This is a genomic window from Pseudomonas sp. UBA5706, assembly GCF_002419965.1.
Taxonomy (GTDB): domain Bacteria; phylum Pseudomonadota; class Gammaproteobacteria; order Pseudomonadales; family Pseudomonadaceae; genus Aquipseudomonas.
Window position 1 is genome coordinate 56,865 of the sequence record NZ_DIHC01000060.1, and the last position, 57,671, is coordinate 114,535.

Sequence of the window (57,671 nt, forward strand, 5' to 3'; positions counted from 1 at the left end):
CAGCGACCTTACGCCGAACCTGTCGCACACACTGGCATTGGAGTATCAGGACGAGCACGAAGACAGCCCGTACTGGGGCACCCCTGTGCTCAACCCCAAAGTCGGTGATCTGAAAATCGACAAACACGATCGTTTTCGCAACTACAACGTCGACGACGGCCTGTACGAACAGCGCACACGATGGGTACGTTCGATCATCGACTACCGTATCGACGACACCACCACACTGCGCAACACGCTTTACCATCTGGACAGCCAACGCGATTACCGCAATCTGGAAACCTACCAATACAACGCTACAAACACTGCCATCAACCGCTCGACGGCCTATCTGGTGCGCCACCAAGGCACCCAAAGCGGCGATCAGTTCGAGCTGCGCCACCAGAGCAATCTGCTGGGCATGCCCACCACCTGGGCGACGGGCCTCGAATACAAAGTTAACAGCACCACCAACAATCCCTGGAATGTCCCGGCCAACAACAGCGTGGACCCGGATCATTTCGATCCCGGACACTTTTATGACTTGCCGGGCACGCGGCGCGGTTTGGTCAAGGACAAGACCCATCAGGTGACGACCCGGGCGTTATTCGCTGAAAACCATCTAACGCTCAACGATCAGTGGTCGCTGGTAACGGGACTGCGCTACGACGATATCGCTCTGGACGTGATCAATCACCGCGAAGTGACCAACAGCAACCCACGTCATCTGCGCCGCGACTGGCAGCCGGTGACGGGTCGCGCCGGCCTGACCTGGCAATTTCTGCCGACCGCCAACCTCTATCTGCAATACAGCACCGCTGCCGAACAACCCGGTGGCACGCAGAATTTCGACGTCTCCACCGGTAAGCAATGGGAAATCGGCAGCAAGTTCGACTACCTGCAAGGCCGTGGCTCGGCGGCCCTGGCCGCCTACACGATCAAGCGCAAGGATTTCGCCATGACCGACCCGCAGGACCCCACCAACAGCCTCCCGGTGGGCCAACAATCATCGCGCGGCGTCGAACTGGCAAGCTCGCTACGAATTACGCCGGCGCTGCTACTGGAGGGCAACATTGCCTGGGTCGATGCGCAGTACGACGAGTTCAGCGAAAAGAACGCCGCCGGGGTCGTGGTCTCGCGCAAGGGCAATACCCCGACCAACGTCCCGGACAGAGTGGGTAACCTGTGGCTGACTTACGATTTCACGCCAAATTGGCAAGCAGGCCTGGACGCACGCTACGTGGCGTCGGTTTATGCCGACAATGCCAATACCCAGACGGTACCGTCCTACACACTTTATGGAAGCTTCCTGACCTTCAAGGTGACCCGGCAGACGTCCATCACGGGGCGGGTGGGCAACCTCACCGATGAGGTGTACGCGCGCTTCGCCCATGTGTCACCGGCGTACTACCTGGGAGAACCGCGAACGTTCGAGCTGGCGGTGCAGACGCGCTTTTGAATCAATTAGCACTCGAGGCTGGCGATTTATTCGCTGGCCTTGAACACCAGTTCGCCCTTGCGCCATTTGGCGGCCTTGGCGGTCGCGGCCTTGAGGATTTTGCTCAGGCCCAGCTGGATCTGTTCGTGGGCGGCGAACACCATGACCACGCTGTGCGATTCCTTGAATACGATACCGTGACCCTCGGGCACGTCGACGAACGCGTATTCGCCCAAGCCATAAACCGTCATCTTGATCTCGCGAAAACGAATCTCGAACTTGCCGCCTTCGCGACTGGGTAGCACGGCAGCGCGAAAGTGGTCGCCGACTTTCAGTTCCAGGCGCGGCTTGTCATCGACCACCAGGGCGGATTCGGTGTCGATTTCGGACATGTAAATCCCTTCGGGGGACTGCTCGATGACATAAACGAAACGTGCCTGGAACTGCTTTACCAACTTCGCGCGCAAATCGCCAAGCACGAATAACGCATGGGTATCCAGATTACTTACTGCCAATGTACAAACTCCCAACCTGATATGAACTCGCCCGGCCAGAGGCCAGGCAAGGAAAAGACAAAAGAAAGACAGTGCGTCCACGGTGCCGGACACTGGCACGACGGTGGATTCTACCGGGTCAGAGTCTATACGGGATATATGCCTTTCGTCCGTAATGTAGCTGTATCCGTGCATGAAACCTTGGGCGAGACTGTCTTCAAACGGCGCGCCCCCAACGCCGAGGCTGTGTCGTGCAGGCAAATGCTTAGAACTCTTGCCCTGCTTGCGCACTCTCATGCACGACTGAACACACCACATGCGGCTACGGCCCACCAGGGAGAACAACATGGAACTCGATACGCCGACGCTTGCAACATTGTTTGAACAACTGGGACTGGAGTCCGATGAGGCAAGCATCGATTCCTTCATCGGCCAACACCCGCTCTCTAATGACGTAAAGCTGATTGATGCCGAGTTCTGGACGCAGCAGCAAGCCATTTTTCTAAAAGAAAAGTTGCGGCAAGATGACGACTGGGCACCGGTTGTCGATGAATTGAATCAACGGCTGCACCCTAAAGAGTAAAGAAAGCCATTGAAGTGCAGGCGGCCGTATCAGGCCGCCCGCACGGAAATGACTGGCCTCACGTAGGGCATCCGGGCCGATGGACATTCGGAAAATGCCGACGTCCGTCAACGGCAGGCGCATTCACGAAAAAACTGTCTACCAGGCCGCCGCTTCTTCCCAGCGTGCCGTTCCAGTGCGCGGAACAATGGATATAGCGCCGATAGAGTAGCTGCAACTCCTGCGCTGACAACGGTCCACCCTGCCCTCGGGCGTAAGCCATGAGCTTTACCGCGATGCCACGCAATTCCGGTGGAAGGCTGAAATCTGCGTTATCGGGAATCGGCCTGAACGGCACTCCCTCATCGCAAGCCAAGCCATGCATGACCCTCAAATACACCCGCGACAGATGGCCGAACACGCGGCGCTGCAGCTTCACGCTGGCCACCACGGTCTTCATGCCTCGCCCTCGCTGCCCCATACGCTCGAAACACTCGATACTGATCGAGGCGTCAGCATCCTGCGGATCGAGCCAGCGCTGGGCATCCAGCTCGGCCATTTCGGCATGGGTCTGCAGCCACGCATCCGTGCGGTCGAACGAGGTGCCGGCGCTGACCAGGCTGCGACGGGGGCGAGTCAACGCTACCGTTTCCACGCTCTGCGGCTGGTAGCCACCGCCGATATCCGAGTGGCTGCCAGGCAGTGCGATCTCCCGCGGCCAGTCCGGTATCACGCTGTTAAGCGCAAAGTTGCGACGGTACTCGTCGGCTGCCACCAGATGCAGCACCTGCTGCGCACAACCTGGAGGCAGGAACAAATTGACCCGCGCATTAACGGCATCACGCACATTGCCAAGGTCCGAGATGCCGCCCACCGCCGCCACTGTGTCGAACAGCCCGATGACCTTCAGGCGTACGCTGGCGGCGCCCCAGGAAAAGTCGGCAGACAGCGGCAGCTTGCGCGGATCGAGCACAGGGCCTAGCAGGCCCTGCGACTGCTTGAGTATTTCGTTGGCCAGATGACGGGCCGCGGCTGCGCCGCGACTGAAACCGAACAAGTCAAACTGCAGACCTGCGATGACACAACCCGGATTGTGCAACTCGAAAGCACCGAGAAACAGGTTTATCTTTTTAACGCTATTGGCAACTTTGGCGAGCACGCCGGTATTACCGCGGCCAAATCCCTGACCTGACAAACGCGAGTCTCGCCCTCGCGAGGTAGTGCCAATACCACTCACATAAATCGACTCATAGGCCACAAGACCGATGCCTTCATTTAACGCCCGGGGTTGATGCTTATAAAGGTCGGCCAATCTTGCGATGTTGGTCAGATCATTACTGTAACTGCTGGATGGATCGCTGTGACGACCGGCGCACTCTTTGATATGCGCTCCCTTATAGATTTCGGCCATCGCCTGGCAGTCCGCACCGATCTGGCTGTTGACGCGGTTGTTGCCCGTGCCATCGAAAAACACCCCGATCCGCACCATGACCCGCAGTTTGCCGGTTGCGCTACGGGACACTGTAGCTGAGTGTAGTGCTGTCATATGTAAATTACCTGTGAATACACGTTAAAAGCCGAACAATCACTTACATATTCGGACATATAACTCACAGAATGCGCTTACATAGTGAATCGTCAACGCACAAAAGCTAACTTCAGAAACATCCCACTCAAAGATCAGACCAATACAATTCAGAACTTAAGACATCCCACAGCGCTAATAGCAAAAACTTACAAACGATATAAATACGTGAACACAAGTCGAAACCTAAAATAATACTTATATATTACTTCACTATTTTTCCAGCTATCTTCAACTAAGCGAGGCGCGGTGCTGCCCCGGCCTCGCTGGCTGAAAAAACACGGATCAGCGATGGGTTGCGCCGCCCTCGGGTTTATAGCCCAGGCGCAAGCCACCCCAGTGCCTGCCCTTAACCATGATAGGCACCGACAGATCGTGCATCAGCTCACCGGTATCACGGGTGTAAGTCTGCAGCAAAACCGGCTGCTGGTGGCTGCCACAGCGAATGCCGGTGCGGTCATCGAACTTGCGCTTGGTGCGGTTCTGCACGGTATCGACAGCGACATCCCCGGTCAGTGGCTTGCTGAATGCCTGATTGTGGGTCGGTACATAGCCCTGCTGAGTACAGGCGATGGCGAATACCAGACCCTCGTGACGCGTGAGCAGTGGTTCCTGGATGGCAGGCAGCACCTGATCGGTATAGCGATCAAAGCGGGTCTGGTATTTGGCGGGCGAGGTATTGGCGATGGGTTGGTAACTGCGGTCGAACAGGTCATCGAGACTGACGCGGTGCTGATCAATGTCCTGTTCGAACTTGCGTGCAACCTGGCTGGCGCCTTCCCGCGCTAAATCGTAGATACGCTGGTGATAGTCATCCAGGCCCACCTCGGCCAGTCGCTCGCTAATGGTTTCGGCCTGCCCCTCCATTTGCACGGCAGACTGGGCCAATTGACGGGTCTGGTCGTCGCTGATGGCCAGGTCGCTGCGCATTTGCTCGACCGCAACGAACAGGCTGCTCAGTTGCGCCTGATTGGTCTCGGCGCCCAAGGCGATCTCGTTGACCTGCCCTTCCACCCCCGCCGCCAGTAGCGCGATGTTTGCCAGCTGTCGTCCGGTGGTTTCTACCTGCTCGACGCCGCCGCCCAGGTCACCGGACAGTTGACGAATCTGTTCGACCACCTGAGCGGTGCGCTGCTGAATGTCAGCCACCATCTGCCCCACTTCGCCTGTAGCCGTCGCGGTTCGACCGGCCAGCCCACGCACTTCGTCAGCCACCACAGCGAACCCCCGGCCATGCTCCCCCGCACGCGCTGCTTCAATTGCCGCGTTGAGCGCCAGCAGGTTGGTCTGGCTGGCGATCGATTGGATAACCGAGGTGACGCGTTGAATCTCTTCACTGCGCTGGCTGAGGGCTTCAATCGATTGACGGCTACTATCAGCGCGCTCGCTGAGCTGATGCATTAGCGCAATGGACTGGTTGAGCACGCTCAGCCCGGCGTCACTGCTCTGACGCACTTCGCTGGCCGCGCTCAGGGCCTGCTGACTGAGCGATGACGTGGCCCGTTCAGTGGTAATCATCACGTCGGCACTGCTGACGATTTGCTCGGCGGCATTGACTTGGGATTGCAGCCTGCTCGCCAGTTGCCGCACCGAAAACGCCACGGCCGCGGCAGACAACGCGTTGTGGCTGGTGCTGCGCGACAAATCGCGGGTCAGGCTCTCGACAATGTCGTCCTGTTTGTCTGCTGCTTCGGGCAACCTGGGTCGCCGCAGAATGCGCGGCACCCAGAGGGTCAATAGCGCGAGCGGCAGGCAGGCATACACCGATACCTCACCCCGGTTCATAGCCACCAACAGCACGCACAACACCAGGCTTTGCAGTGTCGGCGTCAGCCAGTGTGAGGGTAAGACAGGGCGCGCTGTGGGCGCCGGTTCAACTTGCCGGGAAAGCGTCCCTGTGTCGCTTGCGTTAGCAGCCATATCCTTGACCTACCCTGCTTATCATTATTTGAAAAGCATTAAACGTCAGATACAGGCCATGCGCCATGCGCCGTTGGTGGTAATCGGTCGGATTTATGGACAGCGTCCGCGCGCGGCTCGGCTCATGCGTCCGCGCGTAAGAAAACCCGGACGATAAAAGGCCCGACTGCCCATAAAGGGCAGTCGGGCCATCGCTCTTTCGCGCCGGATCAGGCTTGGCGCTGGTGGCGGTCGATCTGTTCGTGGCGTTCCTGGGCTTCGATGCAGTATTTGGTGGTCGGGCTGATCAGCAGACGCTTCAGGCCGATGGGCTCACCACTGTCATCGCACCAGCCAAAAGTGTCTTCGGCAATACGGCTCAGGGCCATTTCCAGCTGCGGGAGCATGCGCTGGTCGCGGTCGATCACGTTAACCAGCCAGTGGCGCTCTTCTTCGACGGAAGCGGCATCGGCGGGATCAGCCGGGGTGTCCAGGCTTTCGATAGCGATACGGCTCTGCTCGATGCGCTCGTGGATTTCCACTTTCATGGCTTGCAGCAGCTCGACGAAGAAAGCGTGTTGCTCCGCGTTCATGTAGTCATCGGCCGGCATCGCCAGCAACTTTTCCTTGGTCATTGATTTCTCTATAAAAAAACGTGCATTAAGGCGAACCGAGGGAGCGCCTTGGCCCGATAGTGAAAGCGCCGTAGTCTCCAAGCGCCACCAGGCACTCAATTTACGAGGGGCGGCAGTCTAAGGCCGCTGTTCTTACTCGGCAACATAATTGATCGGCAATCGCTCAACAAGCCCCCGGATCCCCGGGGGTGTTGGGTGAAACCGAGGTTTTGATCGATGCCAAGGCATCGGGACATTACCTGGAGCGACCCGGCTTGCCGGCGATTGCGTCATTGAAATCGCCATCGTCGGCAAGCCGGATCGCACCCCAGACGGCGGTCGGCCCGCGAGGCCGTGACGGTCTCTGACCCACTGCCGCCGATTGCGTTCACCGCCGCACAAAAACAAAAAGGGCCTGAAACCAGGCCCTTCTCCATAACGGCTGAAACCTTCAGCGCTTGAGCTTGCGCTTGTTGCGGTATTGGTCGATGACCACCGCAACCACGATAATCAGCCCTTTGATGATGTCTTGTACATAGGCATCGACACCGATGAAGGTAAATCCGCTGGCCATCACCCCGAGAATCAGTGCGCCGATCACGGTTCCGGTGATCCGCCCTACACCCCCGGAAAGGCTGGTCCCACCGATCACAGCCGCCGCAATCGCATCCAGCTCGTAGGAAACCCCCATCCCCGCCTGCCCCGTCGCAGCCCGCGCCGACGCTACCACACCGGCCAGGCCCGCCAGGAGACCGGCAATGCTGTAGACGATCACCAGATGCCGCTTGACGTTGATCCCGGACGTGCGCGCCGCCTGCATGTTGCCGCCGATGGCGTAGGTGTATTTGCCGTACTTGGTGTAGCGCAGGGCGATATGAAAGATTACCGCCACTACCAGAAAGATGACCACCGGCATCGCGCCCTGTCCAATGGCGGTGTAGGAATCATTAAGCATGCTCACCGGCTGGCCACCGGTGTAAAAGCGCGCCAGACCGCGAGCCGACACCATCATGCCGAGGGTGGCAATGAACGGAGGAATCCCGGTAATGGCGATGATGCTGCCGTTGATCGCCCCGGCCAGCAACCCGACCCCAAGCCCGGCAGCGATCGGTATCCACACCGCAAGGTCGGTCAGCGAAGGGAACACGGCCCGGGTGTAGTCGGACGATTGTGCGAGGCTGGCCGCGATCATCGCCGTGAGCGCCAGCACCGAGCCCGATGACAGGTCGATCCCGGTCGTGATGATCACCTGGGTGACGCCAATGGCGATCATGCCGATGATCGACACCTGCAGAATCATCAGCACCAGGCGCTGGGAGTTCATCAAAAAACTCTGATCGCGCACGACCCAGCCGAACACCTCGAAAATCAGGCCTATGCCGATCAGGACCAAAAAGATGCTCAGTTCGGTGGGCATCCGCCGTTTGTGCTTGGTCGGCGCCAGGGCCGGTTTGTTGTCCAGTATCGCGTTCATCTTGATATGCGCCTTTTGTTCTTGTTCCGGTCACGACAGGCCCTGGGCATGTGACAAGCCCCTGGCCTGCCGCAGGCCCCTGGCATCAATGCATCGCGTTTCCCGACGCCAGGTGCATCACGCGCTCCTGAGTCGCCTGCGCACGGTCCAGCGTGCCCATCATTTGGCCTTCGTGCATGACCATCACCCGATCACTCATGCCCAGCACTTCCGGCAGTTCCGATGAAATCATGATGACCGCCATGCCCTCGCTGGCGAGCAGGGAAATCAGCCGATAGATCTCGGCCTTGGCACCGACGTCGATCCCGCGGGTAGGCTCGTCGAGAATCAGCACCCGAGGGTTGGTCATCAACCATCGCGCCAGCAGGGCTTTCTGCTGGTTGCCGCCAGACAGCGTATCGATGCACTGCTCCAGTGACGGGGTCTTGACCCGCAGCTTCTTGCACATGTCCTCGCACAGCGTGCGCAGCGCTTTCTGATGCACGAAGCCGCTGCCGGCGTAATGCGGCAGCACGGCCATCTCCATGTTTTCCAGCACCGAAAGGCACGGGAACAAGCCGCTGAGCTTGCGATCTTCGGTCAACAGGGCGAAGCCTTTGTCGATAGCGAAGTGCGGATCGCTGACCCTGATCGGCGCACCGTCCAGGTGGATTTCACCGCCGGTGCAGGGGGTGATACCGAAGATCGTTTCAGCGACGTTGGTGCGCCCCGAACCCATCAGACCGGCAATGCCCAGCACTTCACCGGCATGCAGATCGAAAGACACGCCTTCGAATACACCCTCGAGCGACAAATCGCGCACCGACAACAACAGCTTGCCGACAGGGGTGTCGCGTTCGGGAAACAACTGGTTCAGCTCGCGGCCGACCATCATCGAGATCAGGCTGTCGCCATCCATGCTGTCGGCGCGTTGCAGACCGATGTAGGCGCCGTCGCGGAACACTGCGACTTCGTCGGCGATGGCAAACACTTCGTTCATTTTGTGGGTGATGTAGATGATGCCTTTACCCTGTGCGCGCAGGTCGGCAATGATCGAAAACAGATGGGCGACCTCCTTCTCGGTAATCGCCGATGTCGGCTCGTCCATGATCAGCACATCGGAGTCGTAGGACACCGCCTTGGCGATCTCGACCATCTGCCGCTCGGCGATGCTCAGGCTGCCGACCTGCTCTTCAGGGTCAAGGTCGATGCGCAGCCGCTCCAGCAGTTCGGCGGTGCAACGGTGCATGCTGCGGTGATCGACCATGTGTAGGCCGTTGAGCTGCTCGCGGCCGATCCAGATGTTCTCGGCGATGCTCATGTGCGGCATCAGGTTGAGTTCCTGGTGAATCATCGCGATGCCCGACTGCAGCGCGGACAGCGGCGTGTCGAACACCACCGGTTTGCCGCGCAGACGAATCTCACCGGTATCGGGCTGGTAGATGCCGGCGATGATTTTCATCAGCGTGGACTTGCCCGCGCCGTTCTCGCCCATCAGCGCCAGCACGCTGCCGGGCCGCACGCGCAATTCCACATTGTCCAGCGCTACCACGCCCGGGAAGCCTTTACTGATGTTGCTGATTTCCAGCAGATAAGGATGCGCGACAGAGGCAGCAGTGGCATCAGGCGTTGCGCAGGGGATGGGAGCGGTCGAAGCAGTAGCGGAAGCGAACATGGTCACAGGCTCCTCAAGTGACAGCGGTGGCAGAGGGTCGGCAGCACCGCCCTCCGCGTCCGGTCAATTGTCGTGATGTGAACGTTATTTGAAGGTGCTGACGTTTTCCGGGGTGATCAACTTGAAGGGGATCACGATGGCCTGCTGCGGCAATGCTTCCTTCTTTGCCAGCTTCACCGCGGCGTCGATGGAGCCCTCGCCTTGGCCTTTGGCGTCCTGGAACAGCGACACCGTCAGGTCGCCCTTTTTAACCGCGGCCAGGCCATCGGGCGTGCCATCGATACCGGCGACCAGCACATCGCCCTGCTTTTTGCCAGCCTGCTTCAAGGCCATGGCCGCGCCGATGGCCATCTCGTCGTTGTTGGAAAGCACGGCGCTGAAGTCTCGGCCCTGGGTCAGCCAATTGTTGGTGATGTCCATGCCTTTCTGCCGGCCCCAGGCGCCTTCCTGCTCTTCGGCGATTTTCATATCGGGGTATTTTTTCAGCACCTCTTTCACGCCTTCGGTGCGGTCGCGGGTTGAGTTGTTCGACAGTTCCCCAAGCAGTATCACGATGGTGCCCTTACCACCGAGCTTGTCCGCCACGTACTGCATCTGCATGCGCCCTGCCTCTTTGTCGTCGGAAGTGACCGAGGCCACGCCCGCGGGCAGGTTCGGATCATCAGGGCGGCGGTTGACGTAGACCAGTGGAATACCGGCCGAGGTGGCCGCTTTGGTGATGCGTCCGGTAGCAGCGGTATCGACAGGGTTGACGATCAATGCGTCGACCTTCTTGCCGATCAACTCCTGAACCTGATCGAGCTGTTTGTTCACATCGTTGCGACCGTCGACGAATTGCAGATCGACACCGCCCATGTCCTTGGCTTTCTTGCCCATGTCTTCGCGCATGTAGGTCAGGTAAGTGTCATCGAACTGGGACATGGCAACCCCGATCTTCAGGTCGGCTGCCAAGGCTGCACTGCTGCCGAGCATCAGGGCCAGTGCCATAGAGGTTAAACGGGCTTTGGTATTCATGAACGGTCTTTCTCCAATTCTTGTTGTTGTAGTGAAATTGGCTAACGACTGAAGGGGCTCACGACAGCGTTTGCGAATTGCAAACGGAGTGTGGGGTGCACAAGTGAGGATTGGAAAAGTGCGCGACCGACGATGCCGATGCGCCACAGACCATCACGCCATGGCTCTGCACACAGAGCACGCGGGCAACGGTTTCGAGGAATCGGTCCAGCGTATTGACGAGAGCGGGCTTGATGCGTGAGACAGTGTGGGCGGGGGTCAGCAGCGAGCGTGATGCTGACCGGCAAGCCTTGACGGCATGTTTGAAAATGTTCATCGACGGTACCTGTCTTTTGGCTTTCTTGTTTTTGTTTCGGTCGTCCGTCCTGGCGTCGCGGGGCCTGAATATCAGCTTGGGACATCAGGTGTGGACGTCGATAGTCGGCAACCTGGAAATGACTCTATTGGAAAATAATTTCTACTTCAACAAATTTTAGAACTTATTTCTATTTTGGTTTTTTATTGCGATTCATCTGTATCAGAAGCCCGAATTGCCGGCAGTCGCGTCCTCTAAATGGCCGCGCCGCAAGCCATACAGTTACGCAACAGCGCGCATTCAGAGGACTGTCCGATGACACAAAATCTGCTGCTGTGCGGCCTGCCGGCGGTGCGCTCTTGAAGTCACTACCGCCAGCAAGCCGCACGGCGACGGGTGACTCATCTACAGCGCCACCACGCGCCCTTCCAACGCGCTGGTGCGTGCGGCATCCAGCACGGTTGTCGACGTCACGGCCTCCCGCGCGTCCACCGGATTGCGCCCCTGATTCATCAGCGCGTCCTGCAGCTGGCGGTAGAACTCGTCCCAGCAGCCACGTTCGGAGGCCACGCGCTCGCGATGCTCGCCCTGTTCGAACCAGCCCCAGCGCCGATGTTCTTCCACACCCCAGCGTTCGCCTTCGGATTTGGGCGATAGCCCGGCCAGTGCCGCGGCTTCCTGACCATCAAGACCATCGACGGTATAGCAGCCCTGCGAGCCGTTGACCCGAAACCTTGGCCCTTGGGCATTTTGCAGACAGCTGCCCCACAGGTGCGAGGTCACGCCGCTGGCATGAGTCAGCGAAACGAAAAAACCGTGGTCAACCTGTTTCTCGGGCGTAGCAAACTCAAGCTCGGCATAGACCCGCTGCGCCGGGCCGAACAACAGCAATGCCTGGTCTACCAGGTGGCTGCCCAGATCCCGCAAAATGCCGCCGCCGCTCTCCTTGCCCACCGATGACGGCGAATAGCGCTCGACCCGGGACTCGAAACGCGTGATCCGACCCAGCACGCCCTGATCGATCAGTTTGCGTACGGTAAGAAAATCCGAATCCCAACGACGGTTCTGATACACGCTCAGCAGCACACCGCGGCGTTCAGCAACATCCACCAGCGCTTGGGCATCTTCGGCGTTTGGGGCGAATGGCTTATCGCTGACCACGGGCACGCCGAGTTCGATGGCTTCCAGGATCAATGCCTGTCGCGAGGCCAGCGGTGTAGAGATCACCACGGCGTCGATTCCGGCCGCGACCAGGTCGGCCAGGCTGTCGAACGCCGCCACTTTGGGGTAGTCCTTTTGCAACGCCTGGCGTCGTTCGGCGGAGCGTGTCACGACCCCGGCAAAGGTGGCGCCGGGAAGGCTGGCCAGCAACGGCGCATGAAAAAAGCGCCCGCCTTTGCCGTAGCCGATGAGTCCGATTTTCATTGTGTTCTCCTGTTCAGCTAAACGCCGATTCGCTCTGTAGCGGTTAGGCTTGCCAGCTGCTACAGGGTTCATTACGTGCAGCCTGGCCTCAATACTTGCGGACCTTGGCCAGCATTGATTTCTGCCGTTCGTAAGCCTCGGCGGTTGTGCCGCTGGTCGAGACTTCAGCCACCCCCACCCGCCACCATGACAGGTAGCCGTGGATCATCGTCTTGGGCAGAACCTTGATGTCAATCAAGGTCGATACCGTCTGCCTGCGCGCATCACTCAAGGCCGCTAGCAGCGCTTCGGCGGTTTTCACCGTGTAAGTCTTGCAGCCATAGGCCGCCGCGCTCATGGCAAAATCAACCGGCACGAAGGCGCCATCGAGCAGCCCGGTCTCGGGATTGCGGAAACGGAATTCGGTGCCGAAGCTGCCCATGCCGTTGCCCATCTGCAGGTTGTTGATGCAACCGAAGGCCATGTTGTCCAGCAACACCACGTTGATCTTGCGCCGCTCCTGAATCGAGGTTGCCAGTTCCGAATGCAGCATCATGTAGGAGCCATCACCCACTAGCGCATACACCTCACGCTCCGGCGCGGCCATCTTTACGCCCAACGCGGCGTTGACCTCATAACCCATGCACGAGTAGCCGTATTCGACGTGATAGCTGTCAACACTGGTACTGCGCCACGCCCGTTGCAGATCGCCCGGCAGGCTTCCCGCCGCAGCGACGATCACCGCGTCCTGGGGCAATTGCTGATTGAGCAGGCCCAGCACGTGGCTTTGAGTCAGGCACGAGCCGGTCATCTCGATGAAATCGCGCAGCACTTGCGGGTCCAGATGCCCGGGCACTTCAGGTTCAAAATCCTCGGTCTGGTACTGCACTGCGTACAGACGATCCACTTCGGTATCCAGCGCGGAGCGTGCCTGAGCAGGCGCGTCGCCCCATTGTGTGCGGTAATCGTCCAGGCCCTCTGTCAACGCCTGCAATGCCAGTTGCGCATCGGCCAGCACCTGCACGCCATCGAGCTTTTGTACATCGAAAGCGCCGACGTTGAGGTTAAGGAATTGCACCTGCGGGTTCTGGAACAGCGACTTGGAACCGGTGGTGAAATCGCTGTAACGGGTGCCGACGCCAATGATCAGATCCGCCTCGCGAGCCAGGGTGTTGGCGGCCAGCGAACCGGTCTCGCCAATGCCGCCCATGTTCAGCGGGTGCGCCGAGACGATGGCACTCTTGCCAGCCTGGGTCTCGCTGAATGGAACGCCGAAGCGCTCGGCAAAGGCCAGCAGTTGCGTCGCCGCGCCGGAATAACGCACGCCGCCACCGCAGATCAGCAGCGGCTTGCGCTTGCTTTTGAGCAGCGTCAGGGCGTCATTAAGCATCGCCTGGGTTGGCGGACGGCGGTCAATGCGATGCACACGCTTTTGCAGAAACGAATCGGGATAATCGTACGCCTCGCCCTGCACGTCCTGTGGCAGAGCCAAGGTCACAGCGCCGGTTTCAGCGGGGTCAGTGAGCACGCGCATGGCACAAAGCGCAGCGCTCATCAGTTGCTCGGGCCGATTGATCCGGTCCCAGTACTTGCTCACGGCCTTGAATGCGTCGTTGGTGCTGATACTCAGGTCGTGGAACTGTTCGATCTGTTGCAGCACCGGGTCGGGCTGGCGACTGGCGTACACATCGCCGGGCAGCAGCAACAACGGAATACGGTTGGCCGATGCAGTAGCGGCAGCGGTGATCATGTTCGCCGCGCCAGGCCCCACCGAAGACGTGCAGGCGTAGATTTTGCGCCGCAGGTGTTGCTTGGCGAAGCCCATCGCGGCATGGCACATGCCCTGTTCGTTACGGCCCTGATGCACGATCAGTTCGCCGCTGTCCTGCTCCAGCGCCTGCCCCAGGCCTAGCACGTTGCCGTGGCCGAAAATGGTAAAGACCCCGGCGACGAATTTGCTCTGTACGCCGTCGACTTCGACGTACTGGTTATCGAGAAATTTCACCAGGGCCTGGGCCATGGTCAATCGAGTCGTGGTCATGCTTGCCCCTTGTTGTTATTGGATGAAGCGGCGTGCTCACTGACGCCCGCGGCAGCGTCATGACTGGCCAGCGGCGGCACTTTTACTGTCGCTGCCGCCGGCAAGACGGATGGCTACAGGGCTTGCAGCGCTGAAGCTTATTTCGCCGTCGGCATACTGAACTCAGCGCCCTTGGCGATGCTGTCCGGCCAGCGCTGCATGACGCTTTTGTAACGGCTGTAGAAGCGCAGGCCTTCTTCGCCATAGGCATGGTGATCACCGAACAGCGAGCGCTTCCAGCCACCAAACGAATGCCAGGCCATCGGCACCGGAATCGGCACATTGATGCCCACCATGCCGACCTTGATGGTGCGCGCGAACGCCCGGGCAATGCCGCCATCGCTGGTGAAGCACGACACGCCGTTGCCAAACTCGTGAGCGTTGATCAGCGCCACCGCAGCGGCGAAATCCGGCACATGGACGATGCCCAGCACCGGCCCGAAAATCTCCTCCTTATAGATAGCCATGTCCGGGGTGACCTCATCGAACAGCGTGGCCCCGACGAAGAACCCGTTTTCCGCCCCAGGCACCTTGAAGTTACGCCCGTCGACGATCAGCTTCGCCCCTTCTTTGACCCCCTGATCGATATAGCCCTCGACCTTGGTCTTGTGCACCGCAGTGACCAGCGGCCCCATGTCCGAATCGGCATTCATGCCATTGCCGACCTTGAGCGAGTCGATGCGCGGCAACAGCTTGTCGATCAGTTTCCGGCCGACATCGCCTACCACCACGGCAATGGAAATGGCCATGCAGCGCTCCCCTGCCGAACCGTAGGCCGCGCCGATCAAGGCATCGGCAGCCTGATCCAGATCGGCGTCGGGCATCACGATCATGTGGTTTTTCGCCCCGCCCAGCGCCTGCACCCGCTTGCCATGGGCGGTGCCCTGCTGATGAATGTATTCGGCAATCGGTGTCGAGCCGACGAAGGAAATCGCCTCGATGCCTTTGTGTTTCAGCAAAGCGTCCACCGCCACCTTGTCGCCCTGCACCACGTTGAACACGCCGTCCGGCAGGCCGGCTTGCTTCAGCAGACGCGCCATTAGCAGGCTGGCGGAAGGGTCGCGCTCGGAGGGCTTGAGGATGAAACAGTTACCGGTCACCAGCGCCATGGGAATCATCCACAGCGGCACCATCACCGGGAAGTTGAACGGCGTGACCCCGGCGCATACGCCCAGTGGCTGACGCAGGTTCCAGTTGTCGATGCCACCGCCAATGTTGTCGCTGAAATCGCTCTTCAACAGGCTCGGCGCGCCACAGGCGAACTCGACGATCTCGATGCCGCGCACCACTTCGCCCTTGGCATCGGAGAACACCTTGCCGTGTTCGCGGCAGATGATCTCGGCCAGTTCATCGTGGTGCTCGTCCAGCAACGCCTTGAACTTGAACATCACCCGCGCGCGGCGCAGCGACGATTGGTCGGCCCATGCCGGAAACGCAGCCTGCGCTGCCGCGACGGCTTGATCGACAGTCTTCAACCCAGCGAGTGCAACGCGCGCCTGCACGGCGCCAGTGGCCGGGTTGAAGACATCGCTGAAACGCTCGCTGGCGTCCTGCTCGTGGCCGTTGATGTAGTGGCCGATGATCGGGGCGTTGCTCATGGCGGGCTCCTTTGAAGCGGGGTAATTTACAGATCCAGCAGCCATTGATGCTGCGGATCGTTGTGGAATTGCCAGGCGCGTTTCGGCCCGGCCATCACGTTCAGGTAGTAGGATTCGTAGCCATAGGGCACGCTGACCGGGTGATAGCCTTTGGGCACGGTCACCAGGTCATTATTTTCCACGGCCATCGCCTGATCGATGCTGCGATCGTCGGTGTAGACGCGCTGAAACACGAAACCCTGGGGTGGGTTGATCTGGTGGTAATAGGTCTCTTCAAGAAAGCTCTCGTGGGGCAGATCGTCCTTGTCGTGCTTGTGCGGCGGGTAGCTGGACGAGTGACCCGAGGGCGTGCGCACTTCGACCACCAGCAACGAATGCGCAGGCTCGGAATCCGGCAGGATATCGCAGACATAACGGGTGTTGGCCGCCTTGCCGCGCACGCTGCGCTTCATGGTGTCGGGTTTGATCAATCGTGCGGGCAGATCGCTGGAAGCATCGCCGGGCGCAGCACAGACCGCAATCTGCACCGCGCTGAGCGCAGTCACCTGAGTCTGGCTGTTGGGCGGCAGGTACACGGCGAACGGTGATTTGTCCTCGAATACCGATTGCCGATCGCCGATGTTTTCCCAGTTAAAAGTACCCTGCCCCGGCGCCTCGCCGCTGACAGTGACCCGACCGCTGAGCAGCACCAGGCACAGCTCCTTGTCGCCCGCGTTAACCGGCAGACGCTCGCCGACCGTCAATCGGTGCGCCGAGAAACCGACGTAGTCCAACACCCCCTCGCCCAGCGCCACGACATCGCGCCCGGCGGCCTTGCTTTTCACTAACAGGTTCATGTTCACAGGCTCCGTTGTGCAGGGTTCTGCTCATGGGCGGCGGCCAACAGATGGCGCAGCGTGTCATAGCCTTTCTTGGCGTAGGCATAGCTCGGTGCCACAGCCGGATCCTGTTCCGCTTCGACCACCAGCCAGCCTTCGTAGCGGGCGTGCATCAACACGTCCAGCAGTGCGGCGAAATCGATGTCACCATCGCCTGGCACAGTAAACGTGCCGTTGACGATGCAATCCGGGAAGCTCCATAAATGATTGCGCGCCAGTTGCACCACTGCTTTGCGCACGTCCTTGAAATGCACGTGGCAGACTCGGTCGATGTGTTTGCGCAGCACCTGCAAGGGCTCACCGCCGCCCATGTAGCAATGCCCGGAATCGAACAGCAGACCGACCTCGCTGCCGGTCAGGGCCATGAGTTGGTCAATGTCCTCGGGGGATTCGATGTAAGCGCCCATGTGGTGGTGATAGGCCAGGCGCACGCCCTGTGACAAGGTGAAGCGCGCCAGCTCCGTCAGTTTGCCGGCGTAGGTCTGCCAAGCGGCATCGCTGTGAAACCGCGGACGCTCCACCAGGCGAATGCGCTGTCCCTGAATCGCATCCGCCACCTCGCCGTACACCAGCACCCCGGCGCCGTTGTATTTGAGAAGGTCGACGTGGGCACCAATGGCTTCGATCTCTTCGGCCACCGAGCGGCTGGCCAGACGCCCGGAATACCAGCCCGACACCAGTGCCAGGTCATAGGGCCTCAGCACATCGGCGACACCTTTGGCATCCCTGGGAAACTTGCCGTTGAGCTCGAACCCTTCGTAGCCGATTTCCTTGCCTTCGCCAAGCGCGGTGCTCAGCGGGGTTTCGCCGCCAAGAGCGGGCAAGTCGTCGTTACTCCAGGAAATCGGGTTGATGCCAATTCGGATTGCGGAAGCGCGCATGGCTGCACCTTTATTGTTCTTGGTATTTTTTGTCGCGTTGAAGTATTCACGCCGCCGGTGGGATCAGGCTCTCGCCTCGCGCCACGACTCGATTAAAAAGCTGAACGTGCTCTGCACCCGACTGATCAGGCCGGCGTCGTCGATTTCCCCTTCCAGCCAGGCACGGCTCGGTTCGTGGAAAATCGTGCGGCCCACGGCGAAGCCCCGGCAGGTTGTGCTGTTACCGGCGGCGCGAAAACCGGCGGCCAGGGTTTCGGCCGGGGCGTTAAGCCCCAACAGCACCACGCCTCGGCAATAGGGGTCGCGCTCCTGGATCAGTGCGTCGAGCTTTTCCCAAACCTTGGCCGATTGCGTTTCGATCTTCCACCAAGCCGGGTATATCCCAAGGTTGTACAGGCGCTTCAATGCGCGATAGATCACGTCAGGATGGGTCGAGGGATGATCCTTGGGCGGGATGATCTCCAACAGCAATTCGTGGCCGCTGGCCTGGGACGCCTGATACAACCCCTGCAACTGCGCTTCCTGCTCCAGACGCAGCAGCGGCTCGTCGTCCGGGTGGTATTGCACCAGGCACTTGATGATCTGCTCCTTGGGCCAGCTCAGCAGATTGCTGCCCACTGAGCGGCCGTGTTCGAACGCCAGAGGCCGCGAGCCCTGCACCTCTACCGGACGAGCGATCCACCAGCCACGCCCGGTGGCCGTATTCAATGAGTCTTGTGCGAAACGCTGGTCGGCCAGCAGGCCGACATCCGCTTCGATACCGCGTTGTTTCAGATCAGCCTCGACCCGCTCCACGGCCTGGATGAACAGCTGCTTGAGCTGACCGATGCAGGCCAGGTCACGCCCTGCCTTCTGCGCCAGCTCTACCAGTTGACCGCGATGGTCGAAGGCGAAGATGAACAGCTGTTTCCACTGTTTGCGTGGAACACTGACCTGATGCAGACGTTGCAGGACCGGATCCTGATCGGGCCGGGTGATCGGCACCGGGCTGTTGAACAGGTACTCCAGCTCTACCAGCGTCGGCATGGCCGGAGCACAAGCGTGGCGGGAGACCACCAACCCGCCGCAGGCATTGGCCAACTGACTGCAGCGTTCGTCACTCTCATCATTAAGCCAACCTTTAAGGAAGCCCGACATGAATGCGTCGCCCGCGCCCAGTACGTTGAGAACTTCCACGCGCACGCCGGGGTAAATCGCACCGTCTTCGAGTCGTGGAGCAATGGCGCCATGAATCACCGTGCAACCTTGCGGGCCGAGCTTGACCACCAACGTCGCCGCCGTCAGCTCGCGGACCTTGCGCAAGGCGCCGAGCAGCTCGGTCGAGCCGCCGGCAATCAGGAATTCTTCTTCGGTGCCGACGATCAGGTCGAAACGCGGCAGGATGCTTTGCACGTGCTGGCTGACGTTCTGATCGGCGATGAATCGGGTTTCGCCATCGGCCTTGCCCGTCAGGCCCCACAGGACGGGGCGGTAGTCGATGTCCAGCACACGTTTGACGTTGTGTTTTTCGGCGTAGTCCAGCGCCTGGCTGCTGGCCCTGAACACCTGATCGGTGGAGAAATGAGTGCCCGTGATCAGTAACGCCTTGCTGGACGCGATCAATGACTCGCTGATGTCTTCGGCATGCAGGGCCATGTCCGCGCAGTTTTCCCGGTAGAACACCAGGGGAAAGGTCTCGCGGTCCTTGATGCCCAACAGGACCATACCGGTAAGGCGCTCGGCGTCGACCTTGATCGCGTTGACATCGCAGCCTTCGCGCGCCAGGGACTCGACCAGGAAGCGGCCCATGTGATCATCGCCCACACGGGTCAGCATCGCTGACTTGACGCCTAGCCGTGCAGTGCCAAACGCGATATTGGCGGAGGAGCCGCCCAGGTATTTGGCGAAACTGCTGACGTCTTCGAGACGCGCGCCAATCTGCTGCGCGTAAAGGTCAACGCCCAGGCGTCCCAGGCATACCACGTCCAACGGACGCCCACTGGCAAAACGAGTCTGGCCCATGCTGGCTCCTTTTATTCTTATTAAGCCCTGGCGCAAGCAGGGGTGCCCGACGCCTGTTCGTGGAAGCAGACTAGAACGGCTCGAAGCAACGAGCAACGATTTTTTCTAAATTTTTTTCATGTGGAATATTTTTTCCATTTGCGCAAACGATGACAGATCGTGCTAAACAGGCAGGACTTAAATGTGAAGCCCTGTAAACTTCGGCCATAAGAAAAGCGTGAGGAACCAAACCGTATGTCCAGCACCGATCAGCCAGCCTTGCCGGCTACCGACGACAGCAGCGCCTCGCCGGTCAATGCGCCGACCTCTGCCGACGCCCTGCTCAAGCTGATCACCGCCGAATACGACAGCCTGCCGCGTCAGCTCAAACGCATTGCCAGTTACATGAGCCAGCAGAGCGATCGGATCATGGTCGACCGCATCAGCGACATCGCCCGTGAATGCCAGGTGCATCCTTCAGCGATCGTGCGCTTCTCCCAGCGCTTTGGCTTCAGCGGTTTCAGTGAAATGCAGGCGTTGTTCCGCGAGGCCTACACCCATAAAGCCACGCCGGTGCAGAACTACCAGCAGCGCATCCGCAGCATGATCGCCAATAAATCGCAGAAGGCCAGTGGCGGGGACCTGGCGCGGGAGTGTGTGAACGCCACGCTGTCGGGGCTTGAGCGCCTGGCGCTTGAGCTGGATGACGAGGCGTTCGAGAAGGCGGTAGACCTGGTGGTCAATGCCGACAACATTTATGTGGTCGGGGTGCGCCGTTCGTTCGCGGTGGCTGATTATCTGGTCTACAACCTGCAGCACACTAATAAGCGCATTCACCTGATCTCGGGCCTGGGCGGCAGCTACCGCGAACAGATGCGCAGCGTGCGCGCCAATGATTTGGTCATCGCTATCAGCTTTACTCCGTATGGCAAGGAAACCCAGCATTGCCTGCGCATCGCGCAACATCATCAGGCCAAGACGTTGATCATTACCGATAGCAACCTGTCGCCGCTGGCCAAGCGCGCCAACGCGGTGTTGCTGGTGAACGAGGGCAGTTCGTTTGCGTTCCGTTCGCTGAGTGCGACGTTGTGTTTGTGTCAGGCGTTGTTTATCGCAGTGGCGTATCGGTTGGAACTGAAGGTGGATGAGATGTCGGAGCAGGTAGGGTTTGAGGATTGAAAACCGGAGCCTGTCGCAGCCATGGAGACGACGCTCCCACAGAGGACATTACGCATCTGCTTCACCCCGTGGGAGACGTCGCAGGTTACGACGGCGGCGAACGCTGCTGAACCGGGTCTGCCTGACACTCCGCTTCGGCACTGTCGTAACCTCCAGCAGCTACAAAAAACCTGTACAAACCCAAAAAAATGTACAAGTTATGTGTAGCTTTTTTACAGTGTCTTTGTGATGATTCCCGAACTGCGCAGGGAGGTCGCAGCGGAGTATCCACACGCTCTTAAGGCCAAGGAACGGGAAACCCCTTCTTCGTTTCATCAGCCTGAGCCACCATCATGTTTTTCGACTCGTCCAAAAACAAACGCATCCAGGACCTGCAACTGACCGTCGCCCACCAGGCCAGTCTGCTGGAAGCCATCAGTCGCTCCATGGCCAGCATCGAATTCGACCTCAATGGCGTGGTACTTAACGCCAACGACAATTTCTTCAAGTCCATGCGCTACCGCCCGGAACAGGTGATCGGTAAGGAACACCGCATGTTCTGCCCTCCCGAATATGCCCGCAGCACCGAGTATTCCCAGCTGTGGTCGCGGTTGCGCAGCGGCGAGTTCGTGTCTGCGACGTTCCAGCGTGTGGCCGGCGACGGGGCCGCGGTCTGGCTGGAGGCCAGCTACAACCCTGTCCGTGATACCACTGGCAAGGTAGTCAAAATCGTCAAATACGCGATGGACGTCACTGAAAAGCTTCGCACCGAGAGTGAGAGCCGCAACAAACTGCAAGCGATCGACCGCGCCATGGCGGTGATTGAGTTCGATCTGGACGGCCGCGTCATTGCGGCAAACGACAATATCCTTCGATTGCTGGGCTATAGCCGTCAGGAGTTGCTGGGCAAAAATCACAGGCACCTGTGCCCTCCTGAACTGGTGAGCAGCAGCGAATACCAGGACTTCTGGCGGCGCCTGAACAAAGGCGAGTTCTTCAGTGGGCAGTTCAAGCGCATAGGTAAGCAAGGGCAGACGCTCTGGATGGAGGCCTCTTACAATCCGGTCTATGACGCCAGTGGCACGTTGTGCAAGATCGTGAAATTCGCCTCCGACGTGACCGCGCGCATCGTTAAGCATGAACAGGATGCCCGTAGCGCCGCAAAGGCGTACCACATTTCCATGCAAACCCAGAAAGTCGCCGAGCAAGGCACTCAGGTGATACAACAGGCAGCCGGTGAAATGCGGCAGATCTCGCGAAACATTGAAGATTCTTCGCGGATCATCGGTCAGTTGGGCGAGCGCTCTGAACAGATCACCGCCATCGTCAACACCATCCGCAGCATTGCCGACCAAACCAATCTGCTGGCCCTTAATGCCGCCATCGAGGCCGCGCGTGCTGGAGACCAGGGCCGTGGCTTCGCCGTAGTGGCCGACGAAGTACGGCAACTGGCCGGGCGCACCAGTGGCTCGACCCATGAAATTTCCGAAATGATCCAGCTGATCCAGAACGAAACCCGTCAGGCGATCATCAGCATGGACAACACCCGCAGCAATGCGTCTAAAGGCGTGGACCTGGCCGATCAGGCGGGTCTGGCAATCGTGCAGATCAGTGACGGCACCCAGGAGGCCGTGGACGCGGTGAGGATGTTTGCGGTGAGGGACTGATGGCGGATTTCCTGTCGACGCTCAACAGGTAGCGGCCCGGCCTGCTGGCGGTGACATAAAAGCCTTATCGCTATCGCCATCCAGCCAGACCGTTACAGGTTGCGCGTCTCGTTCTTACTGCGCATCGCCTTCGCCCGGTTTTCCAGTACGACGTACACGACCACTGCGAGCATCAGCGGAATCAGGAAATAAATCACTCGATAACCGATCAGCGCCGCCAGCAACTGCCCCTTGCTGAACTGGTGCTGCATCAGCGTGATGAATACGGTTTCCAGCACGCCTAATCCTGCCGGGATATGCGCAATGACCCCGGCAATGCTGCTGATCAGAAGAATCCCCAACACGGCCGGGTAAAAAGCCTTTTCCGGCAACAGCACGTAGATCAACAGCGCCATCAACCCCCAGTTCAGCGCGCCGAGCAAGGCCTGGCGCAGTGCCTGATTCAGCGAGGGGAGCACCAACTGCTGCTTGCGAACCGTCCAGGTGCGCTTGCGTGAAAACCGGCAGGCCAGGAAATAGCCCAGGCATACCACCAGCAGTACCACGCCAATCAATTGCAGCGTGGTGTCGCCAATCTTCCAGCCGTCCGGCAGATCAATAAAGCCACCGGCGAACACGAAACCGGCCAGCAGCATATACCCCAGCCAGTTGGTGATCAGGCTCAGGCTCAGAATCCGGGTAATGGTCGGCACGTCCAGCCCCAGCCGAGAATAAAGCCTATAGCGCAGTGCAATACCGCCGACCCATGAACTGAGGTTGAGGTTGAAGGCATAACAGACGAAGGTGACTGGCACGATCTGCGCCACCGACAATTTATGCTCGGTGTAGCGTCGCGCCAGCACGTCGAACCCGCAGTAGGTCAGATAACTCCCCACCGCGACCAAGAAACCCAGTGCCAAGGTGCTGACCTTGTAGGATTCCAGCGCGTGGGTGACTTCGTTCCAGTCCAGGTTTTTCATCAAGGTAAACAACAGGACCGGCACTGCGATGAAGAAAAATAGTGTGAAGCCGCGCTTGGCCCACGTCAGCCAGGCACCGTGCTTGTGCGCTGTCGAGGCTTTTTCCTGACCCGCAGAGGCTTGCGATACCCCGCTCATAGCAATTTCTCCTGGTCTTGCGGCAATGTGTGCTTGAGCACTTCGGCTTCGGGGATGACGTCTGGCGCACGCACAGGCTTGAGGCGTGGTCCATGCACCGGAAAAAGTCCGGCAATGGCCGGAAAATGGCGCAGAAAGTGAAAGCTGAAGAAGATCATCGGCGCTCGCCACCATTGCCCTTTTGCCAGCCCTTTGAGGTTGGCCTGCTTGCTGTGAGCAGCGGCCAGATCCTGAAGATGCTCATGCAATTGCTGATTGAGCGCGCGGTCACGAATGAAAAGATTGGCCTCCAGATTCAGCGCCAGGCTCAGCGGGTCCAGGTTGCTGGAGCCAACGGTGGACCACTCCTGATCGATCAGCGCGACCTTGCCGTGCAGCGCCCGTTGCTTATATTCGTGAATCACGACGCCTTCGCGCAGCAGCCAGGTATAGGTCAGACGCGAACAGACCCGCACAAAGGGCATGTCCGGTTGGCCCTGCAGGATCAGCGTGACCTTCACCCCGCGGCGTGCGGCGTTGCGTAATTCCCGCAGGAAACGGTAGCTGGGAAAGAAGTAGGCGTTGGCAATGGTGATGCGCTGGTTGGCGCTGCGCATGGCCAGCAGGTATTGCTCTTCGATGTCCGTGGTATGGCGATGGTTATCGCGTTCGGCCATCAGCATGCGCGCGCTGCCGGCCTTTCGCGTCACCACCTTGAGCGGCGTGAATGACTTGCGCAATGCCGGCCCCAGCATGTTCAGCGTCGAGCGGTAGATATCGGCAACGATGGGACCGCGCACCTGGACTGCATAGTCCTGCTTGGCAGTGATGCCGGTATCGGACATGTGATCGACGCTGTAATTGATACCGCCCATGAACGCCATTTCGCCATCGATCACCACAATCTTTCTGTGCAGCCGACGAAACAGGTTGGTACGCATGCCCATCAGTTTTGGCCGAGGGTCGAACAACTGAATCTGCACGCCGGCGCAGATCATCGCCTGGACGAATGCCGTACTCAGGTCGCTGGTGCCGTAATCATCCACCGTGATGACCACCCGGACGCCACGGCTCGCCGCTTCGATAACGGCCTGCTGCAAGCCCTCGCCGACGCGATCCTCGAAGATGATGAACGTCTCGATCAGCACTTCCTGGCGGGCGGCACGGATGCTCTCGAACACCCGGGTGAAAAAATCTTCACCGTTAATCAGCAACTCTACCGAGTTGCCATCCTGCCAGATCCCGCATTGATCACTGAACCCCTTCATAACGTGACCTCCACCGCCAGTGGCGCATGGTCGGAGAGGTGCGACCACGGCCGGTTCGACAGCACCTTGGGCGCGCGAGCCCTGGCGTTACGCACATAGATGCGGTCCAGGCGCAGCAACGGAAAACGCGCCGGGAAGCTTTTGGCCGGCGCACCGAACGACTCGACGAATACTTCGCGCAGGCCGGTCGGAGTCAACACGGCATTGGCCTTTTGCCGCCAGTCGTTGAAGTCGCCAGCAATGATGACCGGAGCCTCTGGAGGCAGGCTCGATACGAGGTTGGCCATAAGCAAGAGCTGCTGTTTGCGGTGCACCTCCTTGAGCCCCAAATGCACGCAGATCGCGTGGACCTCGCCATAACGTGGCACTTGCAGCACGCAATGCAACAAGCCGCGCTCTTCGGTGCCGAGGATGGAGATGTCGAGGTTTTCATGGCGGATGATCGGGTACTTGGAAAGCAGCGCGTTGCCGTGGTGTCCGTGGGGATAGACCGCGTTGCGGCCATAGGCAAAGTCTTTCCACATGCTGTCGGCAAGAAACTCGTACTGCGAAGTGGTGGGCCAGTTCTTGACGTTCTGCGCATGATTTTGCTGCTCGCCGTGAACCTCCTGCAAAAACACCACGTCAGCCGATACGCGCCGTACCGCATCGCGCAACTCGGGCAGGATGAAGCGGCGATTAAGAAAGCCAAAACCCATGTGCATGTTCATTGTCAGCACGTTCAGCGTGACCTCGGCCGATGCCGCCTGCCGACGGCCAGTGATGTCTTCGGTGATCAACGCACTGGTCAAAACTTCACTCCTTTAAGATCGCCCGGGGCGACTTCCAGCGCGTCGGCCAGTTCGAAGCGGGTCAGCAGCTTGCGTGCGTCGTAGGGTGCCCGCACTTTGATGTCGTTGTCGAAGTAGCAGTAGACGTCCCGCGATTTGCGCGCGCGCGGCAGCGTGGGACTGGCCAGGTGCGCATCCTCGGGCTGGCCACCCTGCCGCCAGGCGTCAATCCGATCGCCCCAGCGCTTTATGGCTGCCGGGGTGTAGCCGCTGGCATACAGTTCTTTTTCACCGTGCAGGCGCAAGTAAGCGAAGTCACAGGTGAGGTCTTCCAGATACGGCCATTTGCCCGACGTGTCGGCGGTCACCAACGCAACCTTGTATTTGCGCAGCAGTGCGATGAATTCCGGGACAGCGAAGCTCTCATGGCGGATTTCCACGGCATGGCGCAGACGTGCCTTGGCGGGAATGTCGAGATAGCCGGGTTTTTCCATGCGCGCTGCGCAACCTTTGGCACAGGCCTTGGCCGATTTGCCGTCGTGGGGTAGCAGTTTGAGGAATGCTTCGAACTTTTCCGGATTGAATTTGAAACTGGGGGGGAACTGCCAGAGGATCGGGCCCATCTTGTCGCGCAACTGGAAGATCCCGGAGGCGAGGAAGTTGGCGATCGCTTCGTCGATATCGTTCAGCCTCCGGACATGAGTAATGTAGCGCGGCGCCTTGATGCTGAATACGAAGCCCTTGGGCGTGTCGGCATACCAGCGGGCATAAAGCTCCGGCGACTGCAGGGAATAGAACGAGCCATTGATTTCAATGCTGTTCACCGCCCTGGAGGCGAATTTGAGTTCGTTTTTCTGGGCAAGGCCTTCGGGGTAGAAATCACCGCGCCATGGCACGTAGCGCCAGCCCGATATGCCGATACGAATATCGCTCATGCAAGTGCTCTCTGTGCTCGAGGTCGCGACCGATGCCGTGACCGCTCTGAACTAGAGATAAGAAGCTTGAGACCGGAGCAGGTTCCCTGGTTTTTATGGCACAACCGGGATGGACTGCTTTGGCGCTGCGTTTGAGGGTGGGCTTCGCGCAGGGCGCTGATTTTGGGTGTATGTCGGTTGTTTTGGATGGCGCGGGTCAGGTTCCGCCCTGACCACCGCCACCCGGGATTACGAATAGACCTGACAAACCAGGCAAACGAGAAACTCAAACCTGCCCCACTGCCCTCCTGGCCTTTTCCTTGGCCCCACACACATTCATCTGACACCACCGCCGTCGTCCATTTTTAGATGTATCGATAAACAACCAATCACAATCCGGCGTAGCGCACGCTTTCAGCCGAGTCAGGTCAGGCGAAGTCAGCAGCGCTGCGGCCTCCACCGCCATACGCCCGAGAAAGCCACTCGTCATGTCCTCCAGCGTATGGCACGAGCGCCAACGCCAGATCACGCCTAAAGGCGTTGATACCAACAAACGCTGGTCCGCAGTGAGCGCGAGCACACGATTCAACTCACCAAGCGGCCGTTGATCCGCTGCCCCGCCCAGCGCCACCGGCAGAAACAGCTGGTAGAGCGATTCGCGAAAGGCAACCAACTGCTCTAACGCCGTCAGCGCATGCCAGGAAGCATCCTGCACCAGCCGCATCAACTGAGCGTGCTCATCCGCCCGGATCAAGCCGGCGTGCATGAACCAGTGCACCACGTCCTCAAGGCTGGACAGCTTGTCCACCACCGCTTTCAACGATGTTCCCGGGCGACGACCGTCGCAGGTGTTGAGATAGTCGAGAACACTTACTCCGCCGACCAGGCGGATGGCATTGATTTTCAACTGACCGATTGACATCTCCCGTCTCCATCCATGATCGAGAACTCAATCATGGCAGAGATGCGCGGGTTCGCCTTACTTTCAGACCGGTGTATCTACATTCATTCGGATATCACCGTTTCCAGACACCAAGGCGACCTCGCTTGCTCCAACCACTGATCGATCATGTTCACAGCCTGCGCCACACTCAAACGATCGCTGCGAATATGCAGCTCGGGCCAGACAGGCACTTCATACGCCGAATCGATGCCGGTGAAGCCCGGCAACGCGCCTTGTCTGGCGAGGCGGTAAAGCCCTTTGGGGTCTCGGGCTTCGACGACCGCCAGCGGTGCGTCGACGAAAACCTCCACGAAACGCTCGTGACCGACGATTGATCGCGCAAGATGACGCGCTGCGCGCGACGGCGAGATCAGCGCCACCATGACCGTTAGCCCCGCATCTGCCATCAAGGCCGCGACTTCGGCGACCCGCCGCACGTTCTCATCACGGTCCTGCGCGCAAAAGCCCAGGTCGCGGCACAGGCCGGTACGCACGGAGTCGCCGTCGAGAATGCAGGTGCTCAGGCCGCGACCACGTAGTACCGGATCCAGGTTGTCGGCAATGGTGGACTTCCCGGCCGCCGACAGTCCTGTGAGCCACACCACCCGGGATGCTGCGTTCCGCGGCGCGGGGCTATGCGCGAAGTCGAAGGTATAGAGGTGTTCCGGTGCCCCCGGACCTTGCGGTCTGATGCTCATGAAGCGCTCCCCTGCGTCACTCAGGCAATGGCCTGATGAATGATGAAATCGGCGCGCATCGGGTCGTAGATGCGCTTGAAATCGCCAAAACTTTCCACGGCCGTGAACCCTGCTGCCATCAGCTCGCTGCGCAGGTGAACCGGCAGCAGGGGGAACACGCGCAGCCGGTAACGGGCGCCTTCGGCAAAGGTGTAAACGAACTCGCAGAGCGACTCACTCAATGCCCCAATCGTCACCTTGGCCGTCTTGCCGCAGTAGTAATACTGGCCCGACGAAGAGAAATGCCCGGCAAGAATGGCCCTGAAGTTGCGTTGATCGATCAGCAGCATGCCGCCGGGCTTGAGCAGGCGACGGAAACACCGCAGCGCCTCAATGCGTTTGTCGCGATCAAAAATGTGGCACAGCGAGCTCCCCAGGCACAGCACGGCATCGAAAGGACGTAACCCGTGCGTGAGTTGCAGGTGATGCAGATCGGCCCAATCACTCTGGTAGAGCCGGATCTTGACACCCAGGCGCTCAAAATTCGCCCTCGCCCGCTCCACCATGGTGGCGCTTCCATCACAGGCAGTGACATCGAAACACGCCTTGCGCAGTTGCGCGGCATGAAAACCGCTGCCTGTAGACGCATCGAAAACCCGGCACGCCCCCGCCTGCAGCAGCAGGTCGATGAAAAAATGCCCTTCGCCGGCGGCACGCTTGTCCCAATCGATCAGTTCGTCCCAGCGACTGACGAAGTCGGTGCTGTACTGCCTGGCGTAATCTTCATCGGCCGGATCAACCGACGTGACGTATGAGGGTGGGCTGTTGAGCAGCATGCTTGTCTCCCTGACGACGGATGTGTTCGGCGAATGCCTGGTATTTGTGGCCAAGTTCAAGGGCAAAGCCGGCGGCATCCTGAACCTTCATTTCGGGCATGCAAAACCCGAGCATCTTGTCCATGACCTGCATCTGTTGCGCACCGAACGTTACGGTGCCGTCTGCGTGAATGGCCTGGATACCGTCCTGACGTTGCCCGGCTTCATTGAGCTGGATAGCCACCTCGCGCCTTACGCCGTAAGGCAACCCGAGCAGCACTCGGCCCATTCCGACCTTGACCGGGTACCCACCGGGCAGACCATCCGGCCCGGGGGCGTGCACATCGACTTCGGTGCTGGCAAACAGATTCTCGACGACCGAGATCGCCGACATGGCGGTCAGGTACTGCCCGTCCACCCCGCCAAGCCGGCGAAACTGTTGGCTTACGCTGCTAAAGATGTCACCGGGATCGTAGTAGTCGGTGCAATCCTGGCCGTCGATCCAGTACGACAGACTAAAATTGGCCTCCTCTGGCAGGCCTCGACGGGGCACGAAGTGACTGAAAAAATGCTGGCCGATCAACTTGACGCGCACCTGTAACGGCTCGCACCCCGCCAACTGCGCAATGGCGCATCGGGTCGCCGGAACCAGATTGGCAATGTTGCCTACGCCCACGGTCGGGGCCATACCGACCTTGTACAACACCGCGTTGACCGCATCGGGAAAGGCCGCATTGACGACCAGAGGCTTCAGACGAGCCTGTACGACGGCACGCATCAGCGCGTAGGCCGGCGCAAGATGCATCGGCAGCCAAGGGCCGAGTTGCGCCTCATCGAGTGCCTCGAAGATCGTTTTGGGCAACCGCGTGATGACCCGCCAGGACTGCAACGATGCGCAGTTGAGGATGATGTCCGGCTTAATCCGCGACAGGGTCTGAGCGTTACGATCAATGGACTCTTCGGTCAGGTCCATCTCTCGGCATTCGATCCTGGCGGGCACGTCCTGCTGCAGCGCCGCCAGGCGCACCAGATTACACATCCGCGTGGCCTGTTCGAGGTTGCGACTGGCGACGTAAAACTCGAACTGGTTGCGCGGCACAAGGATTTGCAGAATCTGCAGGCAAAGGTTGCCCCCACCGACGATTAGCAGTTTTTTGCGTTGCATGATGTGGATCTCCAGAAGGTAGGTGGCTGCCCCCGTCCCTAGCGAGGGTAGGCACCGTTATCGATTGCAATGACTTTGCCGGTCAGGTGCCGGCTCTGATCGGAGAGCAGAAACATGATTACATCGGCCACGCCCTCAGGCTCGATGGGTTGCTTTAGGCACTCTTGACGCTCGTACTCACTGCGACGGTGCTCAGGAATGCGGTCGTGAATCGAAGTGTTTCGGATCAAGCCCGGCGAGACCGCGTTCACCCTCACCCGGGGCGCGAAGTTCCAGGCGTTGGCCTTGGTCAGCCCGATGACCCCCGCCTTGGTTGCGCCATACAGCGCATCCATGCTGCCGACTTCACCGGCCACCGACGCGATGTTGACGATGCTGCGCATGTGCGGGGCTGACTGTTCATGCAGGGCGAAATCCCGGGACAGGTAAACCAGGGCTTTGAGGTTCACCGCGAGCATTTCTTCGATTTCCGCGTCGGTGTACTGGTAGATGCTTTTACCGTGATACAGCCCGGCGTTATTGATCAGCCCGTGCAGGGCGCTGTGATGCCTGTAGAGCTTGCCGATGAACGACTGGTAAACCTCGTACAGCGCAAAGTCGGCGAGGTGACTTTCCAGTTGATGGACCGGGATGCTTCGCTGCAGACCCCGCAGCCCGCGTGCATCCTTATCCGCGGCAATGACGTAGTAGCCCGCATTGGCACAGGCAATGGCCGTGGCCTTGCCGATGCCGTTGCCTGCACCGGTGATGACGATTTTTTTCATGAAGGCTCCCGCTGCACGAATTGGTTCATGCGCTCATAGAACGGTCTGTGGGCCTTGTAATAGGCCATCAAGTGCGGATGAGTCCTAAGCGGGCGGTCATCGAAGGTCTCAGGGGCTGCGACGATTCGACGACTGCGCTCGGCATGGCGATGCCAGCTGCGCCAGGGTCGCCACTGCACCGGGCAAACCGGCTCCCAGCTCAATGCATGGGGCAAAAATTCCAGCTGCAGGTGGTCACATAGCCTGCGCACGGTCTGCTCCGGTCGACGTGCCAGCTCGTCGCCATCGACCACGTACGGGACCTTGCCGGTGAGCTTGGTGACCAGGCAGAAAATGTCGTACAGAGCCTTGTGGCCGATGGCATGCATTGGCATCTGTTCGAACATGGCGAAATGGGAAACGATGGCCCGGGCTGGCTCACGAATGATGAATACGTTCTGCTGCTCCAGCAGAAACGCAGGGTCGGCCTTGAGCGCATCCAGGCAGTGGTAGCACATGTCCTTGTGAAACACGTTCCGGCGCTCGCCCGCGGCGCGCAGCAACGACTTCACTCCCTCGTACGTGCGCGGCAGCCCGCAGTCCAGGTTGTCATGGGGGATGGCTGACTGTTCATCGAAGGCCACGGAGGCGAACGGTTCGTGGAACACCTCGAAGTCGCCGCGCTCGATGAACACGCGTTCAAGCACCGTGGAGCGCGACCGGGGGTGAGCCCAAAGCGCAATCATGCGATTCATGACGCACGCTCCATCGCCGGGCGGCTCATGGGGCGCGCAGGCGCGAGATCGCGCCTGGTCGTAGTCGCCTTGACGAAAGCCAGCAACCGCTCCTGTCCGGTTCGGGCGTCGTTACCCGCCGTGACGAAGGCCGGGTGCATGGCAAACTCCGACGGTGCCAGATCGCCTTCGAAATAGGCTTGATTGAAATAGGGAATGGCGGTCAGCCGGTTGATGACCCGCCTGGGAATCTGCACCCAACCGTTGGCAGGGGTGACCGGCCGCGACTGCTGCTGGCGGCGGATCAAAAATTCAATGATCTGCGGCGTCAGCGTATACAAGGTGGTATCGGCACCGGTGCGCTGCAGATGCCAGCAATGCTCGCGGCCTTGCACATCGGTGTCGATCTTCAAGCTGCACAGGAGCAAGCGTACCGGGGTCTGACGCCGCCGAAGCAACGCCTGCATGGCCTGATAGACTGCAAGTTCCGCCCAGCGTCGGTCAGGGCCGGTAAGGTTCAGGCGTCGTTGCATCGCCTGTGCCGCGAATTCACCCTGCGCCCCCAGGCGACCGATCATGAAACTGACGACATACCGTGCGCCGTCAGTGTTGACACCGTGGAGCCGAGCACGCAGCTGCCCGTCATGAATGGCTTTCAGATAAATTGCGACCTGGGAAACGGTAAAACAGAACGTATTGTTGATCGAACAGCCCTGGGCCACCAGTTGCTCGATGGCCCGGTAACCCTGCTCGCTGCCGGGAACCTTGATCATCACGTTCGGGGCCAGGCGGGCCAGTTTTAGCCCGCGCGCCACCAGCGCGTCTTCGCCCATCCGCTCGCCGCCTTCGATTTGCGCCGACAACCACCCTTGATGACCGCGTGACGAGCTCCACAGTGGATGCAGAAGCCGGGCACCTTCAGTGATCATCTGGTCGTAGACCTGCCGCGCCTTGTCCACATCGGAAAACCCCAGCGGCAGACTGTCGATATAACGGCGCCATACCTGGGGACTTTTCAATACAGCCTGGGTAATCAACCCAGGATTGGTAGTTGCTCCGCTGATACCGTAACGGCTATCACAAAGAGCCGTTGGCAGCATGGTGTTAATAAACTCGCCCATGTCGGGGTATTTGGTGTTCAAGTTATTTTGGAAGCTGGCATATAGGACCGGCGAGGCATCCCACCACACTTCCGAATCCATATTTCTGTGTTTTAGAAGGCGTACGAAGTCGGGGACATCCATGAGAATAGTCCTTGGCGCAGTTTTTCATGAGTAAATGGGGAGGGCCCGAGCAAGCGTGAGCAAAATGCCAGTCTAATCAGACTGATGGTCAGAACTTATGAACCGTCCGCGACTAAGATGGATCCAACCGGATTCCCTGTCAAACCCGTTTTGATGGTTTTTTTATCACGATTAAATCTAACAAGTAATTTATTAATAATAAAAAAATAAAGGTTATTCATTAGCAAGAGATGTATTCGTTCGAATAACCTCGAACGGCAGTTCATAGAAACTTCTGTTAACTGATGACCGATAACTCCTCGGGTATTTAATAGCATTACTATTTATCTCGATCACCCGCTGAAAATAGAATCGCCAGGTTTATTACAACTTCCAATCCACTTTACGCGTTGTCGGAATGACCTAAGCATATGAAACTTGCAAATGTCTTCCTGCATGGCCCTGCAGTTTGAGCCCTTTAGCAACGGCGGAAAACACGCGCCACTCTTGAGATTGACCGGACTATGCGGCGATGATCGTGTTCCTGATGCGATGCCCTTGCCCATGGGGCGGATAAAACCAAAACCGAGGAGCCTGACTGTGAGCACATCTGCTAACCCTGAACGCTATAGCTACAAAGCCCGCTGGTTTCACTGGGTCATGGCCGTACTGATCCTGCTGGCTTACGCGTTGATCCTCAGCCGCAGTCAATTCGCCAAAGGCACCGATCTGCGGACCTTTGTCGTACAGACGCATTTTTGGGTCGGGATCGTGGTGCTGGTCATGGCGTTCTTTCGGATGGCCGAACGTCATCGGCATACGCCACCGGGGATCACCCCACCACTGCAGGGGGCCTTGCGCCTGGCTGCCACGCTTTCGCATTACGCGCTCTACGCGTTCGTGTTTGTGCAACCACTGCTGGGGTTGTTTACGGTACTGCTTGAGCGTGGCGCCCTGCCCGTCCCACTGACGTCGCTGGCCATCCCCGCGCCCTTTGCGATTTCCAAGGAGACTGCCGAAACGCTGGAGCATTTCCATGTGCTGCTGGGCACGATTTTCTACTACGTTATCGGGCTGCACGTCGTGGCAGCGATCTGGCATCACTTCATACGCAAGGACAATACCGTGCGGCGAATGGTATGACCCCCATATAAGCATGAGCGTCGGCCCGCGGACGATGGCATTTCAACGATTGCGCCGCGGGCCAATGCTTTCCCTAACGAGAGCGTGTCCTAAGCCTGGCGAAACTTTCAACGGGGTGTATCCACCGTCCCGTCTACCGGATCCGGCGGTACAGGGCCGTCCTGACTGGTGTCGATGCTGACCACCACGGACATCCCGGGTCGCAGTCGGTCTACGTCCTCCTGATCGCTGTCCACGGTAATGCGCACGGGTATGCGCTGGGCAATCTTGACAAAGTTGCCGGTGGCATTGTCAGCCGGAAGCAGGCTGAATTCGGAGCCGGCTGCCGGTGAAATACGCTGCACTCGACCGCGCATCCGGCGGTTTTCCAACGCGTCGACAGTGAAACTCACCGGTTGCCCCAAACGCACGTTAGCCATCTGGGTTTCCTTCATGTTGGCGATGATCCAGCGCGTCTTCGGTACCAACGGCATCAATTGCGCACCGGCATTCACATAAGCGCCCAGCCGGGTGCCAATCTGGCCCAACTGGCCGTCCCTTGGCGCGGTGATCCGCGTGTTGCTCAGATCGATCCTCGCCAATTCGATCGCCGCCTCTGCGTTCTTCACCGAGGCCTCCAGTGATCCGCGATTGACGATCACCGTTTGCAGATCCTGTCGGGAGATTTCCAGCGACGCCTTGGCTTCGGCCAGCGCAGCGCGGGCCTGGGCATCGGCAGCGCGGGTCACGTCCAGCTCGCTTTTCGACACCGAGCCATCGGTCACCAGCGCCTGGTTACGCCGCAGGTCAGCCGCCGCCTTGTCGCTTTGCGCCTGCGCATTGCCCACCGCTGCCTGACGTTGAACGATAGTCGCCTCTGCACTGCGCCGTTGCTGCAGATTGTTATCCAGGGAGGCCTTCTGAATGCCCAACTGGGCAATGCCCTGATCCAGACGCTGCTGGTAGATCCGGTCGTCGATACGCACCAACAGGTCACCCTGCTTGACCCACTGAAAATCTTGCACCGGTACTTCATACACATAGCCGCTCAACTGCGGCCCGATGATCGTGGTCTGGCCATGGATCTGCGCATTCTCGGTGCTTTCGATGGGGCTGCTGAACGGCGGCAACTGCCAGGCATACAACACGATCAGCACACCGGCCAGCGCGACGCCGCCAAACAGAATCGCTGAGACCAGACGGATCCGTGCCGAGCGCGGTTGCGTAGTCGCCGGCATGACCGCCGGTGCCGGAGCGGGACCAGATGACTGGGGAACAGACGGATTGCCTGAAGGATTTTCGGGTTCTGTCATGAAGGTTGAGCGCCAGAAGGTTGAACGGAATTTGCGGCCGGTGTCGTCGGGGTAAACGGCGCCACCGGCTCAGTGGTGACCCACAGCCATGTTGCACGCCCAGCGGTCCAGATCGCCGTCAGGATGGCGATCAGCGCGATCACCATAAACACGTCGTTATACGCCAGTGTGTTCGCCTCGCGGGTAGCAGCGGTGGCCAGGGCACGAATACCCAGGCTGGTACGCGTCGAGGGATCGGCAATCGCCGAGAGGTAGGCGCCGCTTGCGCTTTGCAGCCGCGACTGCACCTGGGGATCGAACAACGTGACGTGCTCGACGATATGCGCCGAGTGGAATTTCTCGCGCCACACCTGAAAGGTGCCCAGCAACGCCGAGCCCAAGAGGCTGCCGATGTTTTGGCAAATACCGAACATCACCGAAAAACTGACCAGGTTGCGTGGGTTGCCGATAACCCCGCTGACCCCCAGCACCAGCGTCGGGCCGAGGAAGAAGGTGCCCCCGAAGGCCAGCAGGAACTGGCTGAAATACATTTGCGGGCCACGGGTCAGGCTGGTAGAAAAGCTGTCCATGATCGACCCTATCGCCATCAGCGCCAGGGAGATGATCAACGGCTTGAGCAGATGCTGGGGGTTGATGGTCAGGGCGCTGACCGCTAGCCCGGCGACGCTGCCCAGCAGCATGAAGAAATAAAGCGTGTGTAACTGCTGAGTGCCTTGATTCATGCCTTGCAGAAACCCCACCGCGCCTGTGGACTGTTCCGACAGCACGACGCGCGTCAGCAGTACGCCAAGGGCGAAACGGATCATTCGGCCGCTACCCAGCCACCGGGTAATCAATAGCGGGCGGGTGCGGTTGTGTTCGATGCACAGCCCGGCGAGGATCAACGCGATGGAGGACGCCAGCGCGATACCGATCCAGGGCGTCTCCAGCCACCACTCGATTCTTCCCAGCGACAACACCGCGCACAACGCAGCAAAGCCGGAAGCGAGCAAGGCGAAGGTCAGGAAGTCGAGTTTCTCGAACGCCTTGAAGCGGTCGCCCGGCGGCAGCTTGAGGATCAGGACACACCCCAGCGCCAGCAGGCACATGCCCAGTTCAAAGAGGTACAACCCGCGCCATTCGGCGATCTGCAGCAGGTCTTCCGATACCAGACGAGCCAAGGGCGTGGCCAGTTGCGCGGTGCCCAGGCCCAGCACCAACGCCTTCATTCGCCACTTTTGCGGAAAGGCTTGGATCATGTAGTAAAGCCCGAGCGAGCCCAGCGCTGCGCCGACCATGCCATGGGCGGCCCGCACGGCCACCGCCGAGCCGATATCGTTCACGAACAAGTGAGCGAAGGTCACCAGTGCGTACAGCACCAGGAATACTTCGGTAAACGCGCGCAGGCCGAACTGCTGGCGAAATTTCACCAGCAGCAGATTCATCGACACGTTGGTCATTACATAGGCGGCGGGCAGCCAGGCGATTTCCGCCTGGGTAGCGCCCAGCGCACCTTGCAGGTATTGCAGGTTGGCGACCACCAGCGCATTGCCCAGCCCGCCAGTCAACGCCACGATTATGCCGACGATGGCATACGCCAGGCGCTTGGGCGTCGAATGCAGCGGCGTAGATGGCGACCCCGGCAGCGATGGCCGTTCATGGGGAGCCCAGTCGTGGGGTATGTACTTGTCGTTCATCGAGCAAGACCTGGTGAATGCTTTGCTGAGACCGTGGGCAGAACGATATTACTCAACGACGGATTGTGCCATGTGAGGAGGAGAAGTGGTTGTGGGTTTCGCAAGGCGGACCAGAAGTGACATACAGGTCATAGATATGAACGCAGCGATGGGTCGGAGAAGGTGCCGCTGCCGATAACGACGCCTTTGATTCTGACCAAAGGCCGTAGGAGCTCGGCTTGCCAGCGATCTGCCGCACGGCGGCAGTAAAACCTGAGCACACGATTTGCCTGACACACCGCATTTGCCGATTCCGCTGCCGCTTCGCGCCAGATCGCCGGCAAGCCAGGCTCCTACGCCCTGCAGGCAGAAGCGACGTCAACAGTAGACCAATCGCCCTGCGGGCAGAAACGAAGGTGACAGCAGAGGCGCCGCCCAGCGCGGTTATGCCGATAGCGACGCCTTTGATTCTGGCCGAAGGCCGTAGGAGCTCGGCTTGCCAGCGATCTGCCGCACGGCGGCAGTAAAACCTGCGCACACGATTTGCCTGACCCACCGCATCTGCCGATTTCACTGCCGCTAAGCGCCAGATCGCCGGCAAGCCAGGCTCGTACACCGTATGGGCAGCAGCAAAGTTACGGCGCTCATCCGATCATTTGCAGACCTGCTTGCTGCTCGATCTTCACGTCCACTGCGTGAATGCTCGCTTCACGGAACTTGAGCATGCTGCCATTGCGGCCATTGAATACGGCGTTGATTTCGGAAAGGATCGACAACGCCACACTGTCCGGGGTATCACCGCCCAGATCGAGCCCGACCGGGTAATGCAGGCGGCTCAGGGCCGCAGCGTCGTGGTCCTGGGTCGGCATTTCGTCCAATAGGCGCTCGGTGCGGGTGCGCGGGCCCAACTGGCCGATGTAGGCTGGGGAACATTGCAGGACCTGTCCCAGCCAATGGCGATCCTGAGTCAGGCTGTGGGTCATCACCACAACCGCGGCATCGGCGACCATCGCGGCCAGTTCGGGCAACGGCTCCAGTGGTGCGGTCAGTACCCGGTCCGCGTCGGGGAAGCGCTGGGCGCGAGCGAAGTGCGGGCGGGCGTCGATCAGCGTGATGTGCCAGCCCTGCAGGCGAGCCATGCTGACCAGAGGCAGAGCATCGTGGCCGGCGCCGAAGACCACCAGCCGACGCGGCGCCGGAATATATTCGAGCAGCACCTCGATGCCGCCCCCTGCACATTCGTAGGTGCGGGTGGCGGAACGCCGCCCCTCAAGCACCGCCTGCAGGTCTTCGGCGATCATGCGTGCCAGCCAGCGTTCGCGCATCTGAACCCGAACCCCGGCAGATGAACTGAACGCCACGCGCTCGCCAATCGCGACACGCCGCTCGTCGGGGGTACCGATGACCGTCGCCAGCGCTGCGCCCTCCCCGCTGACCTTGATCTGACGCAACACGTCCACCACAAGACCGGCGGGATCGGGATCGGCCGCTTGGTGCTGAACCCGCTCGAACAGCAAGTGCACGGTGCCGTTGCAACCCAAGCCGAAACTCAATTCGGCCTCCTCCAGCTCATCGTCGTCTTCGCCGGTGCTGTAGGTGCGAATCGCCGGTTTGCCATTGGCGGTGAACCACCAGGCCTTCTTGCTAACGTCGCTTTCCAGGCAACCGCCGCTGACCGTCCCTGTCGAGTCGCCTAATTGAGCAATGATCATGCGCGCGCCTGGTCGACGGTAGGCCGAGCCTTCGACCTTGACCACGGTGGCGATCACCACGTCCTGTTGCCCGGCCTGCGCCTGATCGAGTGCGTCGAGCAGACTGGATAGATCATTCATGCACGTGTCTCCGCCTGTTCATGACCGTTTCCGCTGATCGGGACCGGCCGCAACGCACGCTTTTCGATGCCAGCCAAGCCTGGCGATGAGTAGATATAGATATCATTACGTGCTGACTGTGCAAGCCCTGCTCAGGTTCCGAAAACCGCATTGCTGGCACCACTCGGGGCAAAAAGGAGACACCCGGGCAAATGCCGGTCCGCTTCATTCAGCACGACTACACTCACGTTCCTTCAGTGGGGTCCGAGCGTAACGAGTTGCGCACAGGCTCATCGGGTTTTCCCATGCCAGCAGGAGTGATCGCAGTGAAAATCCCAGGTCCCGACCATCCCATTACCATCACCCCGCTCCCGGGTCATCTGCGGGTCGAGTTCAACGGCGTACCCGTGGCGCAAAGCAACAAGGCGCTCGTCCTAAAAGAGGCTCACTACCCCTCAGTGATCTATGTGCCTCGTTCGGATATTTCGATTGAACATTACCTTAGAACCGAACATCGAACCCATTGCCCCTATAAAGGCGATGCCCGCTATTTCAGCCTCAGTGCCAACGGCGAGACAGCTGCCAACGCTGTCTGGACGTATGAAGAGGCCCATCCATCGGCCAAGCAAATCGAAGGCTATGTCGCGTTCTATGCTGACAACGTGACATTTACTTATGACTGAAACCGATGGACCAAGGCCGGTGGCGGCCCGGGTGACCCCTGCATCGTTCGAGCGCCTTTATTAGCCAACGGCCGGGCCGCCTCTTTTTTGGGGCGGCCTGGACACGAGAAAAGCCGTACCGCCTGGCTGTATCGCAGCAGCCTACCGGGCGTCGGCAAGATCCGGAGAAGACCCGATGACGCGCCACTCACGCCAGCTACGCGGAACACCTGTCACCCAGACGCTATACACCCGCTATCAAAGCCTTCGCAGCCGCACCGAACAGTTGGCCGCTCCACTGAGCCCCGAGGACATGGTGGTGCAGTCAATGCCCGACGCCAGCCCGGCGAAATGGCACCTGGCGCACACCACCTGGTTTTTCGAGACCTTCCTGTTGGCGCCTAATGTGCCGGACTACACCGCGTTCGACCCTGCGTTCGGCTACCTTTTCAACTCCTACTACGAAGCGGTCGGGCCACGCCACCCGCGTCCGCAAAGGGGCCTGATGACCCGGCCAGGCGTCGATCAGGTGCGCGCCTATCGCAAACACGTCGACGAGTACATGGCGGCGTTGCTGCAAACCCCGCTGACCGACGAGATGAAGAGCCTGATCGAACTGGGCCTGGCCCATGAAGAGCAGCACCAGGAACTGCTGTTGATGGACATCCTGCACCTGTTCAGCCTGTCGTCACTTAAACCCGCGTATGACCCGGCCTGGCCGAAAGACGCTGCCGGTCGTCGTGGACGGTTCAAACCGCTGAGCGCCGGTCTTACGCAAATCGGCCACGGCAGCAGCAGCTTTGCCTTCGATAATGAGGGCCCGCGGCATACGACGTATCTACAATCTTTCGAGATCAGCGATCGGCTGGTCACCAATGGTCAATGGCTGAGTTTCATTGCCGACGGTGGCTATCACACCGCAGCGCTGTGGCTGTCCGAAGGCTGGACACTGATCCAGGAGCAGGGATGGAACGCGCCGCTGTACTGGCAGCATGACGACAACGGCTGGAAACGCATGAGCCTGCGTGGCCTGGAGGACATCGACCTTGGCGCGCCCGTCACCCATATCAGCTACTACGAGGCCGCCGCCTTTGCGCTTTGGGCCGAAGCACGGCTGCCCACCGAAGCGGAATGGGAAGCGGCCGCTCGCGCCGGGCTGCTGGAACAGGTCGATGACGTGGCCTGGCAGTGGACGCAGAGTGCCTACAGCGCCTATCCCGGCTTTAAACCTTCGACCGGTGCAGTTGGCGAGTACAACGGCAAGTTCATGGTCAACCAAATGGTGCTGCGCGGTGGCGCCAGCGTGACATCGCCCGATCATTGCCGGCTGACCTATCGTAATTTCTTCCCGACCGACAAACGCTGGATGGTCGCCGGGTTACGCCTGGCTCGCGACAGTCGCCAGCCAGGCGTGGTCAACCCCAACGACAGCGAATTTGCCCGAGACGTGGTTGCCGGGCTGTCGGAACCGAACAAGAGCGTGTCGCCCAAGTACTTCTACGATGCCGCCGGCTCCGAGCTGTTCGAAGCGATTTGCCGGACGCCCGAGTATTATCCGACCAATGCTGAAACCGGGCTGCTCAGAGGCATTGCCACGCAGATCGCCGCGTCCATACCCGAAGGGGCGGCACTGGTTGAGTTCGGCAGCGGCGCCAGCGAAAAAACCCGACTGGTGCTCGATGCCGCCCCCCATATCGCCGTTTATGTTCCGATCGACATCAGCGCCACGGCGTTGAACAAGGCGGCGCAGGCGCTGCGCCAGCGGTACCCCAAGCTGGTGGTGGCGCCTCAGGTGGACGATTTCACTCGGGTGCTGACGCTGCCCAAGCAAGCCGATGGCCACACCCGCGTCGGTTTCTTCCCAGGATCGACCATCGGCAACTTCACCCACGAGCAAGCCGCGCAGTTCCTGCGTTGCGCTCACGGTGTATTGGGCGAGCACGCGCAATTCATCGTTGGCGTGGACATGGTCAAGGCGGTCCAGACGCTGGTCGCGGCTTACGATGACGCCGAAGGCGTCACGGCACGCTTCAACAAGAACCTGCTGACCCGTATCAACCGCGAGCTGAGCGCCGACTTTAACGTCGATGCATTCAGTCACCTGGCGCAGTGGAACGCCGATCAGTCGTGCATGCAAATGCATTTGGTCAGTCGAGTCGAGCAAGTGGTGACTGTCGCTGGCCAGCGCTTTCATTTCGCCGCTGGAGAACGGCTGCACACGGAGAACTCACACAAGTTCACCGTTGAGTCCTTCACCCAACTGGCAGCCAGTGCCGGGTGGACGGTAAGGCAGTGCTGGGTCAGTGAAGCTCCGCAGGTGGCGCTGTTCAGTTTGCAGGCCTGACCGCGATGAGCTTGCAGGCGTTGACGCAGTCCCCGGTAGCAGCGCAACCATGCTGTGGCCGTATCTGCCGGGCCAAAGGTCGTAGCGCAGCCAAGCATGCACCCATGCAAACTTGCATGTTCGCTGTGCACGATTCTTCATTGTCATTTGCAAAATTGCGCTGTTAGCATCCCGGTTGAACCTCACGGAGTGCGGCTTCTTTTCGATCGCCCATACCAGTAAGAAAAAAAACAACAGGGAGTCAGCGATGACGGCACAGGTAGCATCGGCCGAGTCTTCAGGCCAGGAACCGGCTAGCGATACCATTCTGTCCGAAGTACGCAATCACATCGGCCACATCACCCTCAATCGGCCGCAAGGCTTGAATGCGATCAATCTGGACATGGTCCGCCAGATGCAGCTTCAACTTGATGCGTGGGCCAAGGACGACACCATTTACGCCGTAGTTCTGCGCGGTGCCGGAGAAAAGGCCTTCTGTGCAGGCGGCGATATCCGGTCGCTGTATGAAAGCTTCAAACACCAACAGACCGACCATCAGGACTTCTTCGTCGAAGAGTACGCCCTGGACCTTACCTTGCATCATTACCGCAAACCCGTCGTCGCGCTGATGGACGGCTTTGTGCTGGGCGGCGGCATGGGCCTGGCCCAAGGCGCCGATCTGCGCGTGGTGACAGAGCGTAGTCGTTTGGCCATGCCGGAAGTCGCCATCGGCTATTTCCCGGACGTCGGCGGCAGCTATTTCCTGTCACGAGTGCCGGGTGAGCTGGGCATCTACCTGGGCGTGACCGGTGTGCAGATCCAGGCTGCCGACGCGCTGTACTGCGGACTGGCCGACTGGCACCTGCAAAGCGGACGGCTGGAGGATCTGGATCGACAACTGGACGCGCTGAAATGGGAGCTCACTGCGCTCAAGGACCTGCAGGGCGTGCTGGCCAAAATTGCTGTGCAGCACCTGCCCGACCCGCCGCTGCAGCGACTGCGTCCGGCCATCGACCACTTCTTTGCTCTGCCGGATGTGCCCAGCATCATTGAGCAACTGCTGCAAGTGACCGTATTCGACACCCACAGCTGGGCCGTCGACACCGCCAACCTGATGAAAACCCGCTCCCCACTGGCGATGGCCGTGACCCTTGAGATGTTGCGCCGAGGCCGTCATCTGCCACTGGAAGCCTGTTTCGATCTAGAGCTGCATCTGGATCGCCAGTGGTTCGAGCGTGGCGACGTGATCGAAGGCGTACGCGCCCTGATCGTAGACAAAGACAAGAAACCGCAATGGAACCCGCCCACCGTACTGGCCCTGGATGCCGAGCACGTGGCGAGTTTTTTCAGCGGTCATGAGGCCTGACCCATGCAAGACCTAGAGTTGACCGAAGAACAGATCATGATTCGCGACATGGCGCGGGAGTTTGCGCGCAACGAAATCGCGCCCCACGCCCGAGCCTGGGAACAGGCCGGCTGGATTGACGACGGGTTGGTGGACAAGCTCGGCGAATTGGGTCTACTGGGCATGATCGTCCCCGAGCAATGGGGCGGCACCTACATCGACTACGTGGCCTATGCACTGGCGGTCGAAGAAATCTCCGCCGGCGATGCGGCCACCGGCACCCTGATGAGCGTGCACAGCTCAGTAGGCTGCGGCCCGGTCCTGAACTACGGCAGCGATGATCAAAAGCACCAATGGCTGGAAAAACTTGCCAGCGGCAAGGCCATCGGTTGCTTCTGCCTGACCGAACCCCAAGCCGGATCCGAAGCGCACAACCTGCGCACCCGTGCCGAGCTCAAGGATGGCGACTGGGTGCTTAACGGCGCCAAACAGTTTGTCAGCAATGGCAAGCGTGCGCAGTTGGCGATCGTCTTCGCGGTGACCGACCCGCAGCTGGGCAAGAAAGGCCTCTCGGCCTTTCTGGTGCCCACCGACAATCCGGGCTATCGCGTCGATCGCATGGAACACAAGATGGGCATTCGCGCCTCGGACACCTGTGCGGTGACCTTGAGCGACTGCCGCATTCCCGCCGCCAATCTGCTGGGGGAGCGTGGCAAGGGCCTGGCCATTGCCCTGTCCAACCTCGAAGGCGGTCGCATTGGCATTGCCGCGCAATCGTTGGGTATCGCTCGCGCTGCGTTCGAAGCAGCACTGGGGTATGCGCGAGAGCGCGTGCAGTTCGACAAGCCGATCCTCGAACACCAAAGCGTCTCCAACCTGCTGGCCGACATGCACACCCGCATCAACGCCGCTCGCTTGATGGTTCTGCACGCCGCACGCTTGCGTACGGCGGGCAAGCCCTGCCTGTCAGAAGCGTCACAGGCCAAGCTGTTCGCTTCGGAAATGGCCGAATGGGTCTGCTCCAAAGCGGTACAGATCCACGGCGGTTACGGCTATCTGGAAGACTACCCGGTGGAAAAATACTACCGCGATGCACGCATTACCCAGATCTACGAAGGCTCCAGCGAAATCCAGCGCCTGCTGATCGCCCGTGAGTTGCGCCACTACGACCTGTAGTCTTCGGTGCACGGGGCCTCATGGACCCGACACCACATAATTACGGCGTCCCAAACGCAAAATCAGCAAGGTCAATGTGTCGGCGTTCTTGAGCATGATCTTGCTGCGTACGCGGGCATCCGTCAGGAACAACTCCCGTGCCCGTTCCAGGCGCGTGGTCTTGGCGATCCGCAGCACCGTAGCCAGGCCACGATCATCGTCTGCCGTGATATCCCGCAACTTGCCGGTTTCAAGTCGAGTAAAGAGTATGTCTGCGGGGCTGTGATGGGATAACCGGTTTTGCTGAATGTCCTCGATATACGTGCGCATTCTCACGTTCGTAGGATTGTCCTCACGCAACAGATCGGGATAGGGCGCCATCGCTTCGACATAGGCGATGTCATGGGTATCGAGCGCCAGATGCGACAGCTCATGAAGCAGGTTGGCGGCCTGGTAGTGCATGGCGACCTCGAATCCTTCCCTGACGGCCTCCGGCCTGACCGCAAACGCTGGCACGTTGAAGAAACGGTCTGTCAAAAACACGCGCCGTTTCGGGTCTTTTTTCATGACGAAGGCAATCACGGATTCACGCCCCGGGCGATTGGTGCCTACGATGAAACGCGGTGACGAGAACGGCGACAACGAATCATCGGTAAAGGCTTCCAGCATCGTCTTGACCGAGCTTTTCATTTCGTTGAGCAGGTTCTCGTCAGGGCTGGCGACGCCGAAAAAGTCACCCACCAGGCGGCTAACACGAGGGTCCAATGAGTTGCCCTGGCGCAGGTTGAGATTATCCAGGCAGTTCTGCAGGTAGGACCTGGCCTGGAAATGCGCCCGACCGATTCGTCTGGCGCGGTCGCGATACATTGCACGAATCTCAGGCATGCCCATGGCCTCGATGATCAGCCCCTCCTCGGCACCGCGTTGCGCATCTGAGGCACGGAGCTTGGTGACGACACCTCCGCCACCCTTGAGACCCTGATCCAGGACCAGTTGCCACCGCTGGTTGCTGTCAAGTTTGATCTGCGGGCCGAGAGAACCGTCGGCACCGACAATGCTCCACGTCCCCTCCTCAGGCAAACCTCTGACGCGGTATACCTTACCGTTCACCACCGCATAAGGCGTGGCGTCTTTTTTGCTCATAAAGAGATTAAGCAGCTTGTCGTGGCGCATTTCGTTGAGCGCTACGCCCTGCGCTTCCAGGCGCTGCAGACGTATCTGCTGTTCAGGGTCCAAACGGGCCACGGTCCAGGAATAAGGCGAGGACGGCTCATCTTCATTGGGCTCAGCCGGTGAGGAGTCCGTGCCGATCGGGTCAATGGACGGCGGCTCTTCGACTGCCTGCTCGCGAGCGGCAACCACTGCGCCCACGGCGGCGGTGAACTCCGAGAGTGCCTTGCCCCAGCGGTGTCCCGAAGCCGAGACCGCCGAGGCGTGAAACAGCGAGTGACTCTGCCAGAGCGTCACCAGCGCCCCCAGTTTGCTCGGCAGCAGCGTCAGGGCCTGTCCCAATCCCAGCGCCGCGAGGAAGGCTCTGCCCGCATGATCCACCTGCGCATTGGTCACGGTGTTGGAGATGCTCGCGTTGAGCAATAAATCGACGGTGCCATTGAATAGCTCCTGCAACGCATTGCCATTGATCTCGGTGATTCCCAGCGCGACCGGGCCTGGTCTGCGCAGTGGAACATCGAAGTCAAACAGTCCAACGGAAGATGCCAGATGCGGCTCGGTAAAGCCGCCATTTGCGTAGCGTCTATGCACCGCTGGGTCGAGGCGCTCAAGCACCAGTTTCTGCAATGCGCGGTCCTGGCGGATATCGGCTATCAGTGCCGCTTGACTCGGGTATTCGCGGAAAATGAAATCGGCGTAGATGGCATAGAGCAGTACAGGGCCGGCGCCGGGCCACGCCGGCCCTATCACGTAGAGCCCGGCCACGGTGTCCGGCGCCATCCCCGGATCAGCAACCAGTTGTAGCGGGCTGATGATCACCCGCACGCCCGCTACAGGCTCACGGGCAATACCGTCAGGCATCTCGAGCACTCGCGAAAGGAACGCATACGCTTGGGCGCTCAGCCTGCCCTGAAGTTTTTCAGGAAAAGCCGTTCCCTGAAGCAGCGACGGTAGCAGGTCTATAAAAAGACGTCGGCGCTGGGTGAATTGGGGTTCGTCAGGCGTAAAGGCCTTACGCAACAGCACCCGATAACCGGCACCTATGTCCAGGCGTCTGGTCAACCGTCGTATATAGTAGGGCGTCAGTAACCGCTCGGCATGGGGTTGTTCGACCGAGCTTATGGTCAAGGCAGCGTCAGGCTCCTCGACGAAACGGTTGATCGAATACTCGGTCAGCGTTTCCTGATGCTCGACCGTGGCAGCGGGCATAATGAAAGGCAATTCCCCCGCTGCCGGAACAGCGCTGACATAGCGACGCGAAACCACCGTGATCTGATCGGGGTTCAGCAGCTCCTCGGGGAAGTCCTTGAGCAGTTCACTGGCCAGTTGGTCGAACGCATAATCGCGCAGCGCGGGAATATCGAACAGGAAATCCTTGCCACCTTCGCTGGCCAGGTAATTACGTCTGAGGATGTTGTAGTAGATACTCAGATCGCTGTTGGATATCGCGGTCATCCACGAAGGCAGCATTGCATTGAAAATGCTGTGAGCGATTCTGACCGACAGCCCATCGAGCATGCGGGTCAGATGTTCGTCCGATTCGGTCATCCTCGCAGAGTGGCGGAACAGGCCTGCCTCGAACCGGCACCGTACAGCACGCAGGCAAAGCTGTCTCAGGTCTTGTCGTTCACGTGCGTGTACACCTTGTTGCAGCGCCTGCACAATGTGCCCGTCAATCCTGCGCAGCTCGATCTGCAGCTGGTTGGCCGACGCACTTAACAAGTAATCACACAACACCGTGCGATCACGTTCTCCCAGCAGCGCCAGCCAACGCTCGTGATAGCGGCCATGCAGTTTGCGCTGCAAGAGGTGCTTGAGGGCCTCGATCGAGGCGGTTTGCTGCCAGCCCTGCATGGGAGTCCAAAGTATGACCGGGCTGCCCGGCAGTAATGGCCGATTAAGCACCATCGTGTCGCACAACAGAATCGGCGGGTGGTCGCCACACGTCAGCCAAATTGAAAAAGCCTCCGTCACATCCCTCCCCAGTGCGCTGCGCAGGGCACGCACAGGCCGGTCCAGCGCCTGCCGGAGCACGTTGACGCCGACCGGGTCGATGCGCTTCTCGCGTATTCCCAACGCCAGATCCAGACGCATGGCGTCCTCACGCAGGCGCAGGGTCGCTGTGGCGGGCCGCCATTGTTGATTACCCTGTCGCCGGAGTTCGAAACGCGATTGCTCGAAACGCTGCAGATAGCGGTCGATGAACGTCGTGACCATGGTCTCCAACATGTGATTGATCAGATCTGTCTTCAGGCGCGCAGGCACCTGAGACGTCCCTAGTACAGCGTGAGCGCCTGAGGGGAGGAACCGGGAGCGATGACCGCTGACACACTCCAGCAGAAACGACACCAGTTTCATCGAGGCCCTTTGTAGCGATTCACTCACGGGGGCCGCGTGCGACTCGACATCGGATGGATCGACAGGCGCTGACTCCAGCCATTGCACACGAATGTCATCGGCACATGCCGGTCCCTTGACCAACACACATATGTACCGCTGCAACGCTTGCTCGGCGAAGTCGATCAAAACGCTATCCATTTGCCGCAGATGCTGAGCGCGCAAGTCCAGGTCCTGGGATTGCTCCACCCAGGATGCCGCAAGGCCTTTGTGGGGATCTACGTCCAGTTCGGTCTGACTGATCGCGGTGCTGTTGCCTGTCAGGCCGGGCGATTGGGCAATGATCAAATCGTCGGACTGCTCGATCCAGACCTCGGCGAAGTTGAGCGGCAGGTCCCGGCACCAGCGTCCCGCATTGAATTGCAGTTGCCGAGGGTCAAGCAGTTGGCGAATGTCCAACGCATCATCGAGCATCGCCGTGACCTGTTCCGGGGCGCTAGGCAAGGCCATGGCGTAGGCAAGGTTGCGCGCCTGCAAGGCAATGATCGAATCGACACGATCGGCAAACACCGGGGCCTCGATTTCGTCGAGTTCGACCTGCAGCTGACCCTGCGCCGACAGGATCGATTGGTCCGGCAAGGCCAGCGCCGGGCGAAGCTGTAAGCGTCCCTGTGCCGAGGAAAAATACGCGGACAACGCTGCACGATCGGCGAATCTGATCAGCCGATGGTCGGGCGAAAACCACACCACCTGTCGGTCAGCGCCCACCCGGGAACGTATGAGGAAAGTGCCACCCAGCGGACATGACGCGCCCCCTGCGCTAAGGGTCAAGCGACTGCAAAGTACATTGCTGGCCGACAGAATGCCCGTTTCCGACTGCACCAGCGGCAACAACGTCTTAAGCATCGTCGTGGTCAGCGTGTCGTCGTGCAACAGACCATAGAGTTCGTGACGAAAGCTGTTGTTGAGGCTCTCGACGGCCAGATCACGACACGTTCGCTGGTCACTCCAGGTGCGCCTCCAGAATGCCCTGAGCAGGACCATGTATTGTTCGCCCACCCCTGCCGCCGCATCGGTTAATGCCTGGGCACATAACGCTGCGTCGGCAGCGTTGACCACCACCCCCCGGGCATCGAGAAACTGCCGAGTCACGCCTTGCGCAAGCCGGACCTTGCAGCTGTCATCGAATGTCGCCTGGGCCAGTGTCTGGGTGAACGGAACCTTTTCCGTATCAGCGTTTTCCTCAGCAACGAGCTGCAGCAGATGTGTTTCGGGGTCGATTGAAAGGTGCGGCACTGTCCGACGCAATTGTCGACGCAACGAATCGATGGAGGCATCGAGCAATGAAGGAAGCCGCTTCAACTGCAATGTCAGTTGCTCGATGTATTGAACCTGATGGTCAACAATGGCCAACATCTGTGCGCGGAACGGATCCCCTTCGATTTTCTCGCACTCGAACACGCGCTCGACGTTGCCCCGGGCAAATCGGGTGCGCAACGCATCTAGCAGCACGATGCGATTGTCTAAGACCTCGATACCGTTGGCCAACGTATACAGATAGACCTTTGAATCATTGGGCCGGGCATGGCTGAAAAGCAGCGCCGCCGAGAGTTCGAAAGGCTTGATCGAGCCATCGTTGAAGATCAGCCGATCGACCCTGACCGGGTCCGGTCCGCCGCTGACCAGCGGGCGGGCCACATCTTCGAGCCACAGTTGCTCCTCGACCCTTAACCTGCCGCTCTGCAGTGCATCGGCGAGTTGATCGATGAAGCGCTGCCTGAGCGATGCGCTGTGGAAATAATTGACGGTCGTGATAGACATCTAAGCTCCTTTTTGCGTGAACGACCCTGCCCGGCCGGGGCACCGGTGCGGGTAGCATTGACGGGAGCGTAAGGAGGAAAAATCGACGGGATGCGCTACATAGTGCTGTGCAAGATCGCGGGTATTTCGGGTTCACTGGTTGCGCACTCCCGCGGCCAACGCCCTGGGACTGCTACAGCGACTGGCCGGTGCGCCGTTCGACAAGCAGATACTTGCCGAAGGCGCGGATCCTATGCGCTCAAAGACCTCAGCGAAGTTGCCGGGCCAGCGATTGCACGCCGCCAGAATGCCTGCGCGCAGGCAAGCCTGGTAGTCGCATCGTCATGGGCTCGGCGCTACATAGTTCTGTCGCCCCAAACGCACGATCAACAGAGTCAGGGAATCGGCGTTGGTGAGCATGATCTGGCTGCGCTTGTTCACATCGGTGAGAAACACCGTCCGGGCGTCGTCAAGGGTTCTGCTGCCGGTGATGCGCAAAATCCTCGAATAACCAAGGGCGTCCTGACGGGTGATGTCCCGCCATTGTCCCTCGTCCAGGAGTGTGAACAGCTCGTTCTTGCGGGTGCGGTGGGAAAAATGATAGTCATGCAGACGCTCGATCTGCGCCCTTATCGTAAGGTTGTTGGTGGTGTTCTGACGAAGCAGATCAGGATACGGCGCATTGGATTCCAGATAGGCAATGTCTTTTGTATCCAGCACCACGTGCGATAACTCATGGATCAAGGTGGCGGCCTGAAAATGCACCGAGGCATCGAAACCAGCGGCAGCCGCTTCGGGTCTGAGCCGAAAGACCGGCGTGCGGAAAAACTGCTCCGTCAAGAACAAGCGCTTTTGCGGATCGTCCGGGACAATAAAAGCGGTGACACGCTCACGGCCCTGGCGATTGGAGCCCACCACGATCCGCGGTGATGAGAACGGCGATAACGAAGCGTCCAGAACGGCATCGAGCAACGCCTTCGTTGCGCTCTGGACCTGGGTCAACAGGTCCTGGCCGGGCTGGCCTGTGCCAAAGAAGTCGCCAATGATCTGCGTGACACGAGGGTCCAGCGGCGTTCCTCGTTGATGCGCATTAAGGTTATCCAGACAATTTTCCAGATACAGCCTGGCCTGGCGGTGCGCCTGAACGATGCGTCTGGCCCGGTCGCGATACAGCAAACGGATTTCGGGCATCCCGCTGGCTTCGATGATTAGCACCTCCTCGGCATTGGAGGTGGCTGACGAGGTGCGCAGGCTGCTGACCACAGGGCCTCCGCCTCTTAGACGCATACTTATATCGAGCTGCCAGCGTTGATTACCGTCGAGTACAAGTTGGGGTCCCGGCGTGCCGTCCGCTCCGACAATGATCCACTTGCCCTGCTCGGCGATGCGCTTGACCTGGTACACCCTGCCAGCCACCACCGCGTAAGGGGTGTCGTCATGCTTGTCCATATAAAGGTTAAACAGCTCGTCGTGACGCAAATCGTTCAGGGCCACGCCCTGCGCTTGCAACCCCTGAAGGCGCATCTGCTGTTCAACGGTCAAGGTGGTACCGCGCCAGGAGAAGTCCGGCAATGACTCCTCCTGTTCCAGATCCGCAATCGCCGCACCGGGCCGGCGACGGGACTGGGCAGGCTTGTCATCGATGGTCTGTTCCCGGGCCGTGACCATAACGCCCATTGCCGCGGTAAATTCCGAAAGCGCTTCGCCCCAGCGATGCCCGGACACCGATACTGCGGAGGCGCGCAACAACGTATGGCTCTGCCAAAGGCTGACCAACGCGGCCAGCTTGCTCGGTAACAGATTCAGCGCCTGACTGAACACCAGCGACGCCAGAAACGTGAGGCCCGCCTGATCGGCTTTCTGATTGGTCACGGAGTTGGACATGCCGATGTCCAGCAGGACCTTGATGGTGTCGTGAAACAGATAACGCAACGCATTGCCCCTGACTTCGGTGATCTCCAGCGAAAGCGGCCCCGGCTTGCGCAACGGGATGTCGTACAGCCCTGTGGCGAATGGCAGATGCGGCTCAACGAACCCGCCGTGCGCATAACGCCGCCGCACCTCCGGTTCGACACGCTCCAGCAGCAAAGCCTGCAATGATTCATCCTTGCGGATATCGTCGAGCAGCGCTGACTGGTCAGCGTATTCACGCAAGGTGAAAGGCGCATGGTAGATCGCGTACAGCACCACAGGCCCTGCATCTGGAGCCGCCGGGCAAATCAGGTAAACGCCATTGACAGTGTCCGAACTCATTCCCGCATCGGCCACCAGTTGCAGCGGACTGAGAATCACCCGAACCCCCTCCACCGGCTCACGGGCGATGCCGTCGGGCATGTCCAGCACCCGCGCGATGAAGTCATACGCCTGAGCGCTGAGTTTGCCCAATACCTTTTCCGGTAGCGCCACCCCTAGCAGCGCCGGAGGAAGCTGGTCGACGAACAGGCGTTTTCGAGTCGCGTAGTGAGCATCCCCTGGGGTGAACGCCTTGCGTAACAGCGCCGTGTACTGCGCCCCTACATCCAGGCGCCTGACCAACTGGCGCAAATAGTCAGGCGTCAGCAGCCGCGCGGCCTGCGGCTGGTCCTTGGCGGTGACACTCAGTGCGGCATCCTGCGTATCGACGAAACGATTGATCGCAAAGTCGGCCAGCGATTCACTGCGCACTTGGGTGGCGGCCGGAACCGCCGAGGGCAGGTCCCCGGCTGCCGGGAACGCACTGACAAAGCGACGCGAGGTGACCGTGATGCCTTCAGGGATCCACGGCAGCCCGGGGAAATCCTGGTTCAACCTGGCGCGCAACTGTTCGAGCGCCAGGTCCTGCAACGTCGGAATCTCGAACATGAAATCCTTGCCGCCATCAGTGGCAAGGTAATAACGGTTGAAAATACCGTAATACAGTTTCAGATCCGGCAGGGTTGCCGAGTTGATCCATGAGGGCAGCATCGCCTCGAAAATACTGTTGTCGATCCTCACCGACAAGCCATCAAGCATGGCGGTCAATTGCAGATCCGGTTCACTTGCAGCCGCAAGCTGGCTAAACAGGTTGGCTTCCAAACGAGAACGTACAGCACGCTGACACAGCACTTGGAGGTCCTGCTGCTTGCGGTTGAGCACCGCCTGCTGCATGGCTTCGATAACGTGCCCCTCGACCCTGTCGAGTTCAAAGATGATTTGATTATCGGAAATCCTCGACAGATGAGTTCGCACCCAAGCGCGGTCTCGCGCCCCGAGCAGCACCAGCCAGCGTTCGCGATGAACCCCGTTAAGGTTTCGCTGCAAGACGGTTTTCAAACGCTGCACCGACGCGTACTGACGCCAGCCAAACTCGCAGCTCCAGAGTAAGACGGGACTGCCCGGTTCAAGAGGCTGCGTAACTACGATCGTGTTGCTCAGAGAGGCTGCACAGTGGTCGGCAGTCCTGAGTGAAATGGAAAACGCTTCCGTAACTGCTCCCCTCAGCGACGCTCGCAATGCACGATCAGGTTGCGTGAGTATCTTTGAGGCCATTTCACTGGCCATGTCATTAAGCCTGGCTTGACGCGCTCCCAGTACCAGATCGAGGCGCATTGCATCTTCTCGAAGGCTGAGCGCCTCCCTGGACGGCTGCAACTGCTCATCACCCTGTCGCAAAAATTCAATGCGTGAGGCTTTGAAGCGCTGCAGATAGCGCTCGATAAAGCCAGGCGTCAGCTTGCCCAGTGCGCGATTGATGAGGTCCATATGCACCGGCATTGGTGCTCGCTCCACGATGAGTTGCGCGCTGACAGTCAGGACCGCGGCGCGGTGACCGCTGACACATTCGAGCAACAGCGCCACCAGCCCCATCGACATCAACTGCTGCGATTCACTCACCGGGACGGCGTGAGCCTCCACGTCCGAAAGATCGACAGGTGCGGACTCAAGCCATTGCACACGGACGTCCTTGGCGCGCACGCGGTCTTCGGTCCATGCGCACACATAGTGCTGTAACGCCTGTTCGGCAGTGTCGTGCAGAAAGTTATCCAATTGCCTGAGGCGATCGGCGCGGACATCGAAGGCCTGCGCATATTGCATCCAGGACGTGCCCCGGTCTTCGTTGCCCCGATCGGTACCCGAGCCGGTATCCGGATCAGTCGGGTTGGTCGAAAGACTCTCCCCTGCTCCGGCAGGCACTTGAGAGTCGGCAGCCGTACCGCGCGCAGGCTTGATCCATACCTCGAAGAAGTTGAACGGCGCGTCTTGCCGCCATCGACCGGCATTGATCTGCAATTGTCGCGGATCGAGCAACTGGCGAATATCCAAGGCGTCGTCGATCATCGCCGTGAACTGCTCGGGCGCGGCGGACAACTGCAGCACATGCATTAGATTGCGCGCTTGCAGGGCAATGATCGAATCGGCGCAATCAGCACTTATCGGGCCTGGAATTTCTTCCAGTTCGACCTGTAGCGAGGCTGCATTGAGCAGACCGGGCTGATCTTCAAGCGCCAGTGCCGGACGCAGTTGCTCACGTCCTGGCACGCTGACGAAAAAGGCCGCGAGCGCAGCAAGATCCGGGAAGCGGACCCATCGGTGATCAGTCGAAAACCAGAAAAGCGTATCGGCGGTATCGTCCTTGTCTCCTACAACGAATGTGCCAGCCAACACGTGCGATTTGCCGTTGCCCGTGCTGACGCTCACCCGCTGACACTGCAGGTGACTGCTGGCAGATGGGGTGCCCGCAGATGACTGCACCAGCGCCAACAGGGCCTGGAGGGTGTCCGGGCTCAAGGTCTCTTCATGCCGACAGCGATAGAGCTGGCGACGCAAGCTGTCCTGGAGCGTGCTGATGACCAGATCGCGGCGGGTGCTCGAACCCATCAGCGGTTGTGTCCAGAATGCGCTGAGCAATTGAGCATAGTGCGCGCCCACCTGTGACGCCGCCCCGGCAAATGCTCTTGAGAACAACGCGCTGTCGGCAGCATTGACCAGGTGTCCCTGTGCATCGAGAAAGCGCCGCTTGAAGCCATTGCCATACTGCGCCTTACAACTTTCATCAAACGCCGACATTGCCAATGTCCGGGTGAATGTCGTCAGTTGCGCATCGTTACTCGCATCCGGAACGAGCTGTAACAGGTGCGTTTCGGGATCGATCGCCATATGCGGAAGCAGTTCACCCAGCTGGCGGGTCAAGGAGGCTGTCGATGCGTCCAGCAAGGTGGGTATCAGTTTGAGCTGTGCGGCCAATTGTCCAATATGGTCAACCTGCTGATCGACAATCGCCAACATCTGCGCCCGGAAGGGATCACCCTCGATTTTTTCGCACTCGAAAATCACTTCCTCATCACCGCCGGCGTACCGATCGCGCAACACGACCAGCAGTTCGTGGCGATCCTCAAAAGCCTCGATGCCATTGGCCAGGCTGTACAGATAGGTCCGACGATTGTCGCTTCGGGCATGACTCAACATCAGCGCCGCGGCGAGTTCGCCCGCTCCCGCCGACGCCGTGTTCAAAAGAATCCGATCGATCCTTACCGGATCCAGATTGCTGGCCGCAGTGGAGCAGGTAACGCTCTGCAGCCATAGTCGCTCCTCGGCCCGAAGACAGTGACTGTGCAGCGCTTCATCGAGCATCCGCAGATAGCGCTGCTGGAGCGAAGCACTGTGAAAATAGTTGAATGTCGCGGTAGACATGGAGAACTCCTCATTGCACGAACCGCCCATGCCCGGTTCGGTACCGGGCATGGGCGAGATGCCAAGGAGCGTAAGGAGAAAAATCGTACGGGTTGCGCTACATAATGCAGTACCTGTCGATCGACATTTCGGATTCAATGGCTCGGCGCGCTTACCGGCTGTCCATGCGCCATCCTGATAAATCGTGCAAGCGGCCAACGGCCAACGGTTGATGGCTCAACCGTTTGGACTCGCGTAATTGTGCCGCCCCAGACGCGCTATAAGCAGTGCCACCGAGTCGGCATTCTTGAGCATCACCTGGCTGCGCTTGTGGACATCGGCCAGAAATATATCCCGCGCCTGGTCCAGCGTCCGCGCGCCAGTGATTCGCAGGATGGACGCAAATCCAAGTCGATCCCCATGCTTGATCGCGCGCCATTTGCCATTATCAATCCGGGTGAACAGGTCTTTTTTCAACGTGCGATGGGACAGTCGGTGATCCTGCAGACGCTCTATCTGGTTGAATCTTCGCAGTGCACTGGAGGTGTTCTTGGGCAACAGATCCAGATGAGGCGAACTGGCCTCCAGATAAGCGATGTCCTTGGTATCGAGCACCAGATGGGACAGCTCATGGATCAGCGTCGTTGCTTGATAATGAACCGGTTGCCTGAACCCCTGAACCCTTGCTTCAGGCCTGAGCCGGTACAGGCGTACATTGAAGAATCGCTCCGTCAAAAAGATACGCTTGCGCGGATCTGCGGGGATCACGAAGGCCGTAACCCGTTCGGTGCCCGGACGGTTGGAACCCACGATGAAACGGGGCGATGACATCGGCGACAAGGACGGATCCATCAACTCGTCGAACAGCGTCTTGATGGTGCTTTCTACGCGGGTCAGCAATTGTCCGTCAGGGCTCGAAGTGCCAAAGAACTCGCCAAGGATCGTTGCTACGCGCGGATCTGGCGCAGTGCCGTGCGGGTTTGCATGGAGGTTGTCCAGACAGTTTTCGAGGTAATGCCGGGCTTGCACATGGGCCTCTTCGATATGCCTGGCCTGCGCACGATAGCGCGACCGAATCTCAGCCATACCCGTGGCTTCGATGCTCAACACATCCTCGGCCGTGGACATCGTGATCGACGATTTCATAGACGCAACGATACCGCCGCCGCCTGCGAGGCGCAGATTCAGATCCAGCTGCCAATGCTGATTGCTGTCGAGTAACAGCCGTGGCCCGGCATCGCCGTCAGCGCCGATAATCATCCATCCTCCCTCTTCGGGTACTGGCTTGATCTGATACACCTTGCCAGCCACCACGGCGTAACGATTCTTGTTGGCCGGGTCCAGGTAAAGATTGAGCAAGCTGTCGTGACGCATCTGGCTGAGGGCTACGCTCTGCGCTTCCAGCCCCTGAAGGCGCATCCGCTGCTCGGCGGTAAGGGAAGTCGAGCGCCATGAAAAAGTCGGTGCCAGTGGATCTTCCTCGACCGGGACCAGCTCCGAATCGGTGCTGCCGGGTGTTGAATGGCGGCTGTCCTCGTTCGCTTGCTCGCGGGCCGAGACCATGACGCCAAGTGCTGCGGAAAACTCTGAAAGGGCTTTGCCCCAATGATGTCCCGATATCGAGCGGACCGACTCCCGAAGCAGCGTGTGACCTTGCCAAAGCGTCACCAGCGTGGCCAGCTTGTTGGGTAACAGGCTCAGTGCCTGATTCAGTACGAACGTTGCCAGAAAGGCTCTTCCTGCCTGATCGACCTGTTCGTTGGTCACCGCCTGGGCGGCGCCCATATCGAGCAACAGCTTGCTCGTGCCCCGGAACAGCGCATGCAGGGCATTGCCTTTGATTTCGGCAACGCCCAATGCAACCGGTCCGGGCCTGTGCAGCGGCAAGTCAAAATCGAACAAGCCGACCGAAGAGGCCAGGTGCGGTTCGCTGAAACCGCCATGGGCGTAGCGCCGCAGCACATAGGGATCAACGCGCTCGAGCAACAGTTTCTGCAATGATTGATCATCACGCATAGCTTGCACCAGTGCCGTTCGGTTAGCGTATTCGCGGAACGTGAACCCCGGGTGGTAGATGGCGTACAGCACTACCGGGCCTGCATGAGGGTCCGCCGGGCAGATCAGATAAACCCCAGCCACCGTGTCCGGCTTCTTTCCCCTATCGGCGATCAGTTGCAGTGGGCTGATGATGATCGGCACGCCGTCCACGGGCTCACGGGCAATGCCGTCGGGCATGTCAACCAACCGCGAGACGAAGTCACACGCCCGGGAGCTGATTTTTCCTTGAATCTTTTCGGTCAGTGCCACCATTTGCGTTAAAGGTCGCATCTGTTGAATAAAGAAGCGCTCGCGCGCGGCATACGCGGCG

At 59.6% G+C, this 57,671-nt stretch carries 38 protein-coding genes and 3 pseudogenes (2 of these 41 cut by a window edge); 10 read left to right on the top strand and 31 right to left on the bottom strand.

Going from position 1 to position 57,671, the window contains the following annotated elements; all coding sequences use genetic code 11:
* On the top strand, nucleotides 1-1,438 hold the 3' portion of the coding sequence (locus tag B3I26_RS27095; protein WP_296262438.1) for a TonB-dependent receptor. The gene continues 695 nt to the left of window position 1, outside the view; only the last 1,438 of its 2,133 coding nucleotides appear in the window; the start codon falls outside the window, past its left edge; it ends in the stop codon at nucleotides 1,436-1,438.
* A gap of 26 nt (nucleotides 1,439-1,464) precedes the next feature.
* On the opposite strand, the gene B3I26_RS27100 is transcribed toward B3I26_RS27095, so the two are convergent.
* Nucleotides 1,465-1,932 carry a hypothetical protein gene (locus B3I26_RS27100; RefSeq protein WP_296262439.1) on the bottom strand — a complete coding sequence of 156 codons (468 nt, stop codon included), beginning with the start codon at nucleotides 1,930-1,932 and terminating at the stop codon, nucleotides 1,465-1,467.
* 325 nt (nucleotides 1,933-2,257) lie between these two features.
* Here B3I26_RS27100 and B3I26_RS27105 point away from each other — a divergent pair, with 325 nt between their 5' ends.
* Complete coding sequence (locus tag B3I26_RS27105; protein WP_296262440.1) at nucleotides 2,258-2,494, top strand: DUF2789 domain-containing protein; 237 nt, start codon at nucleotides 2,258-2,260, stop codon at nucleotides 2,492-2,494.
* Between the two features lie 58 nt (nucleotides 2,495-2,552).
* Here B3I26_RS27105 and B3I26_RS27110 read toward each other — a convergent pair whose 3' ends face one another.
* The 13 genes and pseudogenes from B3I26_RS27110 to B3I26_RS27170 form a co-directional block, all read right to left on the bottom strand.
* On the bottom strand, nucleotides 2,553-4,019 hold the full coding sequence (locus B3I26_RS27110) for a T6SS phospholipase effector Tle1-like catalytic domain-containing protein (RefSeq protein ID WP_296262441.1): 1,467 nt from the start codon (nucleotides 4,017-4,019) through the stop codon (nucleotides 2,553-2,555).
* A 324-nt stretch (nucleotides 4,020-4,343) separates the two neighbouring features.
* Nucleotides 4,344-5,378: pseudogene (locus B3I26_RS29025) on the bottom strand (methyl-accepting chemotaxis protein); the annotation flags it as partial.
* 809 nt (nucleotides 5,379-6,187) lie between these two features.
* Nucleotides 6,188-6,592 (bottom strand): TraR/DksA family transcriptional regulator, encoded by a 405-nt coding sequence (locus B3I26_RS27120; protein WP_296262443.1) that lies wholly within the window; start codon nucleotides 6,590-6,592, stop codon nucleotides 6,188-6,190.
* A 430-nt stretch (nucleotides 6,593-7,022) separates the two neighbouring features.
* Nucleotides 7,023-8,045: an ABC transporter permease gene (locus B3I26_RS27125; RefSeq protein WP_296262444.1), complete on the bottom strand. Its 1,023-nt coding sequence runs from the start codon at nucleotides 8,043-8,045 to the stop codon at nucleotides 7,023-7,025.
* A gap of 85 nt (nucleotides 8,046-8,130) precedes the next feature.
* Entirely contained in the window at nucleotides 8,131-9,699 is a 1,569-nt protein-coding gene (locus tag B3I26_RS27130; RefSeq protein WP_296262445.1) for a sugar ABC transporter ATP-binding protein, read from the bottom strand.
* Between the two features lie 84 nt (nucleotides 9,700-9,783).
* Nucleotides 9,784-10,713, bottom strand: coding sequence for a sugar ABC transporter substrate-binding protein (locus B3I26_RS27135; RefSeq protein ID WP_296262447.1), 930 nt, complete (start codon nucleotides 10,711-10,713; stop codon nucleotides 9,784-9,786).
* 58 nt (nucleotides 10,714-10,771) lie between these two features.
* On the bottom strand, nucleotides 10,772-11,029 hold the full coding sequence (locus tag B3I26_RS27140; RefSeq protein WP_296262449.1) for a hypothetical protein: 258 nt from the start codon (nucleotides 11,027-11,029) through the stop codon (nucleotides 10,772-10,774).
* A 384-nt stretch (nucleotides 11,030-11,413) separates the two neighbouring features.
* Complete coding sequence (locus tag B3I26_RS27145; RefSeq protein WP_296262451.1) at nucleotides 11,414-12,433, bottom strand: Gfo/Idh/MocA family protein; 1,020 nt, start codon at nucleotides 12,431-12,433, stop codon at nucleotides 11,414-11,416.
* Between the two features lie 88 nt (nucleotides 12,434-12,521).
* Complete coding sequence (iolD, locus tag B3I26_RS27150; RefSeq protein WP_296262453.1) at nucleotides 12,522-14,453, bottom strand: 3D-(3,5/4)-trihydroxycyclohexane-1,2-dione acylhydrolase (decyclizing); 1,932 nt, start codon at nucleotides 14,451-14,453, stop codon at nucleotides 12,522-12,524.
* 137 nt (nucleotides 14,454-14,590) lie between these two features.
* The gene (locus B3I26_RS27155; RefSeq protein WP_296262454.1) at nucleotides 14,591-16,090 is read right to left on the bottom strand and encodes a CoA-acylating methylmalonate-semialdehyde dehydrogenase; all 1,500 of its coding nucleotides are present in this window, start codon (nucleotides 16,088-16,090) and stop codon (nucleotides 14,591-14,593) included.
* Nucleotides 16,091-16,116: 26 nt separating this feature from the next.
* A complete protein-coding gene (gene iolB / locus B3I26_RS27160; protein ID WP_296262455.1) occupies nucleotides 16,117-16,926 on the bottom strand; it encodes a 5-deoxy-glucuronate isomerase in 810 nt (269 codons plus the stop codon).
* A gap of 2 nt (nucleotides 16,927-16,928) precedes the next feature.
* Nucleotides 16,929-17,849 carry a myo-inosose-2 dehydratase gene (gene iolE, locus B3I26_RS27165; RefSeq protein ID WP_296262456.1) on the bottom strand — a complete coding sequence of 307 codons (921 nt, stop codon included), beginning with the start codon at nucleotides 17,847-17,849 and terminating at the stop codon, nucleotides 16,929-16,931.
* Between the two features lie 63 nt (nucleotides 17,850-17,912).
* A complete protein-coding gene (locus B3I26_RS27170; protein WP_296262457.1) occupies nucleotides 17,913-19,850 on the bottom strand; it encodes a bifunctional 5-dehydro-2-deoxygluconokinase/5-dehydro-2-deoxyphosphogluconate aldolase in 1,938 nt (645 codons plus the stop codon).
* A 234-nt stretch (nucleotides 19,851-20,084) separates the two neighbouring features.
* Here B3I26_RS27170 and B3I26_RS27175 point away from each other — a divergent pair, with 234 nt between their 5' ends.
* The 3 genes and pseudogenes from B3I26_RS27175 to B3I26_RS29035 all read left to right on the top strand — a co-directional run.
* Nucleotides 20,085-21,008, top strand: coding sequence for a MurR/RpiR family transcriptional regulator (locus B3I26_RS27175; protein WP_296262459.1), 924 nt, complete (start codon nucleotides 20,085-20,087; stop codon nucleotides 21,006-21,008).
* Between the two features lie 425 nt (nucleotides 21,009-21,433).
* Nucleotides 21,434-22,105: pseudogene (locus B3I26_RS29030) on the top strand (PAS domain-containing protein); the annotation flags it as partial.
* A 117-nt stretch (nucleotides 22,106-22,222) separates the two neighbouring features.
* Nucleotides 22,223-22,654 (top strand): annotated as a pseudogene (locus B3I26_RS29035) (methyl-accepting chemotaxis protein); the annotation flags it as partial.
* A 92-nt stretch (nucleotides 22,655-22,746) separates the two neighbouring features.
* On the opposite strand, the gene B3I26_RS27185 reads toward B3I26_RS29035, so the two are convergent.
* From B3I26_RS27185 to B3I26_RS27235, 11 genes are all read right to left on the bottom strand, one after another.
* A complete protein-coding gene (locus B3I26_RS27185; RefSeq protein ID WP_296262461.1) occupies nucleotides 22,747-23,751 on the bottom strand; it encodes a lysylphosphatidylglycerol synthase domain-containing protein in 1,005 nt (334 codons plus the stop codon).
* Nucleotides 23,748-24,998: a cardiolipin synthase ClsB gene (clsB, locus tag B3I26_RS27190; protein ID WP_296262462.1), complete on the bottom strand. Its 1,251-nt coding sequence runs from the start codon at nucleotides 24,996-24,998 to the stop codon at nucleotides 23,748-23,750. Before clsB ends, B3I26_RS27185 begins: the two co-directional genes overlap by 4 nt.
* Nucleotides 24,995-25,696: an endonuclease/exonuclease/phosphatase family protein gene (locus B3I26_RS27195; protein ID WP_296262626.1), complete on the bottom strand. Its 702-nt coding sequence runs from the start codon at nucleotides 25,694-25,696 to the stop codon at nucleotides 24,995-24,997. The genes clsB and B3I26_RS27195 overlap by 4 nt, the downstream gene beginning before the upstream one ends.
* Nucleotides 25,697-25,785: 89 nt before the next feature.
* A complete protein-coding gene (locus B3I26_RS27200; RefSeq protein WP_296262463.1) occupies nucleotides 25,786-26,703 on the bottom strand; it encodes a DUF72 domain-containing protein in 918 nt (305 codons plus the stop codon).
* 265 nt (nucleotides 26,704-26,968) lie between these two features.
* Nucleotides 26,969-27,604, bottom strand: coding sequence for a CGNR zinc finger domain-containing protein (locus tag B3I26_RS27205; RefSeq protein WP_296262464.1), 636 nt, complete (start codon nucleotides 27,602-27,604; stop codon nucleotides 26,969-26,971).
* An 83-nt stretch (nucleotides 27,605-27,687) separates the two neighbouring features.
* Nucleotides 27,688-28,323 carry an adenylyl-sulfate kinase gene (cysC, locus tag B3I26_RS27210; RefSeq protein WP_296262465.1) on the bottom strand — a complete coding sequence of 212 codons (636 nt, stop codon included), beginning with the start codon at nucleotides 28,321-28,323 and terminating at the stop codon, nucleotides 27,688-27,690.
* Between the two features lie 20 nt (nucleotides 28,324-28,343).
* A complete protein-coding gene (locus B3I26_RS27215) occupies nucleotides 28,344-29,138 on the bottom strand; it encodes a class I SAM-dependent methyltransferase (RefSeq protein WP_296262466.1) in 795 nt (264 codons plus the stop codon).
* Nucleotides 29,098-30,282 (bottom strand): hypothetical protein, encoded by a 1,185-nt coding sequence (locus B3I26_RS27220; RefSeq protein WP_296262467.1) that lies wholly within the window; start codon nucleotides 30,280-30,282, stop codon nucleotides 29,098-29,100. Before B3I26_RS27220 ends, B3I26_RS27215 begins: the two co-directional genes overlap by 41 nt.
* A gap of 38 nt (nucleotides 30,283-30,320) precedes the next feature.
* Entirely contained in the window at nucleotides 30,321-31,046 is a 726-nt protein-coding gene (locus B3I26_RS27225) for an SDR family NAD(P)-dependent oxidoreductase (protein WP_296262468.1), read from the bottom strand.
* Nucleotides 31,043-31,780, bottom strand: coding sequence for a sulfotransferase family protein (locus B3I26_RS27230; protein WP_296262469.1), 738 nt, complete (start codon nucleotides 31,778-31,780; stop codon nucleotides 31,043-31,045). The genes B3I26_RS27225 and B3I26_RS27230 overlap by 4 nt, the downstream gene beginning before the upstream one ends.
* Nucleotides 31,777-33,003, bottom strand: coding sequence for a transaldolase family protein (locus B3I26_RS27235; protein WP_296262470.1), 1,227 nt, complete (start codon nucleotides 33,001-33,003; stop codon nucleotides 31,777-31,779). Before B3I26_RS27235 ends, B3I26_RS27230 begins: the two co-directional genes overlap by 4 nt.
* A gap of 543 nt (nucleotides 33,004-33,546) precedes the next feature.
* Between B3I26_RS27235 and B3I26_RS27240 the strand changes: the two genes are divergently transcribed.
* Nucleotides 33,547-34,125 carry a cytochrome b gene (locus tag B3I26_RS27240; RefSeq protein ID WP_296262627.1) on the top strand — a complete coding sequence of 193 codons (579 nt, stop codon included), beginning with the start codon at nucleotides 33,547-33,549 and terminating at the stop codon, nucleotides 34,123-34,125.
* A gap of 107 nt (nucleotides 34,126-34,232) precedes the next feature.
* On the opposite strand, the gene B3I26_RS27245 is transcribed toward B3I26_RS27240, so the two are convergent.
* From B3I26_RS27245 to B3I26_RS27255, 3 genes are all read right to left on the bottom strand, one after another.
* Nucleotides 34,233-35,417 carry an HlyD family secretion protein gene (locus B3I26_RS27245; RefSeq protein WP_296262471.1) on the bottom strand — a complete coding sequence of 395 codons (1,185 nt, stop codon included), beginning with the start codon at nucleotides 35,415-35,417 and terminating at the stop codon, nucleotides 34,233-34,235.
* Nucleotides 35,414-37,093, bottom strand: a complete 1,680-nt coding sequence (locus B3I26_RS27250; protein WP_296262473.1) for an MFS transporter — start codon at nucleotides 37,091-37,093, stop codon at nucleotides 35,414-35,416. Before B3I26_RS27250 ends, B3I26_RS27245 begins: the two co-directional genes overlap by 4 nt.
* Nucleotides 37,094-37,716: 623 nt before the next feature.
* A complete protein-coding gene (locus B3I26_RS27255; RefSeq protein WP_296262474.1) occupies nucleotides 37,717-38,904 on the bottom strand; it encodes an XdhC family protein in 1,188 nt (395 codons plus the stop codon).
* Between the two features lie 305 nt (nucleotides 38,905-39,209).
* Here B3I26_RS27255 and B3I26_RS27260 point away from each other — a divergent pair, with 305 nt between their 5' ends.
* The 4 genes from B3I26_RS27260 to B3I26_RS27275 all read left to right on the top strand — a co-directional run bounded on the left by B3I26_RS27260 (nucleotide 39,210) and on the right by B3I26_RS27275 (nucleotide 44,389).
* Complete coding sequence (locus tag B3I26_RS27260) at nucleotides 39,210-39,566, top strand: DUF427 domain-containing protein (protein ID WP_409521992.1); 357 nt, start codon at nucleotides 39,210-39,212, stop codon at nucleotides 39,564-39,566.
* A 175-nt stretch (nucleotides 39,567-39,741) separates the two neighbouring features.
* Entirely contained in the window at nucleotides 39,742-41,889 is a 2,148-nt protein-coding gene (egtB, locus tag B3I26_RS27265) for an ergothioneine biosynthesis protein EgtB (RefSeq protein ID WP_296262475.1), read from the top strand.
* A 247-nt stretch (nucleotides 41,890-42,136) separates the two neighbouring features.
* A complete protein-coding gene (locus B3I26_RS27270) occupies nucleotides 42,137-43,234 on the top strand; it encodes an enoyl-CoA hydratase/isomerase family protein (RefSeq protein ID WP_296262476.1) in 1,098 nt (365 codons plus the stop codon).
* Nucleotides 43,235-43,237: 3 nt separating this feature from the next.
* The gene (locus B3I26_RS27275) at nucleotides 43,238-44,389 is read left to right on the top strand and encodes an acyl-CoA dehydrogenase family protein (protein ID WP_296262478.1); all 1,152 of its coding nucleotides are present in this window, start codon (nucleotides 43,238-43,240) and stop codon (nucleotides 44,387-44,389) included.
* 18 nt (nucleotides 44,390-44,407) lie between these two features.
* Here B3I26_RS27275 and B3I26_RS27280 read toward each other — a convergent pair whose 3' ends face one another.
* The 3 genes from B3I26_RS27280 to B3I26_RS27290 all read right to left on the bottom strand — a co-directional run.
* Complete coding sequence (locus B3I26_RS27280) at nucleotides 44,408-49,696, bottom strand: dermonecrotic toxin domain-containing protein (protein WP_296262479.1); 5,289 nt, start codon at nucleotides 49,694-49,696, stop codon at nucleotides 44,408-44,410.
* Between the two features lie 321 nt (nucleotides 49,697-50,017).
* A complete protein-coding gene (locus B3I26_RS27285; RefSeq protein WP_296262481.1) occupies nucleotides 50,018-55,324 on the bottom strand; it encodes a dermonecrotic toxin domain-containing protein in 5,307 nt (1,768 codons plus the stop codon).
* A gap of 216 nt (nucleotides 55,325-55,540) precedes the next feature.
* Nucleotides 55,541-57,671, bottom strand: partial view of a hypothetical protein gene (locus B3I26_RS27290; protein ID WP_296262483.1) — the 3' portion only. Its footprint extends 3,173 nt past the window's final position; the window shows 2,131 of its 5,304 coding nt (coding positions 3,174-5,304); its start codon lies off the right edge, out of view; it ends in the stop codon at nucleotides 55,541-55,543.

What these genes read in the sequence shown, in the direction of transcription:
- egtB (WP_296262475.1), top strand. Translation starts at nt 39,742, where the DNA reads ATGACGCGCCACTCACGCCAGCTACGCGGAACACCTGTCACCCAGACG.
- B3I26_RS27120 (WP_296262443.1), bottom strand. Translation starts at nt 6,592, where the DNA reads ATGACCAAGGAAAAGTTGCTGGCGATGCCGGCCGATGACTACATGAAC.
- B3I26_RS27235 (WP_296262470.1), bottom strand. Translation starts at nt 33,003, where the DNA reads ATGGATGTCCCCGACTTCGTACGCCTTCTAAAACACAGAAATATGGAT.
- B3I26_RS27205 (WP_296262464.1), bottom strand. Translation starts at nt 27,604, where the DNA reads ATGTCAATCGGTCAGTTGAAAATCAATGCCATCCGCCTGGTCGGCGGA.
- B3I26_RS27105 (WP_296262440.1), top strand. Translation starts at nt 2,258, where the DNA reads ATGGAACTCGATACGCCGACGCTTGCAACATTGTTTGAACAACTGGGA.
- clsB (WP_296262462.1), bottom strand. Translation starts at nt 24,998, where the DNA reads ATGAAGGGGTTCAGTGATCAATGCGGGATCTGGCAGGATGGCAACTCG.
- B3I26_RS27215 (WP_296262466.1), bottom strand. Translation starts at nt 29,138, where the DNA reads ATGCTGCTCAACAGCCCACCCTCATACGTCACGTCGGTTGATCCGGCC.
- B3I26_RS27220 (WP_296262467.1), bottom strand. Translation starts at nt 30,282, where the DNA reads ATGCAACGCAAAAAACTGCTAATCGTCGGTGGGGGCAACCTTTGCCTG.
- B3I26_RS27155 (WP_296262454.1), bottom strand. Translation starts at nt 16,090, where the DNA reads ATGAGCAACGCCCCGATCATCGGCCACTACATCAACGGCCACGAGCAG.
- B3I26_RS27240 (WP_296262627.1), top strand. Translation starts at nt 33,547, where the DNA reads ATGGGGCGGATAAAACCAAAACCGAGGAGCCTGACTGTGAGCACATCT.
- B3I26_RS27245 (WP_296262471.1), bottom strand. Translation starts at nt 35,417, where the DNA reads ATGACAGAACCCGAAAATCCTTCAGGCAATCCGTCTGTTCCCCAGTCA.
- B3I26_RS27185 (WP_296262461.1), bottom strand. Translation starts at nt 23,751, where the DNA reads ATGAGCGGGGTATCGCAAGCCTCTGCGGGTCAGGAAAAAGCCTCGACA.
- iolE (WP_296262456.1), bottom strand. Translation starts at nt 17,849, where the DNA reads ATGCGCGCTTCCGCAATCCGAATTGGCATCAACCCGATTTCCTGGAGT.
- B3I26_RS27280 (WP_296262479.1), bottom strand. Translation starts at nt 49,696, where the DNA reads ATGTCTATCACGACCGTCAATTATTTCCACAGCGCATCGCTCAGGCAG.
- B3I26_RS27225 (WP_296262468.1), bottom strand. Translation starts at nt 31,046, where the DNA reads ATGAAAAAAATCGTCATCACCGGTGCAGGCAACGGCATCGGCAAGGCC.
- B3I26_RS27250 (WP_296262473.1), bottom strand. Translation starts at nt 37,093, where the DNA reads ATGAACGACAAGTACATACCCCACGACTGGGCTCCCCATGAACGGCCA.
- B3I26_RS27230 (WP_296262469.1), bottom strand. Translation starts at nt 31,780, where the DNA reads ATGAATCGCATGATTGCGCTTTGGGCTCACCCCCGGTCGCGCTCCACG.
- B3I26_RS27175 (WP_296262459.1), top strand. Translation starts at nt 20,085, where the DNA reads ATGTCCAGCACCGATCAGCCAGCCTTGCCGGCTACCGACGACAGCAGC.
- B3I26_RS27285 (WP_296262481.1), bottom strand. Translation starts at nt 55,324, where the DNA reads ATGTCTACCGCGACATTCAACTATTTTCACAGTGCTTCGCTCCAGCAG.
- B3I26_RS27110 (WP_296262441.1), bottom strand. Translation starts at nt 4,019, where the DNA reads ATGACAGCACTACACTCAGCTACAGTGTCCCGTAGCGCAACCGGCAAA.
- B3I26_RS27140 (WP_296262449.1), bottom strand. Translation starts at nt 11,029, where the DNA reads ATGAACATTTTCAAACATGCCGTCAAGGCTTGCCGGTCAGCATCACGC.
- cysC (WP_296262465.1), bottom strand. Translation starts at nt 28,323, where the DNA reads ATGAGCATCAGACCGCAAGGTCCGGGGGCACCGGAACACCTCTATACC.
- B3I26_RS27195 (WP_296262626.1), bottom strand. Translation starts at nt 25,696, where the DNA reads ATGGGTTTTGGCTTTCTTAATCGCCGCTTCATCCTGCCCGAGTTGCGC.
- B3I26_RS27145 (WP_296262451.1), bottom strand. Translation starts at nt 12,433, where the DNA reads ATGAAAATCGGACTCATCGGCTACGGCAAAGGCGGGCGCTTTTTTCAT.
- B3I26_RS27135 (WP_296262447.1), bottom strand. Translation starts at nt 10,713, where the DNA reads ATGAATACCAAAGCCCGTTTAACCTCTATGGCACTGGCCCTGATGCTC.
- B3I26_RS27170 (WP_296262457.1), bottom strand. Translation starts at nt 19,850, where the DNA reads ATGGGCCAGACTCGTTTTGCCAGTGGGCGTCCGTTGGACGTGGTATGC.
- B3I26_RS27200 (WP_296262463.1), bottom strand. Translation starts at nt 26,703, where the DNA reads ATGAGCGATATTCGTATCGGCATATCGGGCTGGCGCTACGTGCCATGG.
- iolB (WP_296262455.1), bottom strand. Translation starts at nt 16,926, where the DNA reads ATGAACCTGTTAGTGAAAAGCAAGGCCGCCGGGCGCGATGTCGTGGCG.
- B3I26_RS27130 (WP_296262445.1), bottom strand. Translation starts at nt 9,699, where the DNA reads ATGTTCGCTTCCGCTACTGCTTCGACCGCTCCCATCCCCTGCGCAACG.
- B3I26_RS27125 (WP_296262444.1), bottom strand. Translation starts at nt 8,045, where the DNA reads ATGAACGCGATACTGGACAACAAACCGGCCCTGGCGCCGACCAAGCAC.
- B3I26_RS27275 (WP_296262478.1), top strand. Translation starts at nt 43,238, where the DNA reads ATGCAAGACCTAGAGTTGACCGAAGAACAGATCATGATTCGCGACATG.
- B3I26_RS27270 (WP_296262476.1), top strand. Translation starts at nt 42,137, where the DNA reads ATGACGGCACAGGTAGCATCGGCCGAGTCTTCAGGCCAGGAACCGGCT.
- iolD (WP_296262453.1), bottom strand. Translation starts at nt 14,453, where the DNA reads ATGACCACGACTCGATTGACCATGGCCCAGGCCCTGGTGAAATTTCTC.
- B3I26_RS27255 (WP_296262474.1), bottom strand. Translation starts at nt 38,904, where the DNA reads ATGAATGATCTATCCAGTCTGCTCGACGCACTCGATCAGGCGCAGGCC.